Consider the following 57,671-nt stretch of genomic DNA (forward strand, 5'->3'; position numbering starts at 1 on the left):
ATTGAACATGATGTTTTTGATGCCCCAAGCGCAGGGGTTGCTATGGCTATGTATAACCTTGATGAGTCAATTCGTGATTTTGCCCGCGCATCCTTTAATTATGGACTACAAAGGAATGTTCCAGTTTATCTTTCAACAAAAAATACCATTCTAAAAACTTACGATGGTCGTTTTAAAGATATCTTTCAAGAAATATTTGATACGGAATTTAAAACTGAATTTGAAAACCGTAAATTATATTACGAACACCGTCTTATTGATGATATGGTTGCTTCTGCATTAAAGTGGTCAGGGGGCTATGTATGGGCATGTAAAAACTATGATGGTGATGTTCAATCTGATATTGTTGCCCAAGGCTTTGGTTCTCTTGGTCTCATGACTTCTGTTCTTATGACACCAGATGGTAAAATTGTTGAAGCAGAGGCAGCACACGGCACCGTAACACGCCATTACCGTCAGCATCAAAGAGGTGAAGAAACATCAACAAATTCTATTGCATCTATTTTCGCATGGACGCGTGGGCTGGCACACCGTGCTAAACTAGATAACAATGAGAAATTAAAAAACTTTTCCACGACATTGGAAGAAGTTTGTATTAAAACCGTCGAAGAGGGTTTTATGACTAAAGATCTCGCACTTTTGATTGGTCCTAAACAAAAATGGCTTTCTACGACAGGTTTCCTCGAGAAAATTGATGAGAATCTCAAAAAAGCAATGGGCAATTAAGTTATTACTTAAATTAAAATTCAAAGCTCTAAACAGAGCTTTGAATTTCTCTTGGCAAATTCAAAGAAGTACCTTATAAGTAAAAAGAGGATAAACTTTTATTAAATAGCAAAAAAACAGTGAAAAAACAAAGTTGGTCTGCGCTTTTATTAGGTAAAAACGGTCTTTGCTTTTTAACGTTTACAGGTGGTGTTGTATTACACGCAACCAACGTTTATATTGTTATTACTATTTTACCCTCCCTTATGAATCATATTGGCAATGAGATATATTATTCTTGGGTGGCAACTGTCTTTATTACAGCTTCACTCCTTGGTACTTCACTTGCAACAAAAATATTAGGAAAATTAGGTCCTCGCAACGCTTATGTTATCTCTGGACTTATATTTACCTTAGGCACTTTCCTGTGCAGCATTTCTTCATCTATGTCATTATTTTTAATAGGACGCTTTATTCAAGGATTGGGAAGTGGTTCTTTGTTATCTCTATCCTATTCCATGGTACGTATTATTTTCAGCCCCTCTTTATGGTCACATGCATTAAGTGTTATCTCTGGAATGTGGGGAATATCAACCTTATTAGGTCCAGCGATAGGAGGAATTTCTGTATATTATGGCCTATGGAGAGCATCCTTTTGGATCATTGGCGCATTAGCTATATTCTTCTTACTCATAGCCTGTAAAATTTTACCTAAAAAGAATGAAAACTATGTTCCAACATCCCCCCTCCCTCTTCTTCAGCTTTTCATACTCACCTTATTGATTTTTATCATTTCTGTTGGAGGAGCTATGGACACAACAATGGCAAAAATTTGCGGATTAGTTATCGGACTTAGTCTTCTCTTTGTTCTAGCAAAAATCGAATCATATAGCTTTCATCCTATGTTGCCGCGCAAATCCTTTTCTTTCTCTTCTGAAATTTTTCCCGTTTACGCATTAATACTCGTGATGACAACAGTCGTGTACAGTATAGAACTTTATTTACCACTTTTTCTTCAAGAACTTCATGGACAAGCTCCCCTTATAGCCGGTTATATAGCAGCACTTATGAGCCTAGGGTGGACGTGTGGAGCCCTCTCAAGTGCTGCTGTCTCCACAAAAAAAATTCGCAACATCATTATATACTCGCCCCTATTTAAACTGTTAGGTATAGCGATTCTTTTATGGCTCATCCCAACAGAAGTTTCCACACTTGAATATATTTTTACTATTTGCTTAGCACTATTTTCTATTGGAATCAGTGCGGGCATAGCATGGCCACATTTGCTCACACGGATCTTACAATGTACAAATGATGAAGATGCTCTACGTGCCAGTGAATCCCTTACCTCCGTACAACTATTTTCAGCTGCATTGAGTGCAACTCTAGCCGGAGTTATCACCAATCTTTCCGGTCTCTTTAATCCTGGAGGAACAATAGGAATGATCTTAGCAGCAAAAACTCTTCTTATAGTGCTCATTGGTTTTTTATTTTGTTTTGCTATTCCATTAGCGCTGCGCATTTCTTACTGCATATTAAAAAGTCCAACAGGACATTCCAATAATTAAATAAACATAAAAATACCTTCTTCATTAAAAAAATCAAAAGTATTAAGCATGCTTTTCCATATACCATGAGACGCAAAAAATCACTAGTCCACACAAAGTTAGAACACTTCCTAAAATAGCTGTATATTCATAACTATAGCCCAATTTTAAAACTAATGCTCCAGATTCTGCACCAAGAGCATTAGCAATATTAAAAGCAGACTGCATTAATGCTCCTGCCAAAATCTGTCCCTGTAGTGCAACATCCATAATTTTTGTTTGTATAGAAGGCATAGAAGCAAAAGAAGTCCCAGCAAAAAAGCATCCTATTGCCGCTGTTAACGGAGCATAGGACAAAAAGAAAAAAAGAAAAAAAACAAATACGCTCCAAAGCATAGAAAAAAATATCATCGGCGAAATACCAATTTTAACAGCTAATTTAGGCCCCAAGAGATTTCCTACCACCATTCCCAATCCAACTAACGGCATGATAAATGGTACCCACTCAAGTGAAACACCAGAAATATGCATTAATGTTGACTTGATATAAGTGAAAACAGAAAATAATCCTGACGCTCCCACCGAAACCATTAACAAAAGAAGCCATACCTGCTTTTGCTTTAATGCACCCATTTCGTGCAAAGGATTCGTTTTTGGAAAACTTAAATCACAAGGCAAAAAATTCCAAATAAGCAAACAACATAATAAAGCAATCATACCCACAAGGACAAAAGCAATCTGCCAACCAATAAGTTGACCAATCCAAGTAGCACTGGGTGCTCCCAAAACGGTTGCAATTGTTAAGCCAAGCATAACATATCCAACAGCTTTAGAACGTTCTTTCATTTCTACCATTGAAGAGGCAACCATAGCCGCAAGTCCAAAATAGATTCCATGGGGAAGTCCACTGAGAAAGCGTAATACTACTAATATGCTAAAATCAGAAACAAAGGCACTAGCGATATTTGCTAAAGCATAAAAAAGCATCAATCCTATCAAAACAGTTTTGCGTGATACATGAGCTGTTGCCACAGCTAAAAGAGGTGATCCAATTACAACTCCTAATGCATAAGCAGAAATATATTGACCAGCGGTAGGAATATCAACATATGAACTTCGTGCCATCTCTGGCAGTAGCCCCATTGCAACAAACTCTGCAGTACCAATAGCAAAACTCCCCACGGCAAGGGCTAAAATTATTAAACGCCGTATTCTCGAATCAATTTCCAATGCAAGAACCTTTTGTTTATAAGAATCCCTCATATCATCACTTCTGGATAGGAGTTTTAACTGTAGATATCTGTAATACACACAAACAAAAATTCAAAACATTGTTATACGCATACCCAATAGTCCCCAATGAAGTTTTAGAAATATTTTGATATATAAAGCATTTTATGAAGTTTCAGGTAAGATTCTTTAATGAAAAACCTTTGAAACCCTCAAGGTTATAGACGTATTCACCTATTTTTCTCAGATCTGCCAGATAATAAACTTTGTCTCCTATTTTATCAGTTCCGATTTTACAGTGAAACCTTTATTTTGCGACGATATACTGTACCCTATAAATAATTCTAAAATTTGTCGAATAATGCACTTCAAACAAGTGAACCACATCTCATCATTATCTTGATACAAAGATAAAACTTCTCCCAAAATTATTGTTGCATTATTTTTGTTATCTAAATGCAGATCCTCCAAATTGATAAGCTATAATTTCAACTTTACGCCATTCTTATAAATTATTATAGAATCTTTTAAAAACTCTCATGAGAATAGTGCTTGGTTTCTAGATTTATTAAATATCCTCTTTTAGGCATCTTTACCCCTCCCTCCTCTAACAGAGGAATCGCATCAGATATCTAACTCATTATCTTTAAATTAAAATATTCAATTAAATATACTATGCTTATTTTCAGATAAATTCTATAAACAGAGCAGAAAACAAATATAATAATTTTTATCTCAATATATTTATCGATATTTTATAAATGTGCTAATTATCGTGATTAATATTTAAATTTTTTATGACTTAAAATATATAATTATCTTATAAATAATACTTATTATTAAGATATAAAAATAATAAAAACTTAAAATATATAATTATAATATTTAAAATGTTGTAATCTTATTTTAGTTTTATTTTAATTTTCTAAAGATTTATCTATTCGGTTGTATATAACCCATTCTTTACCTTTAGTAATAAAAAACACAAATTAGCTCATAAAAATACAATTTTCATACTTCTTTAAGAGTTCGCTAACACCTCATTAACATTGTTGCTTTAAACAGTCATCAGAAACAGAAATAAACTGTTTTTCTCCGGATCAGGTAGCGCGTACCGGAGTAACAGTTTCTGTTTTATATAGTAATTAGAAAAAGAATATATGCCCTATAAAACCGCACTTCTATATCTTAGGATAGTGGAATTTATAATTTTTGAAGGTGTTTTCTAATTTCATATTTTTAGCTAAATTTGTAAGTGCAAGAATAAATTCAATAAAAAAATGAAACGCTATATTACAATTAATATTTTAGCGTCCTTGTGCCCATAGAGCGCGCGTTTCAGCGCAAAAATCAGCATAACAGCCTTCTTCAATGGCATCACGAATTCCCTGCATCAGTTGTTGATAATAAAAAAGATTATTCCAACTCAACAACATACCCCCAAGAGATTCACCAGATTTGATCAAATGATGCAAATAAGCACAACTATAATCATGTGCTGCTGGACAAAGTGACTGCGGATCAAGAGGATGTGGATCTTCTGCATAACGCGCATTACGCAAATTAATTCTACCAAAGCGGGTAAAAGCTAAACCATGACGTCCTGCACGCGTCGGCATAACACAATCAAACATATCAACACCACGAGCAACACTTTGTAAAATATCATCAGGTGTCCCTACTCCCATAAGATAGCGTGGTTTATCCTCTGGTAAAATCGGACAAGTAGTATCCAATACTGCTGTCATAACACTCTGCGGCTCACCAACAGCAAGCCCTCCAATAGCGTAACCTTTTAAATCCATTTCTTTTAATGCTTGAGCAGAACGTTCACGCAGTTTCATATTATCACCACCTTGAACAATCCCAAACAATGCTTTATCTGGCTGATCTCCAAAAGCTGTTTTACAACGCTGCGCCCACCGCAATGAAAGTTCCATAGCTTCTTCCATTTCTTTTTCAGTTGCAGGTAATGCAATACATTGATCCAACTGCATCTGGATATCCGCACCAAGAAGTTCTTGAATTTCGATAGAACGCTCTGGACTCATTTCATAGTAAGCTCCATTAATGTAAGAGCGAAAAATCACACCTTGTTCAGTAATTTTACGGATTCCCGCCAATGACATAACCTGAAAGCCACCAGAATCGGTTAAAATAGGTCCGCTCCAGCGTGAAAATTCATGTAATCCTCCCAAACGCGCAACACGTTCAGCTCCTGGACGTAACATTAAATGATAAGTATTCCCCAAAATGATATCTGCACCAAGATCACGTATTTGATCCATATACATAGCCTTAACGGTTCCTGCCGTCCCAACAGGCATAAATGCGGGTGTACGAACACATCCTCGCCCCGTTATAATTTCGCCTCGACGTGCATACCCATCTTGAGCAATTTTTCTATAATGAAATGTCTTTATCATAACTCTCGTCTTTTTGATTCCATCAATGCATATCTCTATAGAAAGAAAAAAGATATCCCCTTACGAGCATTGTCATAAGCTTTATGAATTAATTTTTGATTCGCTCAATATTGTAACCAGCATAAAAAATTAAACGAGATAAAAGAACATTTCTTGTTAAGAAATCACCATAATAAAAGTGATAATCTAGCTCCAAAAAAATAGCAAAATCCTTATAATATCATACCTCAAAATACCTACGATTAATGCACTAAAGCCTTAATAGAACTGCAAAATTATTATCACAATAATCTCATCTTCACATACTTCCATAAGCAATAACTTTGTACGCATAGAAGAAAATTCTGAACGCATTGTACAGCTTACAATATTCTTTACTTTTACAGATAAAAATTTTTCATCTGCTGAGCACGGCGATCCCCACGCTTAATAAAAGCGCAAATGAGCATAATCATTTATCCCCTTACAATATTGAGATAGCTCTTGGCACTTGAGATAATTCACAAAAGAAATTAACGTGTAAAAACACTTAAAAAAACTAAAAATGCTTTTTGTAAAGATTCTCAAATACCAAAAGCTCTATCGTAACATTAGAGGCTGAAAAAGCGTATGATGGTACCCGTTTGCTCCTTCACAAGCTTTAAAACTATACATGCCATGAATATCATCGTGGAAGTGAATGTTGATATATACTGAGAAATTCTTCTTAAAAAAATACATAAATGTGCAACATAAGTATATTCCGTTTGGAGCGTTCCTCTATTAAAAAACGAGAAAAATAAAAGCGTAAGGCTATGCATAACCTTCATTATTTAAATGATATCGCTTTAGATACTTTTTAAAAAAGTAAAGCTGAATTAAAAAGAATATGGCAAGACTAGCCATTTGTTTCACCTCTGCGCCTTCACATTCTTCTAAGATTAAACTGTCTTCTTGTTTTAAAGATGACACCAATGAGATATACATAAATGCTGGTTTTCCACCTTGCTAGGAAAACTGGAGCAGCTAGTAAGGCTCTTATCCGTATTAATATGTGTGCTGCTGCATTAGGATTGGATGTTGATTTACAAGCAGCAACAAAAGCACACGCTCTCTCAGAAAAGTAACATCATAAAACCATTAATAGACCAACAATGAATTGAAGAGAAATGCCGAATTTTTTATAAAATACTTTTCCAAACAACAACCATAACACAACAGACTTTGCGTTTTCCTATTCTGACAAGTGTTTGTACAAATCCTTTGCGTTATATTCTTCAAGAAGATCCGATTGAAGGAAATATATGGACAATTCTTAGCTCGAAATTATAAAAGGTAAGTGTGATACTACAAAAGAGTTTTGTGTGCCTTTATTGATCAGAAAAGAGTATTTTTTCTTAGAAACTGACAATTGAAATCAGTATAATTTATACTATTTTGCATCCGCAGCAATAACGGCTTTGGTAATTGAATCTGGATCTGCAACAGGTTCACCACGTTTAATTTTATCAACATTTTCCATACCTTCAACAACCTGTCCCCATATGGAATATTGACGATCAAGCCACGGAGCATCTGCAAAACAAATAAAAAACTGAGAATTAGCAGAATTTGGATTCTGACTACGTGCCATAGAAACTGTACCACGCTTATGAGAAAGATTTGAAAACTCTGCTGTTAAATTTGGTTTTTCTGCCCCCCCCATACCCGCACGGGATAAATTGAATTTTTCACTATCCTTCTTTCCAAATTGGACATCGCCAGTTTGCGCCATAAAACCATCAATAACGCGATGGAAAATAACATTATCATAAGCACCTTCACGTACCAATTCTTTAATACGTGCAACATGTTTTGGCGCTAAATCAGCCAAAAGCTCAATAACAACTCTGCCCTTTGTTGTTTCAAGAATTAAAGTATTCTCTGGATTTTTATTCTCAGCCATATGGAAAGCTCCTTTGATTCATTTCTCAACTTGTAAAGTAGCAGCATTAATAACATCAGGATTTTTTACAGATCCATTATTACTTGTCGTACCTTTTTTTATTTTATCAACAATATCCATCCCCTTTATAACCTCTCCAACAACCGTATACTGACCATTTAAAAAAGCAGCATCATCAAAACAAATGAAGAATTGAGAATTCGCGGAATCCGGATCTTGTGACCGTGCCATCCCAACAGTACCACGCTTAAACGGCTGCTTTGAAAACTCTGCCGGTATATTGGGATAATTTGAGCCACCCATACCAACGCGTTTCAAATCAAAATCTCTACTGCCTTTTTTTCCAAACTTTACATCACCAGTTTGTGCCATGAAATTAGGAATAACACGATGAAATACAACATTATTATAGGCCCCCTCCTCTGTTAATCTTTTAATTTGCGCAACATGTTTTGGCGCCAAATCAGGACGCAGACGAATAATGACATCACCATCTTTGAGAGATAAAACAAGAAGGCTTGCATCACTTGCTGGGCTAGAATTACCGGCGACAGCGGACAATGAAAAAAAACAAAACACACATATCAAAACAGCAAAAATTCTACGAGACACAATTATTCTCCCCTAAAAGATTGGAATTTCGAGCTCAAAGCTCGTGCAATATTGGGCGGTACAAATGGTGTCACATCACCTCCCATGGAGGCAATTTGGCGTACCAATGTAGAAGTTATCGCACGCCCAGAAACGCTTGCCGGCAAAAAAACAGTTTGCAATTCAGGAGCCATAACGCCATTCATCCCTGCCATTTGCATTTCATAATCAAGATCAGTACCATCACGCAATCCACGAATGAGAAATGAAGCACCAACTTCACGCGCCTTCTCAATTAGAAGGTTGCTAAATGAAAGAACCTGCAATCGGTTAGAATCCGCGCCAAACAAATCTTTCCCTACCTGCGTAATGAAATCAACACGCTCTTCGAAGCTAAAGAGTGTTTTTTTGTCAGCCTGTATCCCTATAGCGACGACCACCTTATCAGCTAACACAAAACATCCTTTCAAAACATCAAGATGACCATTTGTAAGAGGATCAAAAGAACCTGCATAAAGAGCAATTTTCATGATTTTACTTCATCCTCTTGAAAATTATTTTTCTTCGCTCATATCAACTGTATCAGAATGCTTCTCACCTTCATCATCTAATGAACTCGTATCATCTTCAGGTTCAGAAATACGTTCAACCGATACGACCCTTTCACCTTTGGCTGTATTAAAAATTGTGACTCCCTTAGTTGAGCGCCCAGCAGTACGAATTCCCTCAACAGGAACACGAATAAGCTGTCCCCCATCTGATACCAACATAATTTGATCTTGCGCCTTCACCGGAAAAGCCGCTACTAATTTACCAATTTCAGCTGTTTTAGATGGATCTGTTGCACGAATCCCTTTTCCGCCACGTCCGGAAATCCGGAACTCATAGGATGAAGAGCGTTTACCATAACCAAACTCACTCACCGTCAAAAGCATTTGTTCACGTGCATGAAGTTCTGCATAACGTTCATCTGTTAACTCTGTTTCAGCACCCCCATCTTCCTCATCAAGAGTTACAATATCTTCAACATCAGCATCTGCACCAGAAGCACGCCGTTCATTCATTACACGTTTAATATAAGCAGAACGCTCAATGGACGTCGCCTCGACATGCTCTAAAATTGTCATCGAAATGACTTTATCGCCTTTAGCTAAATTGATACCACGAACTCCCACAGAATTACGCCCAGCAAAGACACGAACATCAACAACTGGAAAACGGATACATTGTCCATTGGCTGTTGTTAGAACAACATCATCATGTTCTGTACAGGTTTCAACAGAAAGAATTTCATCTTCTTCATCAAGTTTCATTGCAATTTTACCATTACGATTAACTTGAACGAAATCTGATAATTTATTACGACGCACAGTTCCACGTGTTGTCGCAAACATAACATCCAATGCACTCCAGCTCGCTTCATCTTCAGGCAAAGGCATAATCGTTGTAATACGCTCACCTGGTTGTAAAGGAAGCATATTGATCAAAGCCCGCCCACGCGATTGGGGTGTCCCCAGCGGCAGTCGCCAAACTTTTTCCTTATAAACAATTCCACGTGATGAAAAGAAAAGAACCGGTGTATGCGTATTGGCAACAAACAATCGCGTTACAAAATCCTCATCCTTCGTGGACATACCAGAACGCCCCTTACCACCACGTCGCTGTGCACGATAGGTATTAAGAGGCACACGTTTAATATAGCCACTATGGCTCACCGTTACCACCATATCCTCTGGTGCAATCAGATCTTCACTCTCCATCTCAGCGCTACCAAAACCAAATACGGTACGTCGCGGCGTTGCAAATTCCTCACGAAGAGCGCTCAACTCATCCTTAACAATACACATAATGCGTATGCGTGATGCCAAGATATCAAGATAGTCAGCGATATCCACGCCAATTTTATTCAATTCATCAGCGATTTCATCACGCCCAAGGGCTGTCAATCGTTGCAAACGCAATTCTAAAATAGCACGCGCCTGTTCTTCAGAGAGATTATAAGTACCATCCTCATGAATAATATGACGAGGATCATCAATAAGTTTAATCAAAGGTGCGACATCCATTGCTGGCCAGCGTCGCTCCATTAACTGTGCACGTGCTGTCTGCGGATCAGGAGCTTTGCGAATAAGTGCGATAATTTCATCAATATTGGCAACAGCAAGGGCAAGACCAACCAAAACATGTGCTCGCTCACGCGCTTTACGCAAAAGATATTTTGTTCGCCGACTGACAACTTCTTCCCGAAAAGAAACAAATGCACGAAGCATATCAAGCAACGTCATCTGTTCGGGTTTTCCCCCATTCAAAGCAACCATATTACAACCAAAGGAAGTTTGTAGCGGCGTATACCGATATAATTGGTTTAAAACAACTTCCGCAACGACATCTTTCTTCAGCTCAATAACAACCCGATATCCATCACGATCAGATTCGTCACGCAAATCAGAGATTCCCTCAATGCGTTTATCGCGCACCAATTCGGCCATTTTCTCAATCATCGTTGCCTTATTAACTTGATAAGGGATCTCATTCACAATAATTGCTTGTCGACCATTGCGAATTTCTTCGATCTCAACTTTAGCACGCATAATGATTGAGCCACGTCCTGTTTCATAAGCTGCACGAACACCAGAATGTCCGAGGATAATGCCCCCTGTAGGAAAATCCGGACCAGGAATAATTTCAATTATTTTATCGAGTGTGATATCGGGATTATCAATCAAAGCGATACAACCATCAACGACTTCACCAAGATTATGGGGAGGAATATTGGTTGCCATTCCCACAGCAATCCCCCCTGACCCATTAACCAAAAGATTGGGAAAACGCGCTGGTAAGACAACCGGCTCACGCTCACGCCCATCGTAATTATCCTGAAAATCAACAGTATCTTTATCTATATCAGCTAAAAGTTCTTCTGAAACTTTTTCTAAACGACACTCAGTATAGCGCATAGCCGCGGGTGGATCACCATCAACGGAACCAAAATTTCCCTGACCATCAATCAATGGATTTCTTAAAGAAAAGTCCTGCGCCATACGCACTAAAGCATCATAAATTGAAGCATCACCATGGGGATGGAATTTCCCCATAACCTCACCAACAACACCAGCAGATTTACGATATGACTTATTGAAAGAAAGCCCCATCTCATTCATAGCATGAAGGATACGTCGATGAACAGGCTTAAGACCATCACGAACATCAGGGAGTGCACGTGAAACAATCACGCTCATCGCATAATCGAGATAGGAGCGTTGCATTTCATCAATAATACTGATTGGTTCAATACCGGTTAGCACATCACGTTCTGGAAGTGGAGTAAGATCGGTCACAATTTTAAAACTTTCAAAAAAGAATCATTTCACTTTATTTATATCGAAAAATACACCAAAATGCTAATTTCTCCCCCATGACAAAAAAGAAATTTAACAATATTTTTCAATATGTTATTAATTTATATTAAAATTACCAATAATAATCAACAATTTCCACTTCGCTAAACTTCAAAAATCTGAAACAAACAAATCATAAAGTAATCATGATACTGCAATTAAAGACTCTTAAAAAGGTACGTCATCATCTAATTTGTGTGAAAAACTTTCTCCCAATTGATTATTATTTTGACCAAACGTATTTCTCTGATTTGAGTTACTATCGGCAAAGCCACCACTATAACTCCCCCCTTGACTTGCTCCTTGCTCCCCGCCCGCGGTTCCCCGCCCATCAAGCATTTGTAATTCACCACGGTACTTTTGCAAAACAACCTCTGTTGTATAACGGTCATTTCCATTTTGATCTTGCCATTTTCGTGTCTGTAACTGCCCCTCAATGTAAATTTTGCTGCCTTTTTTTAAATATTGCTCTGCAACTTTGACAAGGTTTTCATTAAAAATAACAATACTATGCCACTCAGTGCGTTCTTTTCGCTCATTTGTATTCCGATCACGCCAACTTTCTGAAGTAGCAATACGCAAATTTGCCACTTGATCACCAGAATTCAAACGGCGGATTTCAGGATCCGCACCAAGGTTACCAATCAAAATAACTTTATTAAGGCTACCAGCCATCGCATAAACTCCAAAATTTTAATTCGTAAAATACTCTGTTTTATAATAGTTATAACCATCTTGACCTTCAATTTACATGTCTGCAATTGACCTTCAATATGGATATTGCTATCCTTTCCCAATATTGTATCCGTGTAATTATAACAAAAGATGATAAAGACGCATAGTTTATTCCACCACGAGAGAATAAAAAGCTACTCATTTGTATTCCTCTTTTCATAAAACTTATACCTTCTTTTAGCATTAAAGCAGTTAAACACATTGTAATTCTAAAAAAACAGTTTTATTCCATTTTAGATGCTCAGTTTTTGTCACATATGCCAAGGGTAAAATATGACTTATCAAAAATATATCTCCATTCGCGGTGCACGTGAGCATAACCTTAAAAATATTGATCTCGATCTGCCTCGTGACAAACTCATTGTTATAACAGGACTTTCTGGATCAGGAAAATCATCCTTAGCTTTTGATACAATTTACGCTGAAGGACAACGCCGCTATGTCGAAAGCCTTTCAGCCTATGCACGCCAATTTTTGGAAGTCATGCAAAAACCCGATGTCGACCGCATAGACGGTCTATCTCCAGCTATCTCCATTGAACAAAAGACAACCAGTCGCAACCCTCGTTCAACGGTAGGTACCGTTACTGAAATCCACGACTACATGCGTCTTCTCTTTGCACGTATTGGTATTCCTCATTCTCCTGCGACAGGACTTCCTATTGAAAGCCAAACAGTAAGCCAAATGGTGGATCAAATTATATCCTTACCAGAAGGAACAAGAATTTTTATTATGGCACCCTTGGTGCGAGGACGAAAGGGCGAATATAAAAAAGAGCTAACAGAACTTTTAAAAAGAGGATTTCAACGCGCTAAAGTTGATGGAAAATTCTATGAAATCGCCGATATTCCACCTCTTGATAAAAAATATAAACACGACATCGATGTCGTGGTAGACCGCATTGTTGTACAAAAAGATATCACCTCTCGCTTGGCTGATAGTATAGAAACCTGTTTACAATTAGCAAATGGACTTGCCATAGCTGAAATGGCAGACCAGCCCTTGGCACAAAAAGAAACGACAAAGGAATCTGCTCATAAATCAAAAAATGATACACACAAACGGCTCATTTTTTCAGAAAAGTTTTCTTGCCCTATATCTGGTTTTTCTATTCCTGAAATTGAACCACGCCTTTTTTCGTTTAATAATCCTTTCGGGGCCTGCCCTCTCTGCGATGGATTAGGTATAAAAAAGGCAATGGATCCACTAAAAATTGTGCCAAATAAAAATCTTACCCTAAAGAATGGAGCCATTGCTCCTTGGGCTAAATCGGATTCACTTTATTACAGACAAACCTTAGAAGCATTAGGAAAAGCTTACGGTTTCAAACTCACAGATCAATGGTGTGAACTCTCTAATGAAGCACAACAGGCAATTCTCTACGGTACAAAAAAAGATGAAATCTCTTTTATCTATAAAAATAATTCTGGTTCGCATAAAACAACCCAACCTTTTGAAGGAATTATCCCCAATATGGAGAGACGCTGGAAAGAAACCGATTCTGCTTGGTCTCGAGAAGAAATCGAACGTTATATGTCTTCTTCGCCTTGCCCAGCTTGTCATGGTTATCGTTTAAAACCAGAGGCACTTGCTGTAAAAATCCACGGAATGCATATTGGGCAAATATCAGATCTTTCTATTCTAAAGGCAGATGATTGGTTTGCCAATATTCATCAATATCTCACAGAAAAACAACGTAATATCGCTATACGTATTTTAAAAGAAATTCGCGAACGTTTAGCTTTTTTAAATCATGTAGGATTGGAATATCTTACCTTGTCTCGAACTTCAGGAACGCTTTCAGGTGGAGAAAGTCAACGCATTCGGTTAGCATCCCAAATTGGTTCTGGTCTTACAGGCGTTCTTTATATTTTAGATGAACCATCTATCGGTTTACACCAACGCGATAATGAACGCCTTTTGGAAATGCTGCGCCATTTACGCAATCTTGGCAATACAGTTATTGTCGTTGAACATGATGAAGACGCTATTCTCACAGCAGATCATGTTGTCGATATGGGCCCTGCCGCGGGCGTTCATGGCGGAGAAATCATAGCGCAAGGGACACCACAGGAAATTATAGAAAATTCAGCCTCTCTCACAGGACAATACCTTTCAGGAAAAATGGCTGTTAAAATACCTGCCAAACGACGTAAAATATCAAAAATGAAAACACTTAAAGTCATCGGTGCCAAAGGAAATAACCTCAAAAATATCAATGCGAATATTCCTCTTGGAACCTTTACATGTGTAACCGGTGTTTCTGGAGGAGGAAAATCAACATTTCTTATTGAAACACTTTTCAAAGCAGCATCACATCATATCATGGGCTCTCATCACAGCCCTGCCAGCTATGACAAAATTGAAGGATTAGAATTTCTTGATAAAGTCATTGATATCAACCAGTCCCCCATTGGACGCACCCCACGCTCTAATCCCGCAACCTATACAGGCGCTTTTACACCGATTCGTGAGTGGTTTGCCGATCTTCCAGAATCAAAAGCCCGTGGTTACAAAGCTGGTCGTTTTTCATTTAATGTTAAAGGAGGACGTTGCGAAGCATGTCAAGGTGATGGAGTCATAAAAATTGAAATGCACTTTTTACCTGATGTCTATGTTACTTGCGATGTCTGTAAAGGAAAACGCTATAATCGAGAAACACTAGAAATAAAATTCAAAGGACAGTCTATAGCCGATATTTTGGATATGACAATTGAAAAAGCAGAGGAATTTTTCCAAGCTATTCCCGCTATTCATAATAAAATGGAAACTCTCATTAAAGTAGGATTAGGTTACATAAAAGTAGGACAGCAAGCAACCACACTTTCTGGTGGGGAAGCACAACGTGTGAAACTTGCGAAAGAACTTTCACGTAAAACAACGGGACGTACACTCTATATTTTGGATGAACCGACAACAGGTTTACATTTTCACGATATTTCCAAACTTCTTGAAGTGCTGCATGAACTAGTCGAGCAAGGCAACACAGTTATAGTCATTGAACATAACCTCGATGTTATAAAGACAGCCGACTGGATTATTGATTTAGGACCCGAAGGTGGAGATCGTGGTGGCGAAATCGTTGCAATTGGACGCCCTGAAGACATCATTAAGGTCCCCGCTTCCTACACAGGAAAATTTCTAAAAGATGTTTTACTGCGCCCCTCTCTCTATAATTCCAATTCTTAAAAACGGTTTCCATTGTAAAATAAATCATACGAACAAAGCCTGTACTTCTATTGTTACCTTGTAAACACCAACACCTAATTCCAGTGGTGCAACATGTTTAAAGCAAAGGCTGAAACAATTTAGCGCTTTATAAGCTGTTTCAATTTTCGTATTGCCCATAGGAACGCACGCATAATTGCGTATTTATTCTCTGTTTTGTTTATATCTGAAACGACCAAACAGCCCAATTTGGAAAGAATACGAAGTTTTAGGATATAAATAAGTTCCTATCTTTACATCTTCTTTTAATTTATCTTTACGATTTTCAAAGGTATCCGCAGCAGTATCTTATAATGAAGATTGCCCATTGCTTCACGCTTTTGTTTATCGCGTTCCTTAATGGAATCACATTCCTCACGAAGAGACAAAACGCCCCAAACAAAATATATTTGCGTTGCCAAATCACACATCTGTTTTAAAGAAATATTTCTCAACGCTCTCAAGCCCATTTCACGACGGTACCTAATGCTATAATGATAAATCCACTATTGTACACAACCATCTTTACGTTTATGAAGGAGCATGATCGGCATCATCACACTCTTTTCCAATATTTGTCTCCCCCTACTCCCTAATATTGCAAAACCTTTAGTTATCGAAAGCTTTCATAAAAAGCATGTTATTTTTTCAAATGTTTTTATCCACACACTCTTACTATTCATGATATACAAAGGTATCGTTTTGATTGATTGACGATAAAAAGATCTAAAATGAGAAAATCTTACGCTATTAGAGTTTCTCATTCCGTATAGAAAACGTCTAATTATCCTTATAAATCAACGTATTATCTAACAAAAAAAACAAAACTCTTTTATTATATTATTTTAATTCTTGTACAAAAATTGTAAGATTTCTTCCCAAAAAACAGTATTTGACTTTATTCTACAAAAGAAACTCTCCTAAAAGAGCATAGAGTGTCATTATTTTCGACTTTTTGTGCACAAAGTATCTGTTGGACATCTTACAGTTGTCAATATAATGTGATGCAGTCTAAAAAGACAAAATAACGTTGGAGATAATTTCAGCATGAAAAAAATTGAAGCCATTATAAAACCTTTCAAACTTGATGAAGTGAAAGAAGCGCTTCAAAAAATTGGGTTACATGGTATTACAGTAACAGAAGCGAAAGGTTTTGGCCATCAAAGGGAGCATACAGAACTTTATCGTGGCACGAAATATGTTGTTGACTTTCTACCTAAAGTAAAGATTGAAATTGTTGTGTCCGATGAAAAACTGGAACAAACTGTTGATGCAATACGTAAAGCAGCTCAAACCAAACATATAGGAGATGGAAAGATATTTGTCTTTTCCATTGATGATGCCATTCGTATAGGCACCGACGAAACTGGTATCGATGCCCTTTAATAAATAATGAGAAAATTCACTTTTTTATCCACCTCAACGCCATATTAAGGAAATTGAATATGACAACCGCATCAGATATTATCAAACAGATTACAGACAATGAAATCCGTTTTGTTGATTTACGTTTTACTGATCCACGAGGAAAATTGCATCACATTACAATGGATATCGCAGAGATCAGCGAGGATACTTTTAGTGATGGTGTCATGTTTGATGGTTCTTCAATTGCTGGTTGGAAAACAATTAATGAATCTGACATGGTTTTAATGCCAGATCCAGAAACAGCACATATTGATCCTTTTTTTGCTCAATCCACTTTGGTTATATTTTGTAATGTACTTGATCCTGTCTCTGGTGAATTTTATCGTAGAGATCCTCGTTCTATCGCCAAAAGGGCTGAGGTTTATATGAAATCTTTAGGCATTGGAGATACAATTAATGTAGGTCCAGAAGCAGAGTTTTTTATCTTTGATGATGTGCGCTATAAAACGGATCCTTACAACACAGGGTTTAAACTCGATTCAAGTGAACTTCCCTCCAATGATGACACGGAATATGAAACAGGCAATCTAGGGCATCGCCCACGAATAAAGGGAGGATACCTTCCTGTTCCGCCGATTGATTCCTGCCAAGATATGCGTTCTGAAATGCTCACAGCACTCAAGGATATGGGCGTACAGGTCGAAAAACACCATCACGAAGTAGCAGCAGGCCAACATGAATTGGGTATTCGTTTTGATACACTCGTTCGCGAAGCTGACAAGATGCAAATTTTTAAATATGTTGTACATCAAATAGCAAACAGTTATGGGAAAACAGCAACCTTCATGCCAAAACCAGTTTTTGGTGATAACGGCTCTGGAATGCATGTCCACATCTCCATTTGGAAAGATGGCAAACCCATTTTTGCAGGAAATGAATATGCCGGTCTATCAGAAACCTGTTTATTTTTTATCGGTGGTGTTATTAAGCACGCAAAAGCAATCAATGCTTTTACAAACCCATCCACAAACTCCTATAAACGTTTGGTTCCTGGTTATGAAGCTCCTGTTCTTCTTGCCTATTCAGCACGTAATCGTTCTGCATCTTGCCGTATTCCAATGAGCTCCTCACCAAATTCAAAACGCGTAGAAGTTCGTTTTCCAGACCCAACAGCAAATCCCTATTTGGCATTTGCAGCCCTTTTAATGGCTGGTCTTGATGGCATCAAAAACAAAATTCATCCCGGACATGCTATGGATAAAGATCTTTATGATCTTCCCTTAAAAGAACTCAAAGAAATCCCTACTGTTTCAGGAAGTCTGCGTGAAGCGCTTGAAGCACTTGACAAAGATCGTGGCTTTCTTAAAGCTGGCGACGTTTTTGATGATGATCAGATTAATTCCTTCATTCAAGTAAAGATGCAAGAAGTCTTGCGCTACGAAACAACACCTCATCCTGTTGAATTTGATATGTACTATTCTGTTTAAACAATCAATACGCATTCTTCTGATTTTTAAAATGGAGGCAAAAGCCTCCATTTTTGTGGATATTCTTCTCATGCAAAAGCGCAAGAGGCTTTTTGCTCATCCGCTTTTCCTTTATAATGTGTTGAATCTCTTCAAATGAACTAACAAGGTCTCTAATGCCGCGAATTTGTTTTCTCGTTCCCTTTCTTTTATGCATTGTCTTTATCACATCAACAACTCAAGCACATACGATAACCAATCAAAAACTCATAGCTCTTGAAAAAGCGGCATCCGCTTATAGTAAAGCACTTAAAAATGCCGATGCAAATGTCATCTTAAATGCTATTCCTCCCCAAATCATCAACCGCTTAACCGCTAAAAAAAATCTTAGTCAATCACAATTTCGACAAATCATGAAAAGCCAAATAGAACGGTTGGCAGAAAGTTACAAGATTGAAACGATCAACATTGACCAAAAACAAAAACGTGAAGGTACACTTGATAATGGCACCCCTTATTTTGTTATACCCGTGGAGCTTGTAACCACAACAAATGCTGGAAAAAAATGCTCTATTCAAACTGAAATTATTGCCCTACTTCACGATAACCAATGGTATTTTATCCGTAGGAATGACGAAACGCTCTTAAACATAACCAATGAACTATTTCCTGGACTTGAAAAAGTAAAAATCAATCCCCAAAAAGTCACAAAAATACTCTGAGTGAAAAGAACGCACGTAAATAAAAGATTTACCCCTATAAACAAGTTGTAACAATTGTAGCAGCAGCCTTAAATTCAACTTTTTTATGAGCACGGCGTGCCATTGTTTCTTTATCTATTCCCCATTGTTCCATCATCCAATCTTCATCTAAATGGGCAATAGACCAAGCATGATCAGCATCAATATTTCCCGCAGCAACAGCAAGAGCAATGAGAGCAGATCCCGTTAAGGTTGTCATCATATGAAGTGCGGCAAGCATATAAGGAGACTCAACGCTACGTAAATAATGACTCACAGCTTGAAGTGCTTCTGGTGATTGTTCCACATGCATCAGCCCTTCTGTCAAATAAAACCTTGCACCCAGTTTTTTTTCTGCCCAATCTAATAAAGGATCCCATTGTTCAGATTGTTTTTGCACCAACTCTTTAGGTGTCTGTGCACGATAAAAGATCATATCACACGCAACGAAACGCAATAAATCTTCAAAAACAACCTGCATATCATCAGCAATACCATCAATAACAGTATTAACCAAACGCGTCATCGGCATTTTTGCAGGATCAACAACGTGCTTTTGATTCTCAAATTCCTGAGCAACATATTCAGCAAACACTTCTGTTGGCACATGAAAATGACGCCTTGCGGGCGTTTTAACGGGACGTTCGTCCAACAAAATCGTAAAGCCGACCTCCCCACAAGCAATCTTCACTTGCTTATAAAACCGTTTTGGGTGTGATTGGCATGAAAGATTTTGAATCTTTTGAACAGAATTCTTCTTATTCAATGGTATATCAAAATGATCCAAAATCTCACGCATATTTGTTTATCTCTGATCTTTCAAAAAAACGACTGTTTCTTTAGGTTCTGTAGCTTCAATAAGGTTTAATCTGACCTTCTTAACGATTCCAAAGAAGAAAAAAGACCTTACCACCCCCCACTCTAATTTAAGAGTTATATTTCATGTTTCTTTTACAAACAAGACAATGATAATATCTTTTCATATATTCAATACAGTCATGAATATAGAGTAATCTTTTTAAAGTGTCATCTTAATTAAAAAGTTTAATACATTGAATATGATAATAAAGGTGATCACGATTTATCATTTTTCTTATTATCCACCTACAATAATGTTATCGACACGGACAGCTTCAAAAATACTTTTTGCAAAATATTAAAGCCAAAAAGTTCATCATCCCCAAAATGATAGAACAGTGTGCTTTACGTGTCATTTACCTTCGCTTAACCATTCCAATAATTCTCTAACATATCCAATAAATACCCCTTGCATAGAATTTTTCCTGCTCAATCACTCCCCTAAACGACGGTGTTTTACAGCATGATAGAATAATGAAAAAACCAAATTATATCGTAAATTTGCTCTCACATATACATTATTTTATAAAGCACTAAATTACTTAACGCATTGTGCTTGATATACTCTACATATTGCACTAGTTTAAATTTAGGCATATAATTATAAAGAATAGAGATCATGCAATCTGAAAATAATACTTTTATCTATACACTTATCCCTGCAGATACTAACTGCACAGCTGCAGCACAATAGTGGCTTGACAATCACAATCAAAATATTTTGTCCACTGACTCGAAATCCCGTATTATCTTATACGCAACTCTTGAAGAAGCATTTAATGAACTTGCTCAGAAAAAGGATGGATATCTCTTAAGCTGTGCTGCTTACCCTGATTTGCATACACTCATATTTACCCGTTTAGGTGATATGCAATTATTTGACAGCTTTATCATGCCTACTCACTCTATGGTTTTAGCTAAACGCAATAACGCTGATAAAATTAAAACCGTAGCGACTCATTCTGCCCCGCAATCTTTGGTAGCTCATCAATATGACAAAGTATTTGCCAACAGCAATGCTGATGCAGCCGTTCTTTGTAAGGCTGAAAAAGCCGATGCTTGTATCACAACATCGGTTGCGGCAAATCGCTATAGGCTGAGTATTGTCGAAAATTTTGGACAAGTGCCAATGGCCTTTTTGCTCCACTCACTAAAGTCAACTAATCATGAAAAAATCTGAAGCGCTTCTTTCCATTGTTAACTTGGTTGACAAATTCCGTATGCGCCAAGAACGAGATGGGAGCATTAAGGAACCAACTTCAGCAGATAATAATATGATCAATGAATTGATCACTCTGCTGAACCACCATGCCAATATTCTTGACGGATTATCTCCAAAACTTTTAGCGACCATTTCTGATGATCTTCATCAGTGGATAATCAGCGGTTTAACGACCCCTCCTAAATTTGATAACACTTTGGCTGCTTTCAAAGCCCATTACCAGATGCTCCCTTGTTTTTCTTGGCTCCAATGCGTGCAACAAATGGACCTGATCCAGAAGGATTCCGGTTTGAATTAGTTACAGGATATCGTCATGAAACGGCCTATCTTGCTGACGCCTCAAAATATACAAATAATTATGTATCACCATTTCAATGTATAAAAATGGGAATAGCATCAAGAGGTTTTTTAGAAGGCAATTGCATTGTTCTATTCCCAGAATCTGTAGCGGCTGCTCAAAAAATTGATAAGCAAGCATTTGCTTTGTTTTTTTTTCAGTAAATTCTTTGATATTTACAACAAGAAAACAATTGTGGAAGCTGAACGTTTACTCGGTCGAGATAGTAAATTCCTGTTCGGTCAATTGCATAGTCGTAACTTATCTAAAGAAGACATTTACGATGCTCGCTGTTTGTAGGGCTATTATCATGACTATGCACATCATACCGGACCGCGGCCATTGGATAAAAATCTGTATATAAAATTAAATTGGTTTACAGGTCTTCTAGAAGAAACTAAAGTTGATTTAATTACAGTGCGTATTATGCTACAAAATCATCCAAAATTTTGGAAAGAAATAACTGAATTTGTCCTATTAGAACGCATATTTCGTTATCCACAAGATTCTGATCAGCATATGACATTCGATGCTGGTACAGGGATCTTGCTTTTTGAAATATTGATGCGGAACAAAGCATTGATTGAAACAAATCAAGGTTATCTTCAATTTGATTTGGAGCGTCTTGAAAAAGTAATAATATTGATGATAGCAGATATAGAAGCACTTGAAGCATTAGATGATGACGCTTATTTGGCAGGAGCTAAAGATTATATCCAAAATAATCTTGGAAAACTACAGACCTCAAAGTCACGATTTAATTTTTCAACATCATATTATGCACAGCGAGTGATTAGAGGATTAAATCATTGAGTTTTATAAAAGGACGGTTACTATTATTTACTTTTGCCATTCTAGCATTGTTTTCCATAAGTTGGTTATTATCTAAGAATTTGGTTAGCAATATACCCGTCATGCATGCGGTTGGACTTAGGTTGTTTGCCACCGCTGCCACCTTATGGCTGATTGCAATATTTCGTGAGAAAGCTGTTTTCAGATCCCTACCATTGCTTTCCATGATACCTTCTTTTTTAATTCTCTCAGTGTTAGGATTTTCGCTGTATTTTGTATGCAGTTTTGGCGCATTAAAATCACTCAAAGCCAGTGATTTAACCATGGTGCTCGCTACTATTCCAGGTATTACCTACATATTGGGTGCACTGACGAATAGCCTTACGTTCTCATGGTTAAAACTTATCGGTATGATCATTGTCAGTGTAGCGGCTATAGCATTTAATATAAACAGTGCAGAGGGTGGATATTACAGCCTAATAGGAACAGCTCTTGCTTTAACAGCAGCACTTTCTTACTCTGCTTATGGCTTATTGTCTAAACGTTATCTTAAAAATTTACCTTTGCTCACCTCATTGGCTTGGATCACGACAATTTCTGCAGCATCATTTATGCCATTATTTATTTTTGATCCTGCCCCACTCTTATATCTTAAGTTAGAAGATATATTTAAAATATTGATTTTAGGAACTGTTTGCTCGGCACCAGTTTACGTATTATACCAAAAAGTTTTAGCCGAAGGAGGCGTATTATACGCCAACACTATCGGCGTATTATCCCCTTTTGCAGTGATTGCATGTGAATGGATAATCGGCTCGAGCCCTTCTCTCAATATGATCAAAATAATTGCTATGATTGTAGTTGTTATAGGGATGACACTCTTATTTATAGATGCATCAAAGGTATCTACATGGCAACATAAACGCCATTCTCAAAACTCCAAATTTAATGAGGAAACAAAATGAAAAAACTCGCGTTAGTTTGCCAGCGCAATGCAAAATTACCATTTATATTTGAAGCAGCACAAGCAGCTAATATCGAATTAGTAATGATCTATGATACCGCTGAAAGCGTTCCCTCTCAACACCCTGCAGCAGTAACTTCAACTTGGCAACTTCCTGTTTTTGATAACCCAGAGGCAGCTCTAGACACTTTTGCAACGGGAGCAAAAGAACGCAATATTTCTGGGGTTATGACCCTTCGCGAAGAAGCCATCCTATGGACAGCTTTGGCTGCAAAAAAAATCAATACTCCAAGTATTGAACCAGAAGTAGCAGCATTAACCAGAAATAAATATCTCATGCGTCAAGCTTTTGCTAAAGCAGGCTTAAGAACACCAAGATTCTTTTATATAGATAATCCAGAAGACCTATCACAAATACAAGCCTTGGATTATCCACTCGTTATTAAACCCGTCTCTGGATGGGCAAGTGCAGGCGTAATGTTAGCTAAAAATTCCGCCGAACTTCCTGATCTCATTAAAGCCGTATGGAATGTTCAGCATAAAGACATGGCACGTTTTAATGATAAAAATAAACCTGTAGGTTTAGTTATAGAACAGTATTTGCCAGGAAAAGAGTTTGTCGTAGAATGCTTTGTTGATACAGCAGGTGTACATGTTCTGACCGTTGGAGACAAGGGACAGCCTGAGGGACCATGGTTTGAAGAAACAATTTATCGTCAACGCTGCGATATAGATGATCCTTTAATTATTGCTTTATGTGAGGCTGCATGCTCTGGAGTTAAAGCTCTTGGCATAAATATGGGCGCTGCCCATGTAGAGCTACGTCTAGATGCTAATAATTTACCTTATATAATTGAGATCGGCGCTCGTATAGGTGGATCAGGTGTCTCCCATTTTATTGTTGAGAAAGGTACAGGGATTTCATTTGCAAAACTATGTATGAATGCCGCTTTAGCTGAACCAAACCCAAACCTTCCCGATATACTCCCAGCTGAAAAAGTGGCTGCAAATTACATTATTCCTCTTCGTGGTCATGGACGGTTTTCTGGATTTTTTGGTCTAGATAAGGTTGCGCAGCATCCTCAAACCGCCAGAACTATCATTTTCTTTGAAACCAATCATACTTCACCACCTCCACCAGCATTTGGTGGATATCCTGGTTTTATTTTCTCTGTTCATAACTCAAACGAAGAAGCACGCAATTACCATAAATGGCTTGATGACACCTTAAGCATCATATGGAAACACCACGTTTATCAATAGTCCGATAAAGATATTTCTACTGACCCTCAACTTTGATATAAATCTTATCGATACAAATGAAGTCACAATGCGAATGCGAATGCCTAAAACTTCGCAAATATCTTTCCATTAAAGATGCATATTTCAAAAAACAGAAATTGAGGGAAATATGATCTACTTTTACACCCCATTTTAATAAAAGCTCTTCAATGTTTCTGTATTTGAAACAATAATAAAAACTTCTAAACGACTTTTTCGATACGACCAACCTCTTCTCCCCACGTCTCAAAGAAGAAAAAAAGATCTTACAGCCCCCACTCTGATTTAAAAGTTATATTTCATATCTATTTCACAAATAAGACATGATCTTCTTCACATATTCAATACAGCCATTAGAACAATTTTTTAAAGCATTTATCATTATAAGAACTGAAGATGTTGAATTTGATGGTAAAAGTGTTCAAGCTTTACCACTTTTCTCATGATCCACCTACAATAATGCTATCGATACGAACAGCTTCAAAAACGCTTTTTACAAAATTTAAAAGCATAAAAATGCGTATTATCCACGAAACAATAGCGCTTTATATTTGACATATGCCCTCCTTTGCTTAACAGCAAAAGCTCTTAAATCAACAGTCAACACACCTCCCTGCCTTTCATGATTGATATCAGCAACTTCAAACGACAATACTTTACAGCATAATAGGATAATAAAGCTACTATTTTAAAAAGCTGATGACGAATACATCCAAAATATCTATAGCCAAAATAACACAAATAGATTTACAGTCTCATTATCAATTTTTTTGAAACATTTAAGCCCCCCTATCAACCAGATAAAAAAATAAATCAACGTGATCCTTTCATACTTATTAAAACACATGATGCCATTATTAAAAGAAGCAATTAAAATTGCTGCACTATCAATGGTTTAAATCAAGGAAATAAAACAAAACTTTAAAAATCACATTTATTATTTTTAAAAAGATTTATTAAAAATGATAGCGCAAACCACCAGAAAAATGAACTCCAGAAAAACCAGCCTTGGTTAACCTATGCTGATAGCTAACATCACTGTGGAGTGTAACTTTAGAAGAAAACTGTGAATTGACACCCAAACCAACTTCTAAGGAAGAGCCAAAAGAACCCAACTGGAAAGCATCTTTAAAATGAACAAATTGTTCTTTATCAAAACAACGAGCAAGATGAATATTACCATAAAAAGAAGTGATCCGATCCTTTTCAAATGCTGTAAATGTTTTACTTAAACGTCCACCAATACGCACAAACCATTGACCTATTTTTTTCATCTCAACATCAAATCCATCAATATCACGAAACTTATCAAATTGAAGATATTGATAAATAAGCTGAAGTTGCGGATCAAAAATAAGATCTTTATATCCTGTCATAAACACTTTACCAGCAGAAAACGAAACGTTCAAAGGATTTGCTTTTAATGTCGCCGTCTTACCCCAAGCATGGGTAAGCACATCCCCTTTAAACAAACCATAAGATAAAAGACCATCTATATAAAAACCAGTGTTGTGTTTCACACTACCGTATGTCGTAAATGACCATTTATTAAACGTACTCTTTTGGCTTTGTTCCACGTTACGAGGTTGTAAGGAAAGCTTTCCATAGGTTCCCATAATCCCAAAAGATGTCGTACCATATGCGCTCTCTATTGTTTTGAGCAAAATGTTTGTTTTTATAGCGTTATAATCAACATGACCATCGTGCCCATATTTAAGTTTAGAAAGATCTGAGACATAACGATAACTCCCACCATAACCGTGGACAGATAAAGCAAAATTCCCTTCAACTTTTAATAATTTTCGAGGAATAGACTGCGTAACTTGCAATTCCTTTTGTTGATTACTGATATCCATGAGTCCAATATGAAACAAAGCATTCGGTAACAAAAGATAGGTTGGAACTTGTGGAACAACCTCTCTGACCTTTAACTCAGAATGAGGGATAACAGACACTCCCAAAGAAGGCTGAATATACTTACTTTCAAGGCGAAAATCCCAAAAATCTCCATTTCCATCAACCAATCTTTGAGAAATTTGTGCATTTCCAAGAGTAGAATCTGGACCATAAGCATGAAGATAATATCGGTAAGGCAACCCTTCTAATGCAATATAAGCACGATCTAACTGAAAAGAATCTTCTGCCGCTTTTCCAGAAACCTGAATAAGTGAAATACTATGAACATTTTCACCGGTTGCTATCTCACCTTGGTTTCCTGTGACAAATTGCACATAAACTGTCGTTTTTCCAGAAACATCACCATGTATCAAAAGCCGATCAGTCTTTTTATTATCGAGCAAACCATCACTACTGAAATGTGTATTGAGATAAATATCTGCCCTATCTTGCGCACTATAAACTTCTTTCTCTCCCTCCCCAATATAAAGTGTCTGATAATCCTGAAAAATTGGAGTTTCAAAAGCAATAAAACTATCAGAAACTTTCACAAATGAAATAAATGAACTTGTGCGGTTTGCAGCTTGCGAAGCTATCTCTCTTCTTTTTGTCAAAAACCATTTTGATCCCCTTGTCAAATAAAGCTCAGCAATAGAATCATCGGCAACACGAGTCCCTCCTATCAATGAAGAAGAATCAGCCAAAATCGCTACAGTCCCTCCCTTTTCAGCTGTTAATAATAAGTCACCAAAAATTTTTGTACCTTCTGTTACTGCAATATAACTACGACTATTATTACTGTGAATAGCTGTCCCATCTGGAACCTCAAAAATCGTCCTTTTCAAAAAGACAAGTCCCTGTTCATACGCATCATTCCCCCCATCCATCTCAAAATACATACCATGTTTATTACCTATTGCTTTAATTGTTGAATCTTCAATATTAACCCGCGAAATTAAAATATTTCCTTCCCTTCCATTATTGGACAGTGTGTTAGAATCTTGTCCAACTGTTAAAACATGAACATCCGTAGAAATAATATTAGTATTTTTTAAATAAACAGAGCCCTGATGTTTTACATTGAAAACTGTATGTGCAATCTTTTCACTTGTATTTTCATTGTCTTCTGTTTTTTGATATTTTGAAGTAATGGTAACACCATCTAAAGTCGCACTCCCCCCTCTCCCCACATAAAGCGCAGCAGCATCATTCACATCAATAAAACCACTTTTCATCTGAATACCCGCATCAACCCTAACGAAAAGAGCACTCTCTTGACCGATACCCAAACCTTCCACTTTAATTTTTGTATTCGTTAACGTAACAGATGCTCCTCGCTTCTCTGCATAAGCCGCAAACTGAGAAGCCTCAATTATTCCACGATTAACCTCAATCATTCCACTATCAGCTTTAAGACCTATTGACACATTTTTAAAAGCTGAATCACTCAAAACAACTCTTCCCCCTTGTGATACAGAAACACCATAAATATCTTCTATACCCGCAGTAGCTTCAACCTCTACACGCATTGCCTGAATAACTGTATTTGGCTCCTGCACTACTATAGCAGCAGGCAATATGAGAGAACTACCCTCCCCATTCTTTTCTTTAACAGGTACCGTGAACTTATATACTTTATCACTAATTGTATGCTTTACACCATCACTGCATTTATAAGGCAATTTGTTTTCGTCACATGACAGTGATGTATATGAATGAGAATGCGCCTCAATATTTATATTTAATAAAAAAGAAAAAATAGCTGCTGTAAAAACACACGAATACAAGTGATTTTTAGATACCTTGGTTATCATTGTTTTTCAAAACTCTCTTTTTTTCAACAAAACAAAAAATGCTGGCAAAAAAAACAAACCACGAATTAAACACAATAAGAATAAAACAAATTGATATTTTTTGTTTTTTATGATAAATTATAGCATACTCATAATATGTTTTGTATTTTATGTAAAGAAAGAACAAAAAGTTTAAAAACACCATTTATGATGACAATCTCTTTAAAGAGTGCATCTCAAAAAACGCGAAAAATGTGAATTTCGAAGAGATATAATATTCAATTTATCTCACCACCGAAAAATAAAAATGCAACAAAATGATAACAATTTTTAAGATTTAAACAATCGAACCGTTTTAATAAAAATACGATATAATGAGATATATTATATGAAAGCTATAACAGCATCATTTCTTTAACTACAATAAAAAACAAAAAATCGCACACTAATTTATAACCTAATGTACACAATTTCTGTATTAAAAATGCTAGTATCTAACAAAAAAATTATCATAAAATGAAAAGATCTTTATATCAAAATTACTTGCATAATACTTTAGATCTTTTGATAAAATCTAAAATACAGTAAAACACTCACCATCTTAAAATTAAAAAACACCAAAATAAAATTTCATCAAAATCAGTTTTATGAAAGCTATCTGTTTATTATCATTAAAGCAGATATTTTAGCAAAGCTATTATTTGACATTCTTTATATTGAATAAATTTCTCTAAACAACAACTCACTATCCTCCACTATCATCATCTGACAACAACACTATTGCTAATCTCGTAGCTGATGAATATAACTATATTGGAGACAAAAGAGCTGTATTTTTCTCTTCTCCCGTTTAATATTTTCATTCAATTATTGCTTTAAAATGAGTATTCTACTGTTGATGATCACTTGTGCAAAGCTTTTTTTATTTACTAGCGTTTTTTATCATTCATCAAGACGTAACATCTTTTTCGTCTAATTGGTACACCAAAAATATCATTACCTATAACCTGCTGATACCTTACTACCATTAAATTTGCTAAAATGAATCACTTCGCGATACTGATAAAAGTAGATTCTCTTTGAATCTTGTGGTTTGTATCGATAACCTGCTTTAGTCATGCATTCATAAATTGCTGCAAACTCACTTGCACACGAATCCATATTTTCAGGAAAAGCGTAGATTGGCTGCCTGCCACATTTGAACAGTGCTTGTGAGATCGTAGATTCATTGACATTGGGCTTTTCTCATAATGCCAAGATCGATTGGAGGAGATTTGCTAACACATCCAGCAGAGCTTAATAAAATTATAACACTCAATAATTTCAATATTTTTCATTTCCCCCCTTCAATATTTACGATAGAAAGGCTGAAAAACTTGTTAGTATTTTCTCGCATACAAGATGGCTAGTACATTAAAAAAAAGAAACCCTGCCCCCCATGCGAGAAAAAGAATATGAGGATTATTGATTACAGAAACATCAATACCTAAGGTTGACATTCAGGTTGTTCTTTATGCTCTTTACAATGAGGACTATTCAAACGCCTCTCTACACTTCGCTGAGGAATAACTGCATCAGGCTGACAAATTGGAAGATTTTCATATTTCTCACACCACTTCACCCTTCCCAATTTATCTCGGAAACCTGCTTGGATCATACATGCATTCTCTGCCTCCTCAGCATTGAATTTCTCATCCATACTTGTTTCTGTATCAAGCCGACCATCCAAATTCTGCACTCCGCATTCCAACAGAGCTTTTTTGATCTCAAGCTGATCTGCGCCGGGCTTTTCCCATGCATCTACAGCTGTTCGAGAAGGCTGTTCTTCGTAACATCCAGCCATAACAAATAAGGTTATCCCGCTTAATAATTTTAAAATATGCTTCATTTTCCTATCCTTGAGTAATTTTGGCACGAAACAATCTATAAATTATTTTACATGCTGTTTTTTATTTTCAAAACAATGATGGACATTATCAACCTTTATTATTTTTATCTTCCCGAAGATTATAACATTATTTTTATATCAAAAATACGGTAAAATTATTACTAAAATCATATTCTATCAACGGCATGCTTATAATTATTATCAATATTTTGATTACAACAAAAATAGATATTTTTATATTATTGCGCCTACAGTTGTAGTACCCATAAATAAATAGCATTGAAATGGTTAATTAAGCCCCCCGCGCACAGGCATGAAAAACATGAAGATAGGGATTGTTGATCATCATCAGCAAAAATTAAGGCTGATATTCAGGAGCGGTTTTATATTTTTTACAAAACGAGCTGTTCAAACGCTTCTTGACACTTCGTTGCGGGATAACAGCACTAGGACGACAAATGGAGAGGTTTTCATCTTTATTAAGTATAACACCAATATAGTCCTCCCCATTTGTAGTGGAATTTTGCTTGGATCATGCAAACATCAATGGAAGCCACTGCATTGATGCTTAACTTTTTATTTTCTGGAAAGATATCATAAGGAGCTGGTATGCCACATTCTAACAGTGCTTTTCTTACCTCAGTAAAGTCTGCTCTAGGTTTCTCCCAAGCACTCAAAACTCCTAGTGGGGCTTGTCGATGTTATATCCAGCGATATTTGACAGAATGAGACCACTTAATAATTTTAAGATTTGTTGCATTTTTTTCTCCATAAATAACCTAAACCTAAATTATCTAAAATCGAATAAATTGGCATAATATGAAGCGTTCCATAGTGCATTGCACACGTATAAGGCGCATGACTATAAAAATTCTAGGATCATAGGCGCCTACCGCTCTCCTCTCCTTTCGCATGGGAATTGCTGGTGGAAATAATATATAGGGAAACTCCAAGGATACCTTATAAAAAGTAGGTGGATTGTGACCAAATCCTATACCAATGGGGTTAAGTAAATGGTTTTGTAGGTAAACATGATCTTTTTCGCCATCATTTACGACATATAATAGATTTTCTATCGATAGAGCCTTATCAGCTGTTCCCAAAAGATAGATATTGTTTCTTTGCTATATTGTGGATATCTCGCTTTTTAAAGTCACGCAATCCTTTACTTTGGGGGGCTACATGCACGAACAATCGCGACTGCATTGCCATTTAGCCCGCCAATCAAACTATTATCGATTTTGTGTTTTACATCTCTATAATCAAAACGTTTGGCTGCGCCCCTTACATCTTTTATGGTACCAAGAATGCCCACATTGACAGATCCTGTCACACCAACAAAGCACTTTTCAGGCATTTCTTGTATCTTAGAGATATCATAGTTTTCCGAAAGCGTGATATTATTTCCAGCATCAACGTTGACATCACACTCTGCTGAAACATTTGTCGGCTTACATGTTTACATCATGATCAGTAATAATCTGCACCTCTCTGCGCTTTGAAATAGGATTGAACGGAGCTATTTTCCTATTGATCGCTAGTGTCTTTCGCACTCGCACCCACAACAGAAGCACCGCTGCTGCTCTTTTCAATCTGAAAGCCAAAGCCTGTGTGCTCTTCCTGTGTACTTGAACTATGATTACTATGACCCACAACACAGTTGCGGAGTGCATTTTGTCCTTCTCCACTTGTGATAAAAATTATCCCGTATCAATATTATAAAAAATAAGTTAGATCCTTGCTCTTTTGCTCGCAATAACAACAAGAATCGTAAAACTGTCACACATTCATTGTTCTCTTTAATTTACTCTTCTATGAAATTTTATTGTGATACCTTACTGCTCTTTATTGAAGTTTTTGCAAACGCAATGATACAATGACTTTGATTATTCACTATTTTCTACCAACGCCAATCCTCTTTAAGAAAAAATAATAGATAATAAAAAACTTCTCCCCTTTACCCCACAACAACTCAAATATCCTTTTAAAGGATACAGAAGACTCCAACCCTTCTTTTCGAGAGAATACATCTAGAACTTTATCTTCGCTTCTAAAAGCAATAGTAGTTTCTTAAACAACAAAATTTAAACAACAAATTTTTTAAAGAGCTTATAAAATAATAAAAACAATAACTTACCTTGTAAAACAGAACTCCATTAATACGTTTAGAAAAAGATATCTGCCTATAATCTTGTCTCTATTAAAATCTATTTGCATTGTTAAGCATTTTAACATGAAAGACTTATATTGATTTCAAAGCTCACCATAAAAAAATGCCCAATATTTATATGATTTGGCCGTTAGCATAAGCAATGGCTCACAAAAACTTCCAAAGCAAAATAATAACGAGCAGATTTTTTTCAATCTCAATTGTTCTAATCTTTAGAGTATAACAATCAAACAACTGTTCTCCTGATGACATCAGTTATTTGTTTTGAGTTTTATCTCTATTCACATTTTATTGCTGTTTCTTTTGCTTAAAATTATAAAGTTTAAGTGCATAGAAACAAATAACAAGCCAAACAATCCAACTAAAACCTATAATTAAAATTGGCCGTGTCTCATCAAAATACCATAAGAGAATAAAAATAAAAACCATAAATAAAATAGAAAAAATCGATCCTATTGGCCAAAATGGAATTGGAAATTTTAAACCATTCTGTGCTTCTTTAGGCATCTTAATTCGCATAAAAAATTGTGAAAGTAGAATCATCATCCAAACAAAAACTGTCGCAAATGTTGCCATTGCAGCAATAAGAAAAAAAAGCTTTTCATGGTAAAAATAATTAAGGACAGCACCAAGAAGAAAAATACCGAAAATCATCAAAATAACAAAAATCGGTATACCATTTTTTGATAAATATTGAAACTTCTTTAAAGCATAACCTTCCTGCGATAAACCATGTATCATGCGACAAGCACCATACATTCCACTATTCATTGCAGAAATAGCCGCTGTAACAACAACAATATTTAAGATATTTGCCGCATATGAAATCCCAAGATTTTCAAAAATGGATACAAAAGGGCTGTCCATAAGACCAATCTCATTCCAAGGATAAAGTGACATTAAAATCGCTAACGTCATGACATAAAAAAGCAAAATACGAACTGGAGTAGAATTAATTGCCTTTGAAATTGTTTGATGAGGGTTTTGAACTTCCATGACTGCCATCCCAATGATTTCTATACCACCAAAAGCAAAAACAACAACACTAAAGCAAGCTAAAAAACCAAACCAACCATTGGGAAAAATACCACCATTTTTCCATAAATTATGAACAGTAACGGTAGAAAAATCTGCACCTTCACCCCACCCAAAAAAAATAATTGCTATTCCTAAAATAATCATTGCAATGATAGCGATAACTTTAATAGAAGATAGCCAAAACTCTAGTTCACCATAGACTTCTACAGCAGCTAAATTAATACCTGTAATGATTAATGTAATACTCAGTGCCCATACCCAAGGAGCAACATCAGGATACCAAAACCCCATATAAGTCGCAAAAGCTGTAATATCAGCCAAACCAACAAGAATCATCTCAAATACATATGTCCATCCCGTTAAAAAACCTGCTAATGGTGATATGTAATTTGCCGCATAACGAGCAAAAGAACCAGGTAATGGATTATGAAGTATCATCTCTCCTAGAGCCCGCATAACCATAAAAATAGCTAAACCAGCAATACAATAGGCAATCAAAACACTGGGACCCGCAAGCTTAATTGCCTGTGCAGACCCATAAAAAAGACCTGTTCCAATAGCAGAGCCAAGAGCTAAAAAAATAACTTGGCGCTTACTCATCCCTCTTTTCAGTTCATTTATTGCCATTTCTTTCCTTACTTTATTGAAATGCTGACAATCCACACCACGATAATAGCTCTATGAGAAATAAAGCCTCATGTTTCTTTCACAAATATATTTCAAAAAACATTGAAGACCAGCCAGTCCAACACTTTGCTCTAAACAATGAAAAAATACTTTTATTGCGAACTATCTAGCTTTTACAGCCTGCAATTTCGTATTATTTTATTCAAATAAAGTGATAATGAATTTTTTTGTAATTGTCATTTAATTCATTTCGTATTCTCTAGTTTTTTACAGAGAAAATTAACCTTAATGTAATCTAAACTTTTAGGCTTTTATTTCAGTGCACTGAAATAAAAGCCTAAAAATTCATAACAAACGCATTAACTATGCGTACAATTAATTTTTTGTTACTTTAAGTAAACTCTCTTTGGGTCCAGAAAACAAACCTTTTACACCAATTGAACAGCTCAATCAATGATAATACGAATCTCGCCAATTTTCAAAAGTATGAGAAAGGGTATCTACAGCCCATCTTTTAAGGACTCCAACTGCCTTAACTACAAGCTTTCCAATGAAAAAAAAATATACGGTTAAAATAGCATCTTTGACTGTTGGTCCAATGATAGCATTCTCCTTACCTCTAGAAGTTTGCCCTGAGATAGCAATAAAACTTTTGTTTTTCGCTGAAATAAGAGGCTCTTTCTCCTGGTCCACTATCATAATGAAAACTTCCTCTGGAAAGCCACCTCTCCTAAAATTTGCATGAATCTCGAGAATTTGAGAGAAAAAAAGAACTGTTGTTAAAACACATAATCTAGCACTTTTAACCATTTCTTTCTCCTTTTTTATTTAAAATATCAAAAATGAACTATAAAATTCATAAATTATTAAAAAATAAGAATAATATACAATAATTTTTTTACTTAATACAATACATAAAATATAATATTACAATATATAATTTTTGGATATTATTTAACTTATATTAAAAAATTTGATAGAAATCAGAAAGTATATGTATTTTAAATTTATATTTTTTATAAAATTATGATAATAAATCCAGATCACTATAAAATAACAAAATATTTATTTGGCTACAAACAACATATATGTACAATAATAAATACATAATTTATTAAATAATTTAAATATAGTATTGATCTTCTATATTTTCATATGAGGAAGTTTCAAAATTCAATATCCGCCCTTCATCATTGTCCCTAAAATAAATATTATTGAAAACTTAATGAAGGAAAAATTGTTTCTGGTAAAACAGATAATAAGTGCCCTTCACGCACAAGTATATGTGCTTGATGAAGATCTGGAGCCAGATAGCGATCTTCCTTAAGAGAAGCAACATTTTTGCGTAAACATTCCATAACAGATTGCAAAAAAGTACTTGTTTTTAAAGGTGCACGATATTCAATTCCTTGTGCTGCAACAAGCGTTTCAATGCCAATAAGTGTAAAAAGATTTTCGCTCATTAGCAATAACCGACGAGCTCCATGGCAAGCCATTGAAACATGATCTTCTTGATTGGCTGAAGTTGGTGTTGAATCAACGGAAGCAGGATAGGCCATTTGCTTATTTTCAGACATTAAAGCTGCTGCTGTTACTTCAGCAATCATAAAACCTGAATTAAGACCCGCATTATGCGCTAAAAAAGCTGGAAGTCCATAAGAAACTGCTGGATCAACCATAAGAGCAATACGCCGTTGAGAAATAGATCCTATTTCACATAAAGCAAGAGCAATCTGATCAGCAGCAAACGCTACAGGTTCAGCATGAAAATTCCCACCTGATACAACTTCACCATTCCTTAAAATCAATGGATTATCTGTAACAGCATTTGCTTCAATAATCAGTGTTTTTGCTGCTGCCAGCAAAATATCAAAACATGCCCCCATGACCTGTGGCTGACAACGTATACAATAAGGATCTTGTACACGCTCATCACCCCGTAAATGTGCTGCACGAATTTCTGAATCCTCTACAAGCTTTTCTAATGTTTTCGATACGGCAATCTGCCCATAATGTCCTCGTAAAATATGGATATCAGGATGAAATGGCGCCGTTGATCCCATAATGGCATCTGTCGTCAAAGCTCCTGCCAGCAATCCACCACACAATGCCCGATAAGCTCGAAAAAGACCGGCAAGTGCAAGGGCTGTTGATGTTTGAGTCCCATTAATAAGAGCTAGACCTTCCTTTGCCTCTAAAATAATAGGGGACAATCCCGCTTTCTCTAATGCAACCGCTCCACTCATACGAATATTTTGAAAAAATGCTTCTCCTTCTCCCATCATAACAGCCGCCATGTGAGCAAGTGGAGCTAGATCACCTGAAGCACCAACAGACCCTTTTTCAGGGATGACAGGAATGACGCCCTTTGCAAGCATATTTTCCAGCAAATTTACCAATTCTAGACGAACTCCTGAAGCTCCTCTTCCTAAAGAGATAAGCTTTAAGCTCATTATCAAACGCACAATATTTTCAGCTAAAGGCTCTCCTACCCCACAACAATGGGACAAAATAAGATTTCTCTGTAAAACAGCGACATCGTCCGCATCAATTTTAATGGAAGCCAACTTCCCAAAACCAGTATTAATACCGTACACAGGCTCACTTCCAGCAGCAATTTCAGCAATGCGCTGAGCCCCTTTCTCTATAGCTAAATGTGTGTCATTATGAAGTTTACTCACTTCACCATTAAAATAAATAGCTTCAAGTTCACTAAGCGTCACCTCGCTTGGTTTTAGTATAATAGTCATAATTTACTTTCTTTTTTAATCAAAGCGTAATGTTTAGCATTATTGATCCTTCTATAAAACAAAAAAACTATAACGACTCTTTAAAACGAGAATACTTTCTTAAAGGTATTCCTTACGATGGAGTCATTATCCAAAAGTAGAATAGTTGACGATAAATGAAATATTGACAAGCACAACCAAGGTCATGGATTTCAAAAATAGATAACGCATTAATTTATAATCATAATCTAGCATTATTTATATTGAATTTGATAAGAGATCCGAACATCTTAAGATTCTCCCATTCTAAATCTGTGTATGTTGAATTAATCAAAACCATTCGCTTGAACGTCATAAGCGAGATTGGCGTATGGATAAAACTGTACAAAAAAGAACTAAAACCCCTCTTATGAACCGTCTCAAGGGCTGTCGCAACATTGGGAAATGATAAACTGTGTGATGGTGCAGACTTGTTCTTGTGTATGAAGCGTAAAGACGAAGGACTCAATGAATTTATCATATGGATATATCATTAAGCTATTCCTACTAAACTTATAAAAATCTTAGACAGATAGCTGTCACAATCTATCATGATTGCAAAAATTAAACTCTATAGAAAATTAAAAAACTTATTTAACATATCACAACATAGAAGAAATTAAGCTTATTTACCACTTCTAAAATTGTATTTAAAGCGCCAGATTGAAACCTGAAAAGTACATCTTCAATAAAACCACACAAGACTCGAACTAACCCGTTATTTAAAATAAAAATAAAAGAAGCTTTCTTATATCAAAAAATTTAATTAACATATTGTTTTTATATTATATATTTAAAAAGAGAAATGCTTCATATAACATATTTATATTTTACTTTTTTGTTATATTGAATCTGAATTTAGAGATAATTTCAGAATTAGTTTTTTTAAAGATTCTTCCAAGCCATTACCCTTTTTCTGCAAATTTCTGATTATGATAATTTTTGTATTTTTTCAGTTATTTTTGTCAAAATTTAAGAACTCTCATTTAATAATAAGAAATAAGCGTAAAAACAAAGAATTATCAAATATTTCTATTCAATCTACCTCTTCCCCTTTTATAAAATAATCTGTTGTTAAAATACAGTAAAGAAAGCACTCCGATGCTATAATTTAGTTCATAAATTTTCTATTTAAAACTCTCTCATATAAAGTGAACAATAAAAATAAGATGTAATATGTAATAAGATGTCAATTTGAATGCTGAAGAAGAAAAAACTCTCCCCCTCAAAATCTACCTTAATAATACGTTAATCTCCTGAATACCGCCTACTCTGATGTGCTAAAAGAGCAAAAGTAATCATCGATATCAGATTATCCTGCATACATATAGAGCTCACTTCGATACAAAAGCTCCAAATTACCTTGCACTTCATATTTCTTTGTCAATGCAACCAATTGCCGCAAATATTCTTCCCCATAGCAAGCAATAGCACGTTGCGCTTGCGTTGAAGAGCGGCTCATTCCAATAAAAGCTTCAGATGGGATCATCATCGTCCAATTGTGCGTATGGAAAAAAATCTTTTCTGGATCTACCCCAAAGCCATCACTCATTTCCTGTAAAAAATCAAAATTACGATAATACCGGGAATAGTTCGGACTCATTTTCTCTAACAATGTCTCATAAGCCTCTAGAAATTCACTATGCTTGAAATCACGATTATTTTGAATAACAGCCATGACACCATTGACTCGAAGTTGATCTGAAACAGAACAAAGCAACTTAGGACGATCCATCCACTGAAACGCTTGCGCTGCAATGACAAGATCGACCTCACCAATTTGAGGCAATAGGTCTTCGGCACGCCCCTGATACCACTGCACCGTAGGAAATTTTCTTCGCCCCTTCTTAATCATATCTGCCGATACATCGATAGCATGATATTGGTGCTCATTTCCTAAAAAATTAACAACTCCCTCTAGTGCGATACCTGTCCCAGCCCCCACATCCACAATGGACAAATGCTTTTTGTTCTTAAAAGGATGGAGCATGGTTTTAAATAAAGTGAGGGGGTAGCGAGGACGATAACGATCATAATCATTAGCCAATCCATCAAACTTTTCACTTTGCCGTTGAACACTTTCTATCACAGGATTTTCCCCTTTCCCAATTATTATATGCATGTTTTGAAACAAAAATACTATAAAAATAATATATTTTCCTGTAATAATAATTTATATGAATATCATTGATCTTTTATAAGATGACCTCTATATTACCGCTATTATTTTAATATCAACAAGTCACTTAAGCGTTCCTAAAACGCATAGAGGTGTCAGTTTATTGATAAATATGCCTGTTGATAAAATTCAAAATACTTTCCAGCAAGAAGATAAACCCTATATAATACATAAAATATCTGTGGAGAGATCTTTATGTTAAATGTACAAACTTCTTCAATGTTTAAAATATTAAAACAATTTTCAATCGTGATTTTTTTGGCATGGTTAGTGCCATTTTTAAGTGGGTGCGGATTTAATACGATACCAACAAATGAAGAAAAAGCACATGCAGCATGGAGTGAAGTGCTCAATCAATATCAACGTCGTACAGATCTCATCCCCAATCTTGTAGAAACAGTTAAAGCTTACGCAGCTCATGAACAAAGCGTTTTCACAAATGTAATTGAGGCACGTGCCAAAGCAACGCAAGTCAACATTAATGCAGATATGTTGAATAATCCAGAAGTTATGCAGCAATATCTCAAAAATCAAGCAAATTTATCAAGTGCCCTTTCGCGGCTTATGGCTGTTGTCGAAAACTATCCGGATCTTAAAGCAAACCAGAACTTTCTTGCTCTTCAATCACAATTAGAAGGAACAGAAAACCGAATTTCCGTTGCGCGCCGCGATTATATTGAAACAGTACGTGCTTACAATACTGCTCTCAAAACAATGCCGACGATGATTTGGGCAAAGCTATGGTTTCGTGATGCTAAACCTATGCCTACTTTTACCATCGATACTGATAGCCAACAAACACCAAAGGTTAATTTTAATTAATGAAAATATTTCAACACTCTATACAACGTCGTATTTTTCTACGTTTATGGGTTCCTTTGAGTATTCTATATTTGATCATTGCATTGGGGAATGTCACTTACGCACACACTAAGTTTCCTCCCTTAACCGGCTATATCAACGATATGGCTCATTTACTTGATCATGCAACACAAAGAAATTTAACGGAAAAGCTAGCTACACTCGAAGAGAAAACGGGAGATCAAATCGTTCTTGTGACGCTCCCTACTCTTTCGGGCAATGATATAGAGACATACAGCAATTCTCTTTTTCGTACATGGAGATTAGGTCAAAAACAAATCAATAACGGCATATTAATCGTCATTGCACCAAATGAACGCAAAGCACGTATTGAGGTAGGCTACGGTCTGGAAGGAGAACTAACAGATGCCATTTCCTCTGTCATTATTAATAGCTTCATGATTCCTAATTTTCGTGAAGGAAATTATCAAAAAGGAATTGTCGAATCCGTTCACGCAATTATCAAAGTGATCACACAAAGTGATGCTGATTTTTCTTTTCGAATCAATCAAAAAGCTAAAGCTGTTGAAGAACAACGCAAACAAGCTGAAAAAGAAGAAATGATTACAAATACAATCACGTTTCTCATTCTCTTTATAGTCATTTGTTTGCCCATTCTTGCTATGATTTTTGGTAAAAAAATAGGTCCACGAAAGTATCTTTGGCTGGGTATTGTCTTCACACCTTGGTTTTTAAACTTAAATGCGAGCGGTAGAGGTTCTGGTGGAATCTTTGGCGGACCTTCAGGGAGAGGAGGATTCAGAGGTGGTGGTGGATCATCAGGTGGTGGCGGTGCAACAGGAAGATGGTAAAACGAGCATAACGATTTTTTTAATAAAATTCATTGCACTTCTTATAAACTATCTCTTAATCCTGTTCTTTTTTTATTTTTCTGATTATAATACAAACTCGAACATCAAGATAAATATTACCAATGACATTTGAATTAAAACATACGGATCGTAATAACTTATCATATCATTTTAATGCAATTCTAGGAAATCCACCCGTTGAATGGAAGATAAGTAATCATCTAGTTGAGTATCCTGAAGCTCTGCGTTATATGCAAGAACGTGTAGAAAAAATTCTTGCAAAAACCGCGCATGAACAGGTTTGGCTTCTTGAGCACCCTTCCCTTTATACAGCAGGGACGAGTGCAAATAAAAAAGATCTTTTGGCGCCTAATTTATTCCCTGTTTATGAAGCAGGACGTGGAGGCGAATTCACATATCACGGTCCAGGGCAGCGTATTGCTTATATCATGCTTGATCTTAAACGCCGAAAACAAGACATTCGTGCTTTTATTAGTGCATTAGAAGAATGGATCATACAGATGCTTGCAAACTTTAATATTAAAGGCGAACGGAGAGAAGATCGAGTTGGTGTCTGGGTTAAACAGTCTCATTGCCCATCAAAACAAAATGATCTTTCTTCCGAAGATAAAATTGCAGCTATTGGCATTCGAGTGCGCAAATGGATAAGTTTTCATGGAGTTTCTATCAATGTTAATCCTAATTTAGCCCATTATTCAGGAATTGTTCCTTGTGGAATTAAAAACCACGGTGTAACAAGCTTTCTGGATCTAGGTTACCCTGTAACAATGCATGATATTGATATTGCTCTCAAACACGCCTTTGAACAAATTTTCGGTCCAACAATTGATGTTTCCTAAGTGCATTGATTTTTAAATAAAAAACAGGCATAAAATCGTTTTAATAAATATTTTATTTTATGAGGTAGATAGTTAAACGCTATGAGCGATAACAAAAAGGATCTTTTTAGTGTTTTAAATAAAGCCCCATCTCGGGTAAATACAAAAGAAAACACTCTGCAGTCTCCAATGAAATCAAAAGCGATGATTTCAAAAAAAAGCGCAAAAGATACGCAAGAAGATGACTATAATGCCCTCTCTATTCGAGTGCTTGAGGGTTTAGAGCCCGTACGTTTACGCCCTGGAATGTATATTGGTGGAACAGACAGTAAAGCGCTTCATCATTTATTTGCCGAAATTATTGATAACGCGATGGATGAAGCTGTTGCGGGTTATGCAGATTTTATTGAGGTCTCATTAGATAGGAACGGTTATATAACCGTTACAGATAATGGACGTGGTATTCCTGTCGAAAATCATCCTCAAATGCCTGAGAAATCTACTCTTGAAGTTATTATGACACAACTCCACTCAGGGGGAAAATTTGATGGAAAGGCTTATCAAACTGCAGGTGGACTTCATGGGGTAGGGATTTCTGTTGTCAATGCTCTTTCTGATGATATGGAAGTTGAAGTTGCACGAGAACGAAAACTTTACCGCCAACGTTTCTCACGCGGCATTCCTCAATCTGGATTGGAAGATCTGGGAGATGTTTATAATCGTCGTGGTACGCGCGTTCGTTTTCATCCTGATCGTGAAATTTTTGGTGAAAACGCAGCTTTTGATCCAGAAAAAATCTATAAGATGGCATGCTCCAAAGCTTATCTTTTTGGTGGCGTAAAAATTCGCTGGACTTGTGATCCCGTCATACTTGAAGGCGCAGAAAATATTCCTGAAAAAGCTGTTTTTCATTTCCCCAATGGGCTTAAAGACTATTTACTCTCGTCACTAAAAGATGAATATCGAGTAACATCAGAAATTTTTTCTGGCAAAACACAACAAAATAATGGCCATGGCTCCGTTGAATGGGCTATCGCTTGGCATGGTGGTGATTCTTGTGTGCAATCTTACTGCAATACGATTCCTACAGGAGAAGGCGGAACACACGAAATAGGATTACGTCAAGCTCTTTTGCGTGGATTGAAATCCTACGCTGAGTTAATAGGAAACAAGCGCGCAACAATTATTACGTCTGACGATATTATGATTTCAACAGCCGCAATACTTTCAGTCTTTATCAGTAACCCTGAATTTGTTGGACAAACAAAAGATCGATTAGCGACCATTGAAGCACAGCGTATCGTTGAGAATGCAATCCGCGATCCTTTTGATCATTGGTTAGCAAATTCCCCGCAAGAAGCAACAAAACTTCTCGATTGGGTTATTGAACGTGCTGAAGAACGTGTTAGACGACGCCAAGATAGAGAAATAAGTCGAAAAACTGCTGTCCGTAAATTACGTCTGCCCGGTAAACTTGCAGATTGTAGCCAGAACCATGCTGTGGGTGCTGAACTATTCATTGTTGAAGGGGATTCTGCAGGAGGATCTGCTAAACAAGCAAGAAATAGAGCAAACCAAGCAATTTTACCTCTTCGTGGTAAAATCTTAAATGTCGCCAGTGCTGCACATGAAAAAATGAACTCAAGCCAAACAATTAGCGATCTTATCCTTGCTCTTGGATGTGGAACACGCTCCAAGTATCGTGAAAAAGATCTCAGATATGAACGTATTATCATCATGACAGATGCTGATGTTGATGGTGCTCATATTGCGTCACTGCTCATTACCTTCTTCTTTCAAGAAATGCCTGACCTTATTCATCAGGGACATTTATATCTCGCCGTCCCTCCCCTTTATAGAATATCGCAAGGAGGAAAAGTTGCTTATGCTCGTGACGACATTCACAAGGATGAATTGCTCAAAACTGAATTTACTGGAAAAGCTAAAATCGAAATCGGGCGTTTTAAAGGGCTGGGTGAAATGCGCGCGGAACAACTTAAAGAAACGACTATGCATCCTCAAAAACGTACATTGCTTCGTGTTTCTATTGATGCCGTGGAAATGCAAGAAACGAAAAAGACTGTAGAAAGTCTCATGGGAACAAAACCAGAAGCACGATTTCGTTTCATACAAGAAAATTCTACTTTTGCTTCTAATCTAGACATCTAATGTAAAAAATATCCCTTTCAAACCACTGCGGCTGCGTCAATCACACGCAGTTGCGGATTGGTCGTTCCATTCCAATAATTCAAACTAAGATGACCAGCTAAATGAATCATTTCACCAATATTTTCAAAAAGAAAATCACCAAGAGATGTCCCTACAGCACGAAAAGCTATTCCTTGCAGTTTTTTTCCTTCAACATTAGATACAATGAGGCGAAGATGTCCTTTACCAACTTCAGATAGATTCACCAATCGATGAGAGGGAAGAACAAAAACAGGCGTTGCATTCCCTGTCCCAAATGGCCCTGCTTTTTCAAGCAACTCAAACAGCGCTTCATTAACACCAGAAGCAGAAAGAGAACCATCTATACTAAGAGACTTTTTAGCATGCAACTCAGAAACCCTTAAAGAAACTTTTTCTTCTAGCCATTTTCGAAAGATTTCAATTTTTGTTGATTGAATTGTAATTCCTGCGGCCATACTATGTCCCCCTCCCTTTTCTAATAAATTTAATGTAACAGCTTCACGAACGAGTGCTCCTAAATCTATACCATTAATTGAGCGTCCCGACCCTACGCCATTTCCATCTTCTTTCAAAGCAATAGCAAAAACAGGACAAAAAAAACGCTCTTTGAGACGGGAAGCAAGAATACCAATAATTCCCGGATGCCATTCTTTATGAGAAATTACAAGTGACAAGGGTATTTCTTGATCTTGATAAAGAGAAGCAATGTAAGATTCCGCTTGTGCTAATTGAATGTTCTCCATTTCTTGGCGTTCTTGATTAAGCTGATCTAATTGTTCTGCTATTCTGTCCGCTTCATCTTTATTCTCACAGCTAAGCAAACGTGCTCCCAAAGCTTGATCACCAATGCGCCCTCCTGCATTAATTCTAGGGCCTAACAAAAAACCTAAATGAAAACTATTAAGCGGCTCCCCTATTCGTGCAACCTTTGTTAAAGCTGTTATTCCTGGATTATGCATAGAACGAGCAACTTGAAGCCCTTTTATCACAAAAGCACGATTAACCCCCTGTAATGGGACGACATCACATATGGTTGCCAATGCAACAAGATCAAGCAGACTTAAAAGATCAGGCAGCTGCCCTTGGAATTGTTTTTTCCGCAGTAAATGATGAACCCAAGCTAACGTAACAAAAACAACGCCCGCTGCACATAAATGCCCCTGTTTAGAAAAATCATCAGGGCGATTAGGATTGACAAGAGCAACGGCTTCTTGATGAATCTCTGACATTTGATGATGATCTAAAATCACAACATCAGCACCAGCAAGCCTCGCTGCTTTTACCGCATCTGGACTGTTTGCGCCACAATCAACAGTGATAATTAACCGAGCACCTTCTTGCACAAGCATCCTCATTGCTTGTTCATTCGGACCATAGCCTTCAACAATACGATCAGGAATATAAATTTTGACTTCAATACCAAAATAACGAAAAAAACGCGCTATGAGTGCCGAAGAACAAGCACCATCAACATCATAATCACCAAAAACAGCAACCTGTTCTTGATTGAGAAGAGCCTTAACAATGCGCTCTGCAGCGCATTGCATATCCCTAAAACTTTCTGGATCAGGCATAAGCGTACGTAATGTTGGATTAATAAAAGCAACAGCCTCAGCTTCATCCACATCTCTTGCTGAAAGTACTCGAGCTAACTGATCTGGAAAACCAAATTTTTGAGAAATAGCACGCGCATTATTTATCCCTTTGACATCAAGGGCATCTAACCAAGCTTGACCACAAGCAGAAGATTCAACATTGAGAAAGTAACGAGACCACTGCATTATTGCTCATTTTATAATGGAGAACGATAAAATACAATCATACGTTAAAGATAAAATAGTCTTTTGCAACATTCATTTTAAGTTTAAATTGTCCACAAACTTCTTTTAATGAGGTATTATAATACCTTTATTATAACATGTTGTTTTATAAAGTTTTTATTTTCTCTTGACGTCAATCAAAAGACATTATATCAGAGCAAGGTGTATGCGTTAAATATTTCGCTATGGTAACAATTTTCAACGCAAAACAGTAAAAATTCCCTTATATTAAAAGGGTTCTAATAAAGGATACTTCTATGGCAACTTTTTCACAAAAGCCAACTGAAGTGGTGAAAAAATGGGTTATTATTGACGCAGAAAACCTTGTTTTAGGTCGTCTTGCCACATTTGTTGCTAACCGCTTACGTGGCAAACATAAAGCTACATTTACTCCACATGTTGATGATGGTGACAACGTTATTGTCATTAATGCAGATAAAATAGCTCTCACTGGCAAAAAATATACGGATAAAAAATATTATTGGCATACCGGCTATATTGGTGGAATCAAACAACGTACAGCACGTCAACTTCTTGAGGGGCGTTTTCCCGAACGCGTTATTGAAAAAGCGGTAGAGCGCATGATTCCTCGTGGTCCCCTTGGTCGCCGTCAATTGAAGAATCTACGTGTTTACGCCGGAAGCCAACATCCACATGAAGCACAACAGCCTGAATCTCTTGACGTTGGTGCTTTAAACCGCAAAAACAAAAGGATTGCTTGATTATGGCTGAAATTAATTCTCTTTCTGAGCTTAGCATAGTAACAAGTATTACAGAAACACATGAAAATGTTGTTCCTGTCCACGTGCAAAAGCTTGATTCACAAGGACGTGCTTATGCAACAGGAAAGCGTAAAGACGCTGTTGCACGCGTATGGATTAAACCAGGTTCTGGAAAAATCACGATCAATAATAAGGAATTTGACAAATATTTTGCTCGTCCTGTTCTTAGAATGATTCTTCGTCAACCAATTGTTGCAACAAACAGGGATACCCAGTTTGATATTATTGCAACCGTTGCAGGTGGTGGTCTTTCCGGACAAGCCGGTGCAGTGCGCCATGGCATTTCCAAAGCTTTAACGTATTACGAACCAGAACTTCGCTCAATCTTGAAAAAAGGTGGTTTTCTTACCCGTGATAGTCGTGTTGTTGAACGTAAAAAATACGGTAAAGCAAAAGCACGTCGTTCTTTCCAATTCTCAAAGCGTTAATTTCAATTTTTGTACAATGCATAAAGCCTCGGACAAAAACGGGGCTTTTTTTAACTGCTAAAACAGACCTTTCGTAGAGACAAATTTATATCTGTTAGAAGAAAACAAGAATGCAAAACAACAGATTCTCCTTAAACAAGAACTAAAAAAGTAGATCAAAAAATATCTGTAATATAACTTTAGTTATCTCATAAGCTTTTCAATGTCTTTTTCTATCATTACTTAACAAGATTTAGTCCAAGAAATGCTTTACCATTGTGATAAAATGCGGGACAGAAATAGGTTTTGACATATATTCCTCACATCCACTGGCACGAATTCGCTCTTCATCCCCTTTCATAGCAAAGGCTGTTACAGCAACAACGGGAATCGATCTTAGTTCTTCATCTCCTTTTAATTGTTTAATAACATCTATTCCAGAGACCTCTGGCAACTGGATATCCACAAGGATAAGAGATGGCATTGATGAACGCGCCAAATCTAATGCCATAAGACCATTACGCGTTTCAACGGTTTCATAACCACTCGCTTCTACAAGATCACGGAATAACTTCATATTAAGCTCATTATCTTCCACGATCATGACTTTTTTTGACATTCGTATAACTCCACCCTTCTCAGATAAAATAGAGAAATAGAAATGAATCCACATTCTCTTTGCTTAAAATAAAATGATAAAAAAAATTGTAAACCACAAAGAGACTAGAAGCTTCCAATAAAAGCTTTTTACGCAAACATTTATAATACTCATCACTATGCTTTTTCATTTCATAAGAATGAAACCCACAAATAGTCGTAAGATTGTGATCCCCTGTATTTTTTGAGTTGATATGCAAAGTTCATGGATATCTCAATTAATACATTCGCATCATAAAAAAATATCAACCACAAACTTAGCTCAAATGTGTATTTTGAAGAGGGAAAAATTTAAGTAACCTTTAAAATAGCTGATTAGTTAAATTTAATGTGCCATATATTGCCTTACCCAAAAAAATATCTTAAGGATAAACTAATCAACATCATTAAGAGTAAAATATAACTAAACCATGATTAAATATCACGGTTTAGTTATATGAAATATTCAACAAAAGAATAATTCAAAGTTAATCAAGTACAATATCTTTTAATTCAAAGCCCATGCACTATGAGCAAAAGCATCGAATGTTCTTCCACCTGTCTCTCTGCTAGGACTCGGTGGCTTTCTAGTAAAGAAATATACAAGATATGCGATTAAACCAAAAATCGCTGCCTCCATCCCCATTAAACCCGCGACTTTTTGGACATTTTTCTCAGCCCCTTGTCCTCCAAATTGGCTAATAATCATATCAACAGCTTTAATAACTCTATTTTCCTGTGTCATTACAGAAATGAAACCAGCATTTTGAAATCTACCATTTAAAGAATCGGCATTGGCTCCTAAAACCTGTGAAAAGAAAATAGCGACTGCAACCACACATACTATACAATGCTTAAATATTTTCATCATAACCACCTATTACAATGTTTAATAAAATAAATTTTTCTTTACCCCCCTCTAAATATAAAACATTACATCATCTATCGATAACGTATATTTATCTTCTTATAATAAAAATATAATACAAAACTTTAATTAATAATTTTATTTTAATTGCTATTTTTATATTATATTATATCCGTTACATATTTATCTTAAGTTTGTCAATTGTTTTATTTGTGTTTTTATATTATACAATTTAATGCTAAAATGTATTAAATTAGAATTATTTTATTGTTTTTATTATAATTTTAGCTTTATTATCATAAATATTACTATGTTATTACATTATAAAAATATTAATGTGTTGTTTTTTAGTTACACATATTATTTTTATTTTTTTGTATAGTACAGTAAGATAAATATTTTTAAAATTTACAAAAAACAAAAAAATACTTTATTGAAATATTCTGATAAAATTATTTTGCATTATTATAAATTGAGAAGAAATAGCTGTCCCAGTAAAAAAAATAGCGTAAACTCCAGCTTAGCTCTTTGATTGAAAAAGCTAAATCAGATACAATAAGAGATAACTTTTGGTGAACGCGCCAAATCTAATGCCATAAGGACATTACACATTTCAACGATTTCACAGCCACTCGTTTCTACAAGAACGCGGAATAATTTTAATAAAGTTCATTGTCTTCCACGATTATAACTTTCTGACTTTTATATCATCCCCCTAATCCATTAAATTTACGCATTGTTTTCTTATAACTCATGAAAGTCATGGCAATAAAAAGAAAAGCGCTCAACAGAAGATATCCAATATTCCATTCGCCTTTACCAAATAACAATGACACAGGCAAGGAAGCAGAAAAAGCCATAGGAAGCATAAACAAAAGCCATTTTACGATGCTTAAAGGATAAATTCCTATTGGTACAAATGAAAGCTCGTAAATCATTTCATGAAAATATTCGACAGGCATCTTACGGCTAATAATAAATGTTACAAAATTAAACATCATGAAAAAACAAATATTGACGATAAAAACACAAAATATTGCAACAATAAAAGAGATCCATCTTAGCTTAAGATCGGATATATTCGGTAATGATACAAATAAATAGGCACTAACATAAAGAACAAAGAGCTTGATCAGATTAAGAGGTTTACACCAACCAAACAACATCAACAACCAAATTGAAACGGGCTTTATCAAGTATGGTTCAATTTTACCATCCGCTACTTTTTCAAAAAATTTTTCAATAGAATTAGTAAAAATATTCCAAAATATTCCAAGTAAAACAAAGACAACAAAGATAAAATGGATTTCATCTCTGCTATAGTTACCGATCTTTCCTGAAAAAGAAGATATTCTATCAATAAATATGAATTGAATAAAATAATAGCATAGAGAAAGAATAAACTCCCCAGCCAAATTCTTACCATAAACAATCTGTCGGCGGATATTCAAACTGATAAAATGAAGGATTATTTTCATCTCAACCACCCGCTCCATTATATGCTTTCATCCCTTTATTCCAAGCAATATAAATTAAGAATAAAAAACACAAAATATAAGTAAAACTTCCGAAAATAAACTGCTGAAACAACGCTAAATTTTGCGTCGCAAAAAACTCGGCAGGAGCTGAGATCACGAAACGATAAGGATTAAATTGCATGAGCGGAATAAGCCACACCGGCCAAAAAGATGGTGGTAAAAGCCCCCCCCCAAGAAGCGCTGAACTAAGAATACTGAAAGAGAGTAATATATTGTACTCAATCACCCAAAAGCTTAATAAGGCAATTCCAAAAGAGAGTAAAAAACAAAGCAATTGTGATAGAATAACAATGAGAAAAAAGAATAGAAAAGCGATGACCAATCCCAGAATGTTTTCATAGGATGAAACAAGCTTAACAACAAAAAGAGCCAATAACGGGATGCTATATAATACACTCTCCCCTAAAAAAGTAAAAAGCATTTGTGTCATATAACTGAAGGGCTTTGTAAGATATACTTCTAATTGACCTTCTTTAACATGATGAGAGAAAAACTTAATCACATTATAACCATTATTTAAGCGTCCTAGGACTAAAGAAAAAGCATAATAATACATCATATCATGAAAGCTAAAGCCATTTATGGTGTTGCCCATATCAGAGAAAAGTGCATTCCATAATAGAAATTGAATAACAAATGGCGAAAGTGTTCCAATGATAATGTCGGTAAAAAACATTGCTCTATCACTTAGAACAGTGAGTAATCCATTCTTGGCAAAAAGAAACATGCCAAAGCAGTGGTTAGATAAATTCTTTAAATTTAACACGGAGCATCTCTTCAAGCGAGGGAGTGGATACAGAGAACGTACAGTTCAATTCGGTTGTAATTTCGCGTACAAAATGCGCAAAATCCTCACGAGGCAGCGAAATCTCCAGCGAGCATTCTTCAGTGTTAAAGTGCTTATCCTTTAAAGGAGTAGATAATTTCAACGCAATCTCATCAATTTTTTCTACAACAGTTGAAGGTGCAGCCAAGTGTTCACAAAAAAGTGTCATTCTCACCAAAGAAGGAATGACATTTTTAAGCGCCTGAAGATTGCCATGAAACTGTTTCTTTCCCTTATGCAAGAGAATAATATCATCGACGTATCCATCAATATCTCCCATATCATGACTCGTGATGATATACCCAGTGCCGCGCTCCCTTTTCAGTTTTTTAAGAAGCTCCCTGATTTCATGCTTAGATGTAATATCAAGACCAATACTTGGCTCATCGAGAAACAACAGTTTAGGTCTAAAGGAGAGATTAAATGCCAATTCACTTTTCACTCTCTCACCCAGACTAAGCATCCGCACTGGCTTATCCATAATATGCTCAAGACCCAGCAACTCAGTGATCTCTTTAAGATCACGAGTAAAAGAAGCGCGTTCAAGACCATATAATGGTTGAACCATATCCAGACTGTAGCGTAAAGGTAAATCCCACCACAAACAATTCTTGTGACCAAAGACCACACCCAAAGACTTGAATAGATCTTTCTTCGCTTTATAAGGATCAACACCAAGGACTTTAATACATCCCTCATCAGCATGTTGTATACCAGAAAGTATTTTAATCAGTGTTGATTTACCCGCTCCGTTAGGGCCAAGAATTGCTAATGATTGCCCTAAAAAGAGAGTGAAACTCATATCTTTTAACACATGATGATTTGTATAAACCGGCTTGAAGAGAGAAACCACCTTGTTTTTAAAACCAATTCCTCTGTCAATGTTGCGATATATTTTTGAGACGTTATTAACGTCAATCAATAATGATCCCATCCGTCACTCCTAATTTCAACTTATCTCCCCTTTGAATGTTCCCATAATAAATATCTGTTTTGTTCACTAAAAAAAACAAAAGTGTTCAAGCCCTCCTTAGAGCAATAAAACGCGCCTGACGTTTTATCTCCAATTTTTTGTATAGATATTTTTCAATGTGATGAGTTCACTTCAATGAAGCATTAAGATACTAAAAACTTATTTCTTCTTTTATGAAAGATAATCTTTTGAATAAACTAAGTAAGTAGAAAAATAATTGCTCATTGAAAGGAGAACTTTTCTCATAAACCTTCATTGTATAAGCAAAGATACAAAGCATAAATCTATACTATAAGCCTATCAAATCACTTTGATAACAGAACAAACTTCCTTGACACCAGGAATTTTTTGAGAGGCTACTTTTCCTCAGCATTACTATAAAATGCCTCAATTATCTCCCATGAAAAAATTAAAATCGCCTTCACTATTTTAGTAAATATCTTTCAGATTTTATCTAACTCATCTCCCTCAACAGACACGCCTCCCCAATATATGACCTCTATAGATAATTCAAAGGAGCAGCTTCACCAGCTCAGATTATTAAATAACACACCATATCCAAAAATAACAATACAATCAATATGGATAAAGAGCTGTAGAAAAAAAGCCATGATATTCGAAAATTTCATCACTCAAAAACACAATTTTCTCATAGCAATTTACTTATCAAAAACTTTCTTCAAATGATGCCCTATTCATCTTATAAAATTTATAGACAAAATTTATATCAATCAAAAAGAACAAATGAAGTTTTTTTAGTCGGTTTCAGCATCACTCTCATTAAAAGACAAAAGATTAAAACTTTGGACCATATGAGGCGGTAAAGGTGCAACAATATCCAATATTCCTCCTGAAGGATGAGGAATACGAATACGACGTGCATGAAGATGAAGACGGTTTTGAATTCCTCCTGGTAATGTCCAATTACTATCAGAAAAAAAATACTTTGTATCGCCAATGATAGGATGATCCACATGGGCAGCATGCACACGAAGCTGATGTGTTCTCCCTGTATAGGGTTCCATTTCAAGCCACGAAAGAGCCCGCCCTCGCGTGTCTAAAACGCGATAGTAGGAAACCGCATGATGTGAATCTGGTTCCCCATGTTCACAAACACGCATTTTGTCACCTTGTGCAGTCATTTCCTTAACCATCCACGTTGAAATTTTGTCCTGCTTTTTTTTAGGCACGCCCCGAACCAACGCCCAATAAGTCTTTTTTGTTTCTCGCGCTCTAAAAGCAGCTGTTAAGGACTGAGCAGCTCCCCTTGATCGCGCAACAATAAGCACCCCCGACGTCTCACGATCAAGACGATGAACCAAACGCGGCTTTTCACCTTTTTTATTGCGCCATACCTCAAGCATACTATCCATATGACGTGTTAAACCAGAGCCTCCTTGTACAGCCAACCCAGCTGGTTTATTAAAAACAAATACCTTTGGATCTTCATAAAGCAGCATTTTTTTCAAAACGGTTTCATCATCCTGCCCACGAAGTGTTTTATCCGTTATTGAAAGATTTTCCTTGTCATTAATAGGGAGAGGTGGAATACGAACAGCTTGCCCCATACAAAGACGCGTATCAGCTTTAACACGTCCACCATCAACCCGTATCTGACCAGAACGCAACAATTTTTGCAAAGCTCCAAAACCAAGCCCAGGGTAATGCACTTTAAACCAGCGGTCCAAGCGCATTCCATTTTCATCTGCCTCAACTTTTTTTATTTCTACGCCTGCCATGAAAATTCCCTTACCTGATAATTTTCTCTGCCCAATATTTTTTACCTGATAATTTTATTGATCTATTTTTGCGCCTTTATAAACACAAAAATTGATATTTTAGTTGGCTTTATCACACCATATTACAGTTAGTATCCAAAATTGCCTTTTCTTAACGTCCAAATTTTATTAGCTAAAAACTAAGCGTAGTAAAAATCAACAACCTTTACGCTTAATAGCGAATGGAGATAATTAACCGTGTCCTTATTCAAAACCTATGCACGTGTTCTCACTTACCTAAATAGAGAAAAAAATGCATCCCTTTTAATCTGTACCGCTAATGTTATGTTAGCTATTATCACTATTGCAGAACCTATTTTATTCGGACGTGTTATTGATTCTATTTCAGAAAAATCAGCTATCATTCCTACTCTTACCCTTTGGGTTTGTTTTGGACTTTCACATATTATTGCTTATGTCCTTGTTGCTCGCGGTGCTGACCGCTTAGCCCATAGACGCCGCTTAACGGTTTTAACGGAATCTTTCGAACGTATCATTGCCATGCCTTTAATTTGGCATCAACAACGCGGAACTTCCAACGCACTCCATACACTTTTGCGCGCAATAGATTCCATGTCAACCATATGGCTTGATTTTATGCGCCAACACCTCTCAACGCTTGTCGCTTTATTGGTTCTCATCCCCATAGCGTTTAATATGAATTGGCGTCTTTCAATAGTCTTGGTTGTGCTTGCCATCATCTACGTATTAATTGCACGTTTAGTGATGCGAAAAACAAAAGACGGACAAGCCGCTGTAGAATCCTACCACCACAACCTTTTTAAACATGTCAGTGATTCAATCTCTAATGTTTCCATTGTACAAAGTTATAACCGAATAAAAGAAGAAACTTCTATACTGCATCAACATACAAATGCTCTGCTTAAAGCACAAAATCCTGTTCTTAATTGGTGGGCGCTTGCCAGTGGCTTAAATCGAATGGCTTCAACAATTTCAATCGTTTGTGTTCTTCTCCTTGGAGCTTTTTTTGTTGCAAAAGGTCAATTACGAGTAGGTGAAATCGTTGCTTTTGTTGGATTTGCACAACTCATGATTAGTCGTCTAGACCAAATGAGCAATTTCATTAATTGTGCAATATCCTCACAAGCAAAACTGCAAGAATTTTTTGAAATGGAAGACTCAACCTTTCATACCAACGAACCACAAAATCTTCCTTCCCTCCAAAATGTTAAAGGCGCCATCCAATTTCATCACGTGACCTATAAATTTCCAAATTCTTCTCAAGGCGTTTTTGATATTTCCTTTGAGGTTAAAGCAGGACAAACTGTTGCGATTGTAGGACCAACAGGGGCTGGGAAGACAACATTGATCAATCTGTTGCAGCGCGTATACGACCCTACCATTGGGCATATCTCCATTGATGGAATAAATATATGCTCGATCAATCGCGAATCTTTACGCAAGTCTCTAGCAACAGTATTTCAAGACTCAGGTCTTTTCAACCGCACTATTTATGACAATATTTCAATAGGAAAAGCGAGCGCAAAGAATGAAGAACTTTATGAAGCAGCAAAAATAGCAGAAGCTCACGATTTTATTCTAAAAAAAGCTGATTGTTATAACACAATGGTGGGCGAACGAGGATCTCAATTATCAGGTGGAGAAAAACAGCGACTAGCAATTGCACGCGCTGTTTTAAAAAATGCCCCTATTCTCATTCTAGATGAAGCAACAAGCGCTCTTGATGTTGAAACAGAAGCACGTGTCAAAGATGCTCTCGATTGCATACGCCATAACCGCACTACTTTTATTATAGCACATCGCCTCTCAACAGTACGCAATGTTGATGTGATACTCTTTCTGGAACATGGTTACTTAATGGAAAAAGGAAACTTTCAAGAATTGATCGATAAAGGAGGACGTTTCTCTAATTTTTTAAAGGCAAGTGGTTTAACAATCAAACAACCAGAAAGAGAAGGAGAAAATGTTATCCCCTTACATGAAGCCATAGCTTCATAAAAACGATACTCTTCATAGATCTTATGCAAAAAATCCTCCTCAATATAATAAGAGTGCTTATATGATACAAGTAAAAAGATTTCTAAAAATGCCACAATCCATTTTAGGTATTTAAAACAAATATTAAAACAGTTTAGTATTTTCTCTGCTATTGTAATTTTACTAGATTGGAACAAAAATATTTTCCTATATCTGTGCATATTGACGAGTATACATTCTCATTTAGGGAAAATATAAAGATATAAAGGTAAAAAAAATTTCCAGTTTTACCCTCTTCTTTCAACTCAGCTTTACGAATTTCAAAAGGAACTAAAGCAATATCTTTTTAATAATGAATATTATTGTATTGCTTTGCACTTTTGTTTATCTTGTTCTTTATGGTCCTCTCATAAAGAACAGAACGTCATTGTTTTGCACATTCATATGGCTTTTTTAAGAAACATTTCTCAATGCTCCTAAGCCCATTTTACAACGACATTCGTGAATGATTTTGATTAATTTAACATACGTAGAATTTTAAATGATAAAATTCTACGAATATTCGTAGCTCTTATTCAAAATATAAAACGATAAATTATCATTATAACTCAATGTATTAAGGCAATTATATGATAATAAATTAGACATTAATCTAAATCTTTAAATTTATGTAACATTCATTTGATTTATATAGATAATTCATTAATTTATAACTTGAAATAAAAATTTATAAAGATAGGAGAATATTCTTTTTAAAACCTTTTAATGATAAACCGAAAAATTGTTTTCTTGTAAATAAAAAGCAAAATGAAAACAATACAATAGCTCTTTTATAAGGAAAGGGATTTTAGTTATTTGAAAACTAATAGAATAATGACAGCTTATAACTTTATAAGGATAATCGTATGCAATAAATCTTGTGTTATTCCTTTCATAAAAAGAGAGGTTTCTTCAAAACAATCTATAAGAGCAATGCCATAACTAGTCTTCCTAGTAAAAGAATACACAGCAAAGCATGAAGTGCTGCATAATCTATCTTATCTTAAAACGGTGACTTCTGAAACGCTTGGAGGCTATAATGCCAAATGAAAAAGTAATCATAAAGACAAACACTGCTTTTATCTTTACAAATGTATTTTTCCCCAATTACGCTGTATCTGCATTTCAGAAATACACAAGACAGATATTCTTAATACTTAGATGCCAACCCAATATAAAAATGTAAAAAAAACCTACGCAGAATGATTTCATTCTTTAATTTTTTTCCAAAAAATCTTTTAGTGCTGCAAATGCCTCATCAGCTTTGTTCCCCTCAGGACCACCAGCCTGCGCCATATCAGGACGGCCACCTCCACCTTTACCACCAAGCATAGCTGAAAGAATACGAACGAGATCAACAGCATTCAATCTATGAGTTAAATCATTCGTAACACCGACAACAGCACTCCCTTTTCCATCCTCCGAGACACTAATAAACGCAACCACTCCAGATCCGATTTGTTTTTTCTCAGAATCGACGAGCGCCTTAAGATCCCGTGGTAAAATATTTTTAACAACGCGTCCGATAAAAGAAAACCCATTGATGATAGTAATATCACCTTGGCTCCTTTCTGTTATTCCACCACTCAACATCATTTTCTTGCGTACATCATTCAATTCTTTTTCAAGTTTACGACGATCATCAAGCAAAATTCGCACCCGTTCTTCCACACCAACAGAAGAAGTTTTTAAAAGATCAGCGATTTCATGAATACGTTCATCTTGGCGGCTAAGATAAAGGCGTGCTTCTTTGCCTGTTAAAGCTTCAATACGCCGCACTCCAGCAGCTACAGAACTTTCAGAAACAATATGAATCAAACCGATATCACCTGTTCGCTCCACATGTGTACCTCCACAAAGCTCTATTGACCAACGCTTTTTTAATCTTCCCTGTTCAAATGGCTCCCCCATAGAAACAACGCGAACTTCATCACCATATTTTTCACCAAATAATGCCATTGCACCTTCAGAAATGGCATCATCTACAGCCATGAGGCGCGTTATCACTCTACTATTTTGCAAAATAATCTCATTTGCTAAATCTTCTATTTTTTTCAGTTCTTCTGGTGAAACGGATTTTGGATGTGAAAAATCAAAACGCAACCGATCTGGCGATACAAGAGAGCCCTTTTGTGTAACATGAGATCCCAAAACTTGTCGTAAAGCTTCGTGTAACAAATGAGTAGCAGAATG

General features: G+C 36.1%; 40 protein-coding genes and 3 pseudogenes (2 of these 43 cut by a window edge). 19 read left to right on the top strand and 24 right to left on the bottom strand.

The annotated features are described in order from the left end of the window. Nucleotides 1–726 carry the 3' portion of an NADP-dependent isocitrate dehydrogenase gene (locus ACFIJK_RS04890; protein WP_375626936.1) on the top strand. Its footprint begins 489 nt before the window's first position, so the window shows 726 of its 1,215 coding nt (coding positions 490–1,215); its start codon lies off the left edge, out of view; it ends in the stop codon at nucleotides 724–726. Nucleotides 727–845: 119 nt separating this feature from the next. Beyond that, entirely contained in the window at nucleotides 846–2,273 is a 1,428-nt protein-coding gene (locus ACFIJK_RS04895) for an MFS transporter (RefSeq protein WP_375626938.1), read from the top strand. Between the two features lie 42 nt (nucleotides 2,274–2,315). On the opposite strand, the gene ACFIJK_RS04900 is transcribed toward ACFIJK_RS04895, so the two are convergent. Both ACFIJK_RS04900 and tgt read right to left on the bottom strand, forming a co-directional pair. Beyond that, on the bottom strand, nucleotides 2,316–3,515 hold the full coding sequence (locus ACFIJK_RS04900; RefSeq protein WP_375626941.1) for an MFS transporter: 1,200 nt from the start codon (nucleotides 3,513–3,515) through the stop codon (nucleotides 2,316–2,318). A 1,274-nt stretch (nucleotides 3,516–4,789) separates the two neighbouring features. Beyond that, nucleotides 4,790–5,908 (bottom strand): tRNA guanosine(34) transglycosylase Tgt, encoded by a 1,119-nt coding sequence (gene tgt / locus ACFIJK_RS04905; protein ID WP_375625986.1) that lies wholly within the window; start codon nucleotides 5,906–5,908, stop codon nucleotides 4,790–4,792. Between the two features lie 968 nt (nucleotides 5,909–6,876). On the opposite strand from tgt, the gene ACFIJK_RS04910 reads away from it, so the two are divergent. After that, a complete protein-coding gene (locus ACFIJK_RS04910; RefSeq protein WP_375625988.1) occupies nucleotides 6,877–7,014 on the top strand; it encodes a hypothetical protein in 138 nt (45 codons plus the stop codon). 305 nt (nucleotides 7,015–7,319) lie between these two features. On the opposite strand, the gene ACFIJK_RS04915 is transcribed toward ACFIJK_RS04910, so the two are convergent. The 5 genes and pseudogenes from ACFIJK_RS04915 to ssb all read right to left on the bottom strand — a co-directional run bounded on the left by ACFIJK_RS04915 (nucleotide 7,320) and on the right by ssb (nucleotide 12,496). Then, nucleotides 7,320–7,832, bottom strand: a complete 513-nt coding sequence (locus tag ACFIJK_RS04915) for a peptidylprolyl isomerase (protein WP_273788293.1) — start codon at nucleotides 7,830–7,832, stop codon at nucleotides 7,320–7,322. An 18-nt stretch (nucleotides 7,833–7,850) separates the two neighbouring features. After that, nucleotides 7,851–8,444: a peptidylprolyl isomerase gene (locus ACFIJK_RS04920; protein ID WP_375625989.1), complete on the bottom strand. Its 594-nt coding sequence runs from the start codon at nucleotides 8,442–8,444 to the stop codon at nucleotides 7,851–7,853. Further along, a pseudogene (coaD, locus tag ACFIJK_RS04925) lies at nucleotides 8,434–8,953 on the bottom strand (pantetheine-phosphate adenylyltransferase). The gene ACFIJK_RS04920 and the pseudogene coaD overlap by 11 nt, the downstream one beginning before the upstream one ends. Nucleotides 8,954–8,977: 24 nt before the next feature. Next, nucleotides 8,978–11,761, bottom strand: a complete 2,784-nt coding sequence (gene gyrA / locus ACFIJK_RS04930; RefSeq protein ID WP_375625991.1) for a DNA gyrase subunit A — start codon at nucleotides 11,759–11,761, stop codon at nucleotides 8,978–8,980. A 228-nt stretch (nucleotides 11,762–11,989) separates the two neighbouring features. Then, nucleotides 11,990–12,496, bottom strand: a complete 507-nt coding sequence (gene ssb, locus ACFIJK_RS04935; protein ID WP_375625993.1) for a single-stranded DNA-binding protein — start codon at nucleotides 12,494–12,496, stop codon at nucleotides 11,990–11,992. A gap of 333 nt (nucleotides 12,497–12,829) precedes the next feature. Between ssb and uvrA the strand changes: the two genes are divergently transcribed. The 4 genes from uvrA (at nucleotide 12,830) to ACFIJK_RS04955 (ending at nucleotide 19,319) form a co-directional block, all read left to right on the top strand. Further along, a complete protein-coding gene (gene uvrA / locus ACFIJK_RS04940) occupies nucleotides 12,830–15,745 on the top strand; it encodes an excinuclease ABC subunit UvrA (RefSeq protein ID WP_375625995.1) in 2,916 nt (971 codons plus the stop codon). A 1,065-nt stretch (nucleotides 15,746–16,810) separates the two neighbouring features. Next, a complete protein-coding gene (locus ACFIJK_RS04945; protein WP_273754282.1) occupies nucleotides 16,811–17,149 on the top strand; it encodes a P-II family nitrogen regulator in 339 nt (112 codons plus the stop codon). Nucleotides 17,150–17,208: 59 nt separating this feature from the next. After that, nucleotides 17,209–18,618, top strand: coding sequence for a type I glutamate--ammonia ligase (gene glnA / locus ACFIJK_RS04950; protein WP_015856529.1), 1,410 nt, complete (start codon nucleotides 17,209–17,211; stop codon nucleotides 18,616–18,618). Nucleotides 18,619–18,773: 155 nt separating this feature from the next. Continuing rightward, nucleotides 18,774–19,319, top strand: a complete 546-nt coding sequence (locus tag ACFIJK_RS04955; RefSeq protein WP_375625998.1) for a hypothetical protein — start codon at nucleotides 18,774–18,776, stop codon at nucleotides 19,317–19,319. Nucleotides 19,320–19,353: 34 nt separating this feature from the next. On the opposite strand, the gene ACFIJK_RS04960 is transcribed toward ACFIJK_RS04955, so the two are convergent. Continuing rightward, nucleotides 19,354–20,136 carry an ATP12 family chaperone protein gene (locus ACFIJK_RS04960; RefSeq protein ID WP_375626947.1) on the bottom strand — a complete coding sequence of 261 codons (783 nt, stop codon included), beginning with the start codon at nucleotides 20,134–20,136 and terminating at the stop codon, nucleotides 19,354–19,356. Between the two features lie 780 nt (nucleotides 20,137–20,916). Between ACFIJK_RS04960 and ACFIJK_RS04965 the strand changes: the two genes are divergently transcribed. The 5 genes and pseudogenes from ACFIJK_RS04965 to ACFIJK_RS04985 all read left to right on the top strand — a co-directional run bounded on the left by ACFIJK_RS04965 (nucleotide 20,917) and on the right by ACFIJK_RS04985 (nucleotide 24,773). Continuing rightward, nucleotides 20,917–21,375, top strand: coding sequence for a hypothetical protein (locus ACFIJK_RS04965; protein ID WP_375626949.1), 459 nt, complete (start codon nucleotides 20,917–20,919; stop codon nucleotides 21,373–21,375). Continuing rightward, nucleotides 21,362–21,715 (top strand): hypothetical protein, encoded by a 354-nt coding sequence (locus tag ACFIJK_RS04970; RefSeq protein WP_375626950.1) that lies wholly within the window; start codon nucleotides 21,362–21,364, stop codon nucleotides 21,713–21,715. The genes ACFIJK_RS04965 and ACFIJK_RS04970 overlap by 14 nt, the downstream gene beginning before the upstream one ends. 360 nt (nucleotides 21,716–22,075) lie before the next feature. Further along, nucleotides 22,076–22,567, top strand: a pseudogene (locus tag ACFIJK_RS04975) (hypothetical protein); the annotation flags it as partial. A gap of 80 nt (nucleotides 22,568–22,647) precedes the next feature. Further along, nucleotides 22,648–23,511 carry a DMT family transporter gene (locus ACFIJK_RS04980; protein ID WP_375627007.1) on the top strand — a complete coding sequence of 288 codons (864 nt, stop codon included), beginning with the start codon at nucleotides 22,648–22,650 and terminating at the stop codon, nucleotides 23,509–23,511. Beyond that, nucleotides 23,508–24,773 carry an acetyl-CoA carboxylase biotin carboxylase subunit family protein gene (locus tag ACFIJK_RS04985; protein ID WP_375626953.1) on the top strand — a complete coding sequence of 422 codons (1,266 nt, stop codon included), beginning with the start codon at nucleotides 23,508–23,510 and terminating at the stop codon, nucleotides 24,771–24,773. Before ACFIJK_RS04980 ends, ACFIJK_RS04985 begins: the two co-directional genes overlap by 4 nt. Before the next feature lie 974 nt (nucleotides 24,774–25,747). Here the strand turns inward: ACFIJK_RS04985 and ACFIJK_RS04990 are convergent. The 8 genes and pseudogenes from ACFIJK_RS04990 to ACFIJK_RS05025 all read right to left on the bottom strand — a co-directional run bounded on the left by ACFIJK_RS04990 (nucleotide 25,748) and on the right by ACFIJK_RS05025 (nucleotide 39,093). Beyond that, on the bottom strand, nucleotides 25,748–28,501 hold the full coding sequence (locus tag ACFIJK_RS04990) for an autotransporter outer membrane beta-barrel domain-containing protein (protein ID WP_375626955.1): 2,754 nt from the start codon (nucleotides 28,499–28,501) through the stop codon (nucleotides 25,748–25,750). Nucleotides 28,502–29,966: 1,465 nt separating this feature from the next. Continuing rightward, a complete protein-coding gene (locus ACFIJK_RS04995; protein WP_375626958.1) occupies nucleotides 29,967–30,368 on the bottom strand; it encodes a hypothetical protein in 402 nt (133 codons plus the stop codon). Nucleotides 30,369–30,726: 358 nt separating this feature from the next. After that, nucleotides 30,727–31,128, bottom strand: a pseudogene (locus ACFIJK_RS05000) (hypothetical protein). A gap of 405 nt (nucleotides 31,129–31,533) precedes the next feature. Continuing rightward, nucleotides 31,534–31,725 (bottom strand): hypothetical protein, encoded by a 192-nt coding sequence (locus ACFIJK_RS05005; RefSeq protein ID WP_375626960.1) that lies wholly within the window; start codon nucleotides 31,723–31,725, stop codon nucleotides 31,534–31,536. 1,101 nt (nucleotides 31,726–32,826) lie between these two features. After that, a complete protein-coding gene (locus ACFIJK_RS05010) occupies nucleotides 32,827–34,203 on the bottom strand; it encodes an amino acid permease (RefSeq protein WP_375626962.1) in 1,377 nt (458 codons plus the stop codon). A gap of 450 nt (nucleotides 34,204–34,653) precedes the next feature. Beyond that, entirely contained in the window at nucleotides 34,654–34,902 is a 249-nt protein-coding gene (locus tag ACFIJK_RS05015; RefSeq protein WP_375626964.1) for a hypothetical protein, read from the bottom strand. 512 nt (nucleotides 34,903–35,414) lie between these two features. Beyond that, on the bottom strand, nucleotides 35,415–36,953 hold the full coding sequence (gene hutH / locus ACFIJK_RS05020; RefSeq protein ID WP_375626966.1) for a histidine ammonia-lyase: 1,539 nt from the start codon (nucleotides 36,951–36,953) through the stop codon (nucleotides 35,415–35,417). 1,330 nt (nucleotides 36,954–38,283) lie between these two features. Further along, a complete protein-coding gene (locus ACFIJK_RS05025; protein ID WP_375626968.1) occupies nucleotides 38,284–39,093 on the bottom strand; it encodes a class I SAM-dependent methyltransferase in 810 nt (269 codons plus the stop codon). A gap of 252 nt (nucleotides 39,094–39,345) precedes the next feature. Between ACFIJK_RS05025 and ACFIJK_RS05030 the strand changes: the two genes are divergently transcribed. From ACFIJK_RS05030 to parE, 4 genes are all read left to right on the top strand, one after another. Then, complete coding sequence (locus ACFIJK_RS05030; protein ID WP_015856539.1) at nucleotides 39,346–39,972, top strand: LemA family protein; 627 nt, start codon at nucleotides 39,346–39,348, stop codon at nucleotides 39,970–39,972. Next, entirely contained in the window at nucleotides 39,972–40,823 is an 852-nt protein-coding gene (locus tag ACFIJK_RS05035) for a TPM domain-containing protein (RefSeq protein WP_375626970.1), read from the top strand. Before ACFIJK_RS05030 ends, ACFIJK_RS05035 begins: the two co-directional genes overlap by 1 nt. A gap of 122 nt (nucleotides 40,824–40,945) precedes the next feature. Continuing rightward, nucleotides 40,946–41,683, top strand: coding sequence for a lipoyl(octanoyl) transferase LipB (gene lipB, locus ACFIJK_RS05040; RefSeq protein ID WP_375626017.1), 738 nt, complete (start codon nucleotides 40,946–40,948; stop codon nucleotides 41,681–41,683). Nucleotides 41,684–41,764: 81 nt separating this feature from the next. After that, nucleotides 41,765–43,831 carry a DNA topoisomerase IV subunit B gene (gene parE / locus ACFIJK_RS05045; RefSeq protein WP_375626972.1) on the top strand — a complete coding sequence of 689 codons (2,067 nt, stop codon included), beginning with the start codon at nucleotides 41,765–41,767 and terminating at the stop codon, nucleotides 43,829–43,831. Between the two features lie 17 nt (nucleotides 43,832–43,848). Here the strand turns inward: parE and recJ are convergent, their stop codons facing one another. Continuing rightward, nucleotides 43,849–45,633, bottom strand: a complete 1,785-nt coding sequence (gene recJ, locus ACFIJK_RS05050; protein WP_375626021.1) for a single-stranded-DNA-specific exonuclease RecJ — start codon at nucleotides 45,631–45,633, stop codon at nucleotides 43,849–43,851. Between the two features lie 296 nt (nucleotides 45,634–45,929). Between recJ and rplM the strand changes: the two genes are divergently transcribed. After that, nucleotides 45,930–46,394, top strand: a complete 465-nt coding sequence (gene rplM / locus ACFIJK_RS05055; RefSeq protein WP_015856544.1) for a 50S ribosomal protein L13 — start codon at nucleotides 45,930–45,932, stop codon at nucleotides 46,392–46,394. 2 nt (nucleotides 46,395–46,396) lie between these two features. Then, nucleotides 46,397–46,882: a 30S ribosomal protein S9 gene (gene rpsI, locus ACFIJK_RS05060; RefSeq protein WP_015856545.1), complete on the top strand. Its 486-nt coding sequence runs from the start codon at nucleotides 46,397–46,399 to the stop codon at nucleotides 46,880–46,882. Between the two features lie 232 nt (nucleotides 46,883–47,114). Here rpsI and ACFIJK_RS05065 read toward each other — a convergent pair whose 3' ends face one another. The 6 genes from ACFIJK_RS05065 to ACFIJK_RS05090 form a co-directional block, all read right to left on the bottom strand. Further along, nucleotides 47,115–47,480, bottom strand: coding sequence for a response regulator (locus ACFIJK_RS05065; RefSeq protein WP_375626023.1), 366 nt, complete (start codon nucleotides 47,478–47,480; stop codon nucleotides 47,115–47,117). Between the two features lie 525 nt (nucleotides 47,481–48,005). After that, entirely contained in the window at nucleotides 48,006–48,365 is a 360-nt protein-coding gene (locus ACFIJK_RS05070) for a hypothetical protein (protein ID WP_375626025.1), read from the bottom strand. Nucleotides 48,366–49,072: 707 nt separating this feature from the next. Next, nucleotides 49,073–49,861: an ABC-2 family transporter protein gene (locus tag ACFIJK_RS05075; RefSeq protein WP_375626975.1), complete on the bottom strand. Its 789-nt coding sequence runs from the start codon at nucleotides 49,859–49,861 to the stop codon at nucleotides 49,073–49,075. Continuing rightward, nucleotides 49,845–50,669, bottom strand: a complete 825-nt coding sequence (locus tag ACFIJK_RS05080) for an ABC-2 family transporter protein (RefSeq protein WP_375626977.1) — start codon at nucleotides 50,667–50,669, stop codon at nucleotides 49,845–49,847. The genes ACFIJK_RS05075 and ACFIJK_RS05080 overlap by 17 nt, the downstream gene beginning before the upstream one ends. Further along, nucleotides 50,644–51,663, bottom strand: a complete 1,020-nt coding sequence (locus ACFIJK_RS05085; RefSeq protein WP_375626979.1) for an ATP-binding cassette domain-containing protein — start codon at nucleotides 51,661–51,663, stop codon at nucleotides 50,644–50,646. The genes ACFIJK_RS05080 and ACFIJK_RS05085 overlap by 26 nt, the downstream gene beginning before the upstream one ends. A 794-nt stretch (nucleotides 51,664–52,457) precedes the next feature. Beyond that, a complete protein-coding gene (locus tag ACFIJK_RS05090) occupies nucleotides 52,458–53,441 on the bottom strand; it encodes an RluA family pseudouridine synthase (protein WP_375626982.1) in 984 nt (327 codons plus the stop codon). Between the two features lie 237 nt (nucleotides 53,442–53,678). Between ACFIJK_RS05090 and ACFIJK_RS05095 the strand changes: the two genes are divergently transcribed. Continuing rightward, a complete protein-coding gene (locus ACFIJK_RS05095) occupies nucleotides 53,679–55,460 on the top strand; it encodes a glucan ABC transporter ATP-binding protein/ permease (RefSeq protein WP_375626984.1) in 1,782 nt (593 codons plus the stop codon). Between the two features lie 1,233 nt (nucleotides 55,461–56,693). Here ACFIJK_RS05095 and alaS read toward each other — a convergent pair. Continuing rightward, on the bottom strand, nucleotides 56,694–57,671 hold the end of the coding sequence (gene alaS, locus ACFIJK_RS05100; protein ID WP_375626986.1) for an alanine--tRNA ligase. 1,689 nt of this gene lie beyond the right edge of the window; only the last 978 of its 2,667 coding nucleotides appear in the window; its start codon lies beyond the right edge, outside the window; its stop codon occupies nucleotides 56,694–56,696.

The organism is Bartonella sp. PS17NMGDW, assembly GCF_042193555.1.
Classification (GTDB): domain Bacteria; phylum Pseudomonadota; class Alphaproteobacteria; order Rhizobiales; family Rhizobiaceae; genus Bartonella; species Bartonella grahamii.

Excerpts from the sequence above, each read along its gene's own strand:
- parE (WP_375626972.1), top strand. The coding sequence starts at position 41,765 with ATGAGCGATAACAAAAAGGATCTTTTTAGTGTTTTAAATAAAGCCCCA.
- ACFIJK_RS05065 (WP_375626023.1), bottom strand. The coding sequence starts at position 47,480 with ATGTCAAAAAAAGTCATGATCGTGGAAGATAATGAGCTTAATATGAAG.
- lipB (WP_375626017.1), top strand. The coding sequence starts at position 40,946 with ATGACATTTGAATTAAAACATACGGATCGTAATAACTTATCATATCAT.
- ACFIJK_RS04990 (WP_375626955.1), bottom strand. The coding sequence starts at position 28,501 with ATGATAACCAAGGTATCTAAAAATCACTTGTATTCGTGTGTTTTTACA.
- ACFIJK_RS04915 (WP_273788293.1), bottom strand. The coding sequence starts at position 7,832 with ATGGCTGAGAATAAAAATCCAGAGAATACTTTAATTCTTGAAACAACA.
- ACFIJK_RS04960 (WP_375626947.1), bottom strand. The coding sequence starts at position 20,136 with ATGCGTGAGATTTTGGATCATTTTGATATACCATTGAATAAGAAGAAT.
- ACFIJK_RS05030 (WP_015856539.1), top strand. The coding sequence starts at position 39,346 with ATGTTAAATGTACAAACTTCTTCAATGTTTAAAATATTAAAACAATTT.
- ACFIJK_RS05005 (WP_375626960.1), bottom strand. The coding sequence starts at position 31,725 with ATGCCTGAAAAGTGCTTTGTTGGTGTGACAGGATCTGTCAATGTGGGC.
- ACFIJK_RS05070 (WP_375626025.1), bottom strand. The coding sequence starts at position 48,365 with ATGAAAATATTTAAGCATTGTATAGTATGTGTGGTTGCAGTCGCTATT.
- ACFIJK_RS04970 (WP_375626950.1), top strand. The coding sequence starts at position 21,362 with ATGAAAAAATCTGAAGCGCTTCTTTCCATTGTTAACTTGGTTGACAAA.
- rplM (WP_015856544.1), top strand. The coding sequence starts at position 45,930 with ATGGCAACTTTTTCACAAAAGCCAACTGAAGTGGTGAAAAAATGGGTT.
- ACFIJK_RS04995 (WP_375626958.1), bottom strand. The coding sequence starts at position 30,368 with ATGAAGCATATTTTAAAATTATTAAGCGGGATAACCTTATTTGTTATG.
- recJ (WP_375626021.1), bottom strand. The coding sequence starts at position 45,633 with ATGCAGTGGTCTCGTTACTTTCTCAATGTTGAATCTTCTGCTTGTGGT.
- ACFIJK_RS04985 (WP_375626953.1), top strand. The coding sequence starts at position 23,508 with ATGAAAAAACTCGCGTTAGTTTGCCAGCGCAATGCAAAATTACCATTT.
- ACFIJK_RS05025 (WP_375626968.1), bottom strand. The coding sequence starts at position 39,093 with ATGCATATAATAATTGGGAAAGGGGAAAATCCTGTGATAGAAAGTGTT.
- ACFIJK_RS05090 (WP_375626982.1), bottom strand. The coding sequence starts at position 53,441 with ATGGCAGGCGTAGAAATAAAAAAAGTTGAGGCAGATGAAAATGGAATG.
- ACFIJK_RS04910 (WP_375625988.1), top strand. The coding sequence starts at position 6,877 with ATGCTGGTTTTCCACCTTGCTAGGAAAACTGGAGCAGCTAGTAAGGCT.
- tgt (WP_375625986.1), bottom strand. The coding sequence starts at position 5,908 with ATGATAAAGACATTTCATTATAGAAAAATTGCTCAAGATGGGTATGCA.
- ssb (WP_375625993.1), bottom strand. The coding sequence starts at position 12,496 with ATGGCTGGTAGCCTTAATAAAGTTATTTTGATTGGTAACCTTGGTGCG.
- ACFIJK_RS05010 (WP_375626962.1), bottom strand. The coding sequence starts at position 34,203 with ATGGCAATAAATGAACTGAAAAGAGGGATGAGTAAGCGCCAAGTTATT.
- hutH (WP_375626966.1), bottom strand. The coding sequence starts at position 36,953 with ATGACTATTATACTAAAACCAAGCGAGGTGACGCTTAGTGAACTTGAA.
- ACFIJK_RS04900 (WP_375626941.1), bottom strand. The coding sequence starts at position 3,515 with ATGAGGGATTCTTATAAACAAAAGGTTCTTGCATTGGAAATTGATTCG.
- glnA (WP_015856529.1), top strand. The coding sequence starts at position 17,209 with ATGACAACCGCATCAGATATTATCAAACAGATTACAGACAATGAAATC.
- ACFIJK_RS05085 (WP_375626979.1), bottom strand. The coding sequence starts at position 51,663 with ATGGGATCATTATTGATTGACGTTAATAACGTCTCAAAAATATATCGC.
- ACFIJK_RS05035 (WP_375626970.1), top strand. The coding sequence starts at position 39,972 with ATGAAAATATTTCAACACTCTATACAACGTCGTATTTTTCTACGTTTA.
- ACFIJK_RS05075 (WP_375626975.1), bottom strand. The coding sequence starts at position 49,861 with ATGGAGCGGGTGGTTGAGATGAAAATAATCCTTCATTTTATCAGTTTG.
- uvrA (WP_375625995.1), top strand. The coding sequence starts at position 12,830 with ATGACTTATCAAAAATATATCTCCATTCGCGGTGCACGTGAGCATAAC.
- rpsI (WP_015856545.1), top strand. The coding sequence starts at position 46,397 with ATGGCTGAAATTAATTCTCTTTCTGAGCTTAGCATAGTAACAAGTATT.
- ACFIJK_RS05015 (WP_375626964.1), bottom strand. The coding sequence starts at position 34,902 with ATGATAGTGGACCAGGAGAAAGAGCCTCTTATTTCAGCGAAAAACAAA.
- ACFIJK_RS04945 (WP_273754282.1), top strand. The coding sequence starts at position 16,811 with ATGAAAAAAATTGAAGCCATTATAAAACCTTTCAAACTTGATGAAGTG.
- ACFIJK_RS04955 (WP_375625998.1), top strand. The coding sequence starts at position 18,774 with ATGCCGCGAATTTGTTTTCTCGTTCCCTTTCTTTTATGCATTGTCTTT.